This is a genomic window from Vibrio sp. 10N.222.55.B11 (assembly GCF_041473705.1).
Taxonomy (GTDB): domain Bacteria; phylum Pseudomonadota; class Gammaproteobacteria; order Enterobacterales; family Vibrionaceae; genus Vibrio; species Vibrio crassostreae_C.
The window spans coordinates 57,672-106,671 of sequence record NZ_JBFRST010000049.1 but is presented as its reverse complement, the minus strand read 5'-3'; the positions used below and the strand labels follow the sequence as shown (position 1 = coordinate 106,671).

Below are 49,000 nucleotides of genomic sequence, written 5' to 3'. Positions count from 1 at the left end.
CTTAAGTGAACGGCATTAGCCTAATGGCTGCTTTTTTTTTGATCTCAATATGACTAACTATGCAACTTGTTGACTTAGTATTTCGTCGGCCGGAATTTATTAAATTCACACCGCGGAATTAATGGCGGTAATTAATCATATCTTCTTATGCAACTTTAACGAGAATGTAACTTAATTAAAATATTGTAACTCACAGATCAGCGTTTAGTTGTATACCTGATGTGTGTCGGGTGTTAATGTAATGTTTCGTCTGGACGGTGTAGTGTGAGCTGCTTTAAGTCTTAGGAAAGCAATCAGCTTACGTACCACAGAATGGCGTATTAAAAATTGAATTCGGCCGAAAAGTCGATAACGTATATAAAACCAAGTGCAAAGAATAGTGCACACATAACAACGTTTGGCTTAGGATATTGTCACTGTATGTGAATGGATATTCGCTAAATACCGAAATAAGTGTTGGTGCTCATCCCCCAGAGGAAGATACCTCTACGAGTACTAACATCGACAAGCTATAGATATATGGAGAATAAAATGGCTGGTGTATTGGGAATGATTCTTGCTGGTGGTGAAGGCTCTCGCTTAAGACCTTTAACTGAATCTCGCAGCAAACCCTCGGTTCCTTTCGGTGGTAGTTACCGCTTAATTGATTTCGCTTTGAACAACTTCGTTAATGCTGATCTAATGAAGATCTACGTATTAACACAATTTAAGTCACAGTCACTGTTCCACCATATGAAAAAAGGCTGGAATATCAGTGGTATAACAGACCGTTTTATCGACCCAATTCCTGCGCAAATGCGTAAAGGAAAGCGTTGGTATGAAGGCACAGCAGATGCTATCTACCAAAACATGGGCTTTATGGAGTTGGAAGAACCTGATCAAGTATGTATTTTTGGTTCAGACCATATTTATAAGATGGACATCAAACAGATGCTTGATTTCCATAAAGAGAAGAAAGCGGCTCTAACAGTATCAGCATTGCGCATGCCGCTTGCTGAAGCATCAGAATTCGGTGTTATTGAGGTTGATGCTGACGGCCGTATGATTGGCTTTGAAGAGAAACCTGCAAATCCGAAGTCGATCCCGGGCGATCCAGAATCAGCGCTCGTTTCAATGGGCAACTACGTGTTCGAAGCGAAAGAGCTTTTTGCTGAACTAACGGAAGATGCTGATAGAGAAGGTTCGACACACGATTTCGGCAAAGATATTATTCCAAACATGTTCCCACGTGGTGACGTGTTTGTTTATGATTTCAGCACCAACCGTATTACTGGTGAGAAAGAAGAAGTTTACTGGCGCGATGTAGGTACGATTGACGCGTACTGGCAAGCGCACATGGACCTTCTTAAGAAAGATGCGCCATTCTCGCTATACAACCGTAAATGGCCTCTACACACTTATTACCCGCCACTACCACCAGCTACGTTTACTGATTCGGCAAATGGTCGAATTCAGATCATTGATAGCCTTGTGTGTAGCGGTAGTTATGTACGTGGTTCGCGTATTGAAAAGAGTGTACTGGGCTTCCGCAGCAATATCGCATCAGCGTGTGATATTAGCGAAAGCATCTTACTCGGTGATGTAAAAGTGGGTGAGGGTTGTATCTTGCGCCGCGTTATCATTGATAAAGACGCAGATATCGCACCGGGTACACAGATTGGTGTAAATCTGACAGAAGACAAAAAGCATTACCACGTATCTGACGATGGTGTCGTAGTGATTTCTAAAGGAGCACGAGTTGGTTACTAAGACTCTCTCGGTACTTTTTGTAGCGTCTGAAGTTGAAGGCTTGATTAAAAGTGGTGGCTTGGCTGATGTAGCCAAGGCACTGCCGAAAGCGTTGCAAACACTCGAACAGGACGTTCGAGTGACTATCCCCGCATATAGAAACATTCCAAACATTGATTCAGCAGAAGTTATTTTATCGACTGAACTCGATCATTGGCCTCATACGGCTTATCAAGTTAAAAAACTGAGCGTAGAAGGCGTTCCAGTTTTTGGTATTGAATGTGCCAAGTATTTCGACCGCCCGGAAATGTACGCAGAAAACAATCAAGCTTATGCTGATAACGGAGAGCGCTTCTCGTTCTTTAGTGCAGCCTGTCTTGATATGCTTCCTAAGCTTGGTTTCCAACCGGATATCATTCATGCAAATGACTGGCATACTGGTTTCGTTCCTTTCTTGCTTAAATCGCGTTATCAACAACACGATTTCTTTGAAAATACGCGCAGTGTTATTTCGATTCACAATGCGGTTTTCAAAGGTGTGTTCGCCTACGATGAACTTCAATTCCTGCCAGAGATGCACAGTTACCATGCGCCTGAAGCTTCAGTGAGTGACACTCATGTCACTATGCTAAGAGCTGGAGTGATGTGTGCGGATAAAGTGAACGCAGTAAGTCCTACCTATGCAGAAGAGTTGAAAACGGAATTAGGTAGCCACGGTATGGCTGCAGAATTCCAACACAGATCTGCTGATCTGTTCGGCATTTTGAATGGGTGTGATTATGGGGCTTGGAATCCGGAAACTGATGCTTTCCTTCCTCGTAAATACAAAGCGACCAAGCACAGCATGGCTCGCGGAAAATCAGCTTGTAAGCAAAAACTGCAACAAGATGTAGGTTTACCCGTTGCCGATTGCGCGGTTTATGGCATGGTTTGTCGCTTGACGAATCAAAAAGGTGTTCATTACTTACTGCCTATCATCGAACAGTTTTTGAAAAATGATCTTCAGATCGTGATTGTCGGTACTGGCGATCCGGTTTTGGCGAGTCAATTGAAAGAGCTATCAGCGCTTCACTCAGATAAGTTCTCGTTCGTAGAAGCGTACAATAATGAACTTGCGCACTTGGTTGAAGCAGGCTCTGATTTCTTCTTGATGCCTTCGGAATTTGAACCGTGTGGCTTAAACCAAATCTACAGCATGGCTTACGGTACTTTGCCGATTGTTCGTTCTGTGGGAGGTTTAAAAGACAGCGTGAATGATTACGATGAAGATCCTGAAGTCGCGACTGGGTTTGCTTTTGAAGAGCCAACACCGCAGGCGTTATTGGCTGTGTTACATCGTTCATTACTGCTTTATGCACAAAACCCATCTGAAATTAAGCGTGCTCAGCTTTATGCGATGCAGCAAGATTTTAGTTGGGAAGATGCGGCTAAAGAATACCTAGCTATGTATCATTCAGCATTTTAACTTGTTGACTTAGCTTTAAAGTTAGCTGGCGAGCAACTGCCGCTCGAACTAAATGAAGGCGCTCTAATTGTAGAGTGCCTTTTTGTTTCCTGGTCAGAGCACATCACGTTTACGAAGACAAAGCTTGCAAACTCATTTTAGTCAGGTAGAAAAGGTGAGGTAGGTATTCACATGACTAATGATAGGTTTGACACTATTATCACTTAAAGTTCTTAATAGCGTGGTATCCTTAGTCATCGCCTCGTGATGAGGCATAGCTCCATTCCAATAATTAAAGCGATAGGTATGTCTGAGAGTTTACTATTTCATAAAACATTTACTCACCCTACGAGCGATGAGTGGGTTGTATTTGTGCATGGCGCAGGAGGCAGTTCCTCCATCTGGTTCAAGCAGATCAAAGCGTATAAACAGCATTTCAACTTACTTCTCATTGATCTGAGAGGGCACGGTAAATCAGACAATATACTTAAAGGGCTGATTTCGAATCGTTATACGTTCAAATCGGTGACGCTTGATATTCTTAAAGTGTTAGACCATCTTAAGATCCGTTCTGCACATTTCGTTGGCATGTCTTTGGGCACGATTATTGTGCGTAACGTTGCCGAACTGGCGGCTGGCCGTGTACGTTCAATGGTACTGGGTGGCGCTGTCACCAAGCTAAACACTCGCTCTCAAGTGTTAATCAAGTTGGGTAACCTCAGCAAGCACATCATTCCTTACATGTGGTTATACAGCCTTTTTGCTTATGTTGTGATGCCACAAAAAAGCCAAAAAGAGTCTCGTCACCTTTTTATCCGCGAAGCCAAAAAACTGTGCCAGAAAGAATTTAAACGCTGGTTTATCTTAACAGCTGATGTAAACCCCTTGATGAAATATTTTAAAGATAGAGAGCTACCAATACCGACTCTTTATTTGATGGGTGAACGTGACTACATGTTTATTAAGCCTGTAAAAGAAATGGTTGCAGCGCATGAATCGAGCGAGCTAGTAGAAATCCCGAATTGTGGACACGTGTGTAACGTGGAAAACCCTGAAGAGTTTAATCAGCGTTCGATTGCGTTTATTCAAAAACAAATTCAGTGATTTTCTAGGCGTGAAATCAAAGATGATGAGTTAATCGAATTGAAATAAAAACGGGAAGCTAACTTTAGCTTCCCGTTTTTAATTGGAGGAGGTATCTGACCGAATCGTTCTATCAGGTCACTGAAACCCTGCTATTCAGGTGAGGCAGCACCGCACTGCCAGCAAGAGCCGAATTGCGCTTCGTTGACTTCATGACACTCACCACAACGCCACTCTTCATAGATGATCGAATCTTGCTGCTTTTGGTAGTCATTGACGAGCATGCGAGCTTTACTGGCCAATTCTGGCTCATATAACCATACGTAAGGGTCAGTTTCTTCGGTGAATGGGATTTCCCCCTTTAATCCGAACAACCCCTCACCACGGACTTCACAGGCAACATTCTCGCTTTCTAATAATCCACAGATGATATGAGCTTCTGTCGGATTCGATGCACTGAAGATTTTCATTGAAATAGAACCTTATTCGGCTATCTGTGTTATTTAGCTATTATAAATTATTCAGCTACGGGTGCTGAGCGAAACTTCCCCATCAACCATTTAGCCACTATTGGGAATATACCCAATAACGCAAATGACAATAGTACTGAAGGGGAGACGATGCCCGAAAGTGAATCAATTTCTGCGAGCTGAGTACCAGCATTCAAGAAAACCGCCGTCCCCGGTAACATCCCGATTTGACTCGTAATGTAGTAACGACTCACTGACATCGGTGTTAGACCCATCAATAGGTTGATAAGGAAAAATGGGAATACAGGAATCAGACGCAGAGAAAACAGGTAAAATGCGCCGTCTTTTTCAACCCCCTTGTTAATCGTCGCCAATTTGTCACCAAACTTGGTTTGAATCCAGTCACGCAACAGGTAACGGCTACTTAAGAAAGCTAAGGTCGCACCGATCGCACTTGCGAAAGATACCAGTAGCAAGCTGTTCCAGAAGCCAAATAGCGCGGCCCCCAATAAGGTCACAACAGCGGCACCAGGAATGGAGAAAGCCGTAATCATGACATACGCGACAAAATAGATAGCGGCAGCCGCAATAAAGTTGCTGTCAATGTAGTCATTTAACACAGCTTGTTGGGCCTTAGCATTTTCAAGCGTTAAGTACTGGCCGAAATTGATGCCTAACAGCACGATGGTTATGACCAACACAATACCCAATATCATTTTCTTACTCATTGATACTTCCTCTAAATTTTCAATGCATACCGATAGTATAGATAGACAGGCAAAGCATAGATTAACTTTCACCAGATATAAAAAAAGCCGCAGTAAATGCGGCTTAGTTATGTATATAGATTGCACTGACAAAGTTAATTGACGCGATTGATAAGCTCTTCGCGACGCTGCTGCGGTATAACAGACCAATGTGTTCCATTGATCGCGCCTTCTAGCGCCCAAAGTAGTTCAATACTGACAGAAGACGCATGCGATTCTTTGATGGCGTTAAATGCGTTTACAGAGCCAGATTCATATAAACGTTCGACAGAATCGATCCCTGCCTTTTTCAACATACGCTCGGTAGCGAGTCGAAGATTAGGCAGATCTTTGAGTCGGGTCGGCTTAGCAGAAGACTGCTCAGCTTTTTCTTCTTTAGCAAAACCTAGAGACGTGGTTGCAAGCTGCAAGATTTTCTCTTGGTCTTGCCAGAGGCCTTCAGGTAAAGCGAAATATTTAGTAACGACAGGGAAACCACGTTTTTTGTAGACGTACGGTTGAAACCCTTGTTGTTCGAATTGTTTCGTTGTGCCTTTGTCTGCGCGTATGTGCAACTGGTCATTTACAACCAGAGCAAACATAGTGTCATCAGCAAAAAGACCGAAGCCACCAAACATTGAGCGTGATTTTATTTTTCCTAGGGACTCAAATAACTTCATCGAGTCCTTTAGTATCGGTTTATCCATGTTATTTATCTCGGTGTATTTGAACTACGCCACCAAATAAGCAGGTCCGAGAGATTAGCAAAATGTTGCAATTAAATTGTCAATAAGCCGTAAATTACTAAATTATTAGTAGTTACTGCATTTTGCCATCGGTAACCCCGCTACCATACCAACGAGTGGTTTAGGCCGGAAGCTTTGCGTCTCACTCTTTCGAGTGGTTTGCCCTGTGCGTGACTGATTGAATAGAATAAAGTTTTTGTTGGATGAAGCTCACACTTGATATTTCAAAATGTGATACTGCTTCAATTAATGATCTTTCCGTTGTGCATCTGGGTTCATTGTAGTTGCTGATAAAAAAAGCGCACCTAAAGGTGCGCTTGATGAAATTAAACTCGAATTATCAATTAATTTAACGTCTTAACTGTACTTCGTTCAACAATTTCAGGGTGCATTTCGAAGACGCGTTTTTCGTGGTCTTTGTCTTTGATGCGCTCCAATAGAATTTCGAATGCATTCTTACCAACACGACGTTTTGGTTGGTGAACTGTCGTTAACGGCGGAGAGAAGTATTCAGCGAGTTCGATGTTGTCGTAACCGATCACTGAGATATCTTCAGGAATGCGGATGCCTTTTTCTTGCAGTCGGCTCATTAAGCCGAGTGCCATTGTGTCGTTAAAGCAGAATACCGCCGTTGGACGATCTTCCATCTCAACGATTTGTTCTGCAGCAAGAACAGCCGTATCACACTCGAAGTTGCCTTCGATGATCATATTGTCATCGGCAGAAATTTTAGCTTCGTTAAGCGCGCGCTTGTAACCGGCAATACGTTCAACACATGCTGCTTTGTCTAAGTGGCCACTTAAACATGCAATCTTAGAGTGACCGCGTTCAATAAGGTATTTGGTCGCTAGGTAGCCACCTTCTTCAGAGTTATCGATGATCTTATCAGCTTGAGAACTCTCTGGGCCCCAGTCCATAATAACTTTAGGGATGTCAGCGTGACGGTCTAACATCTCTCTTAGTTCTTCAGTTAGGTCAGAACACATAACTAAGATGCCATCTACACGTTTCTCTGCAAGCATTCGAATGTAGTCACGTTGCTTCTCATAGATACCGCCCGTATTACACAGGATCAAAGTGTAACCTTGACGGTAGCAGTAGCTCTCAACACCATCGATAACTTCAGAGAAGAATAGATTAGTTGATTGAGTCACTAGCATGCCGATGGTGCGTGTTGTATTACACTTCAAGCTACGAGCAACAGCACTTGGTGCATAGTTCAGTTCATCTACGGCTTTGTTTACTTTTTCTTGCGTTGCTTCTGCAACAAAGCGAGTTTTATTGATTACGTGAGAAACGGTTGTTGTTGATACGCCGGCTAAGCGAGCGACATCTTTTATAGTGGCCATGGTTTTATCCTATTAGAAGCTACTTTCCCAAAGTACGGAATAAAGTAGCCGTTAAGCTACCTAACTAAGAGCTTAAATTTGTAGGGCTCTTTGGGTACTAAAAGTGCTAAAAAACAAAAAACCGCTATTGAGCGGCTTGTCTTAACACCGAAATGCTCAAAACTATAATAAGTATAGCATTTCGTGAATGTTTCATATTTTATCGTTTGCGGTCACAATTTTAGACTGACTAGAAATTACTCGCAATAAAATTCACCCGGAAATCCGGGTGAATTGTCACATTCTTCTGAATTTATTTAACGAGTCATCCAATAAGCTATTCACCAGCTAAATATTGAGTGTCTAATTGACAGAATGCGAGTAGCAACGATGAGACGGAGGCGTAGAAACCGAATTCATCAACGTCATGACATTTCACGTTGAACTTTGGTAACCAAGTCAGCAGTTGTTGTTCGATAAACTGCTGTTGAGCGGCAAATGAATTCTCTAGTTCTTCTTCAATATTCGTTTCGTTTGAACGAATGATCAAGTTACCAAGGAAATCGAGTTCGATAGCAATGTGGTCTGCTGGCTCTTTTAGATCTTGGTTCACAACTAAGTTGTGCTTAGCCATGATCTCTTCCATATCTTTTGCTGGCTTATCATTCAAAAGGCCAGTTTCGCCGATATACATTGAAGCGTAAGGAAGAGCGCCGTGCTTATCTGTCTTTAAGAAAAGATCGCAAAAGTCTGCAGACAGTTCTAGCTGAGCATCTTCACGAGTTTGTAGGCGGTTCAGCGCATCCACTAACTTATCAATCGCTGGCTTTAGTGTCTCATTTTCGCCTAAACCAGTTAGGAAAGAACGAATTTCAACAGAGTGGTAGTGATCGAGTTCTTCTTGAGTGAGCTCTTTGGCAAATAAGCTTGATAGCCACCAGTATATTTCTGCTCTTTGCTCGTTGAACGCTTTCGTATCTTTCATTTGTTAGATCCTGACTTAGTCTTGTGATGTTGCTTATATGCATCTTGAAGTCACTTGGGCATAAGCACACCAAGGCTGAATAACAAGGTTATTTGCGAAACGCAAAGTTACTCGTTAGTAGTAATGCCTATATTGAATTGCGATGGACGATAAATAGCAAGGTTTAAGATTGTCTTGTATCAAAAAAAATCCATGTTTCTGGCTTTTATCTTCTGTACCACTAGAATTGTTACTAGTTATGAATAGAATAGTCACTGAAACTATTAAATAAGAAAAGTGGTGTAGATGAGCTATCACGTATTAGTCGTAGAAGATGATGTGGTAACCCGCAGTAAACTGGTTGGATACTTCCAGAACGAGGGTTACACAGTGAGCGAAGCAGAAAGCGGCGCTCAAATGAGAAACGTGTTAGAAGAAAACAACGTTGACCTCATTATGCTGGACATCAACTTACCAGGCGAAGATGGATTGATGCTAACTCGCGAATTACGCAGTCAATCAGACATTGGAATTATTTTAGTTACTGGACGCACGGATAGCATCGACAAGATCGTAGGCCTTGAAATGGGCGCTGACGATTACGTTACTAAACCCTTCGAACTTCGCGAGTTATTAGTTCGAGTTAAAAACCTACTTTGGCGTATCTCTGCTGCTCGTAAAACAGCAGCGGGCGCTGTAGAAGAAACATCAGATGAGTCTGTGGTTCGTTTTGGTGAGTGGACATTTGATATCCCTCGTCGTGCGTTAAGCAAGAACGGCGAACCAGTGAAACTGACCAAAGCAGAATACGAACTGCTAGTGGCTTTGTCTTCTTACCCTAATCAAGTATTAAGCCGCGAACGTATTTTGAATATGATTAGCCACCGAGTGGACGCGCCTAATGACCGTACTATCGACGTATTGATTCGTCGCATGCGTGCTAAAATGGAATTCGACCCTAAGAACCCACAAATCTTTGTGACGGTTCACGGTGAAGGTTACATGTTCGCTGGTGATTGATTTCCTTCGGGAGTGATTAATCAACAACGACATTTAAACGTAAAAAGCCGAGACATCATTGATGTCTCGGCTTTTTTATTACTTAGCTTTTATTGTTAACGACCAGAAAATCTATAAATATTTGGCGACTCGTCTGCTCATATGAGTTTAAAGATTCAATAGGGTTACTGAGGCTGGGCCGCAGAAACGTCACCGTCATCTTCAATTAAGCTGGAAGCTTCTGGAATAACAGGCTCTTCAACAATGTCATTGCTTGTATCTAGCCAATCACGCAGGCTTTGCCAAACCAATCCCATGGTTTCGTGCCAGTAACGCTCAGTCTGCTCAAGGTATAGCGCTTTCGGCATGTACTTTTCCCACGGCTCAACAATACCTTCTTGTGCAAGGTAGTTGGTTGGTGCAGGTAGTGGTTTCATGCCAGCTGAATTGAATTCGTTCAGTGCGCGAGTCATATGGCTCGCTGAAGTCACCAACACCATTCTTTTATTCTTAACGAACGCAGCGGCTTGGCGGGCTTCTTCCCAAGTGTCTTTTGCGGTTTCAAGCAGAATGATGTCGGGCTTTGCTACGCCAAGTGCTAAAGCCACTTTAGCCATCATTCTTGCGTTACTTACTTCAGTGCCTGCGCCATAGCCAGACAAAATGAGTTTTGCACCAGGGTAGAGGCGTAGAATACGAATCCCTTCACTTAAACGCATCAGGCCGGTGCGGCTAAGTTCTGATGTCGGTGGAATTTGGTCGTCTACGACGTGACCACTTCCAAGAACCATCACGTAATCGACGGTTTCATCGACAGGTAAAAATGCGGTGTGTTGCCTTTCCATTGGCATTAAAAGTTGACTAGAAACTGGCTGGAAAGCGATTAGGAAAATACCACATAGGGCTGAGAGGGTGATTAGGCAACCAGTCTTCCTTTTGGTAGTAAACATCACTAGGGCTAAACCCAGAAAAGCGAGAATTAACATTGCTGGCAGTGGCATCAATAGCGAAGACACTACTTTTTTCAGCTCAAACATATCCGAATAGTCCGAAAAAACATCACTTAGTAGTAAAAAGAGACATCGCCTCTTTATTCCTGAAATTCCTGTGACAGAATAGCAGGCACGATAGGACATAATAACTCAAGTAGCCGTGACTGAAGACCGTAATTTCGACGATATTGCCCACAAATTTGCAAAAAATATTTACGGCTCTGACAAAGGAGAGATCCGTCAGATCATCGTATGGGAAGATTTAGAACAAGCTTTGAGCAAGTTTGAGCAATCAGCTTCGCCGCTGCATGTGCTTGATGCTGGAGGCGGTCTTGCGCAGATGTCGCAAAAAATTGCGTCGCTTGGGCATAACGTTTCTCTGTGTGATCTCTCTTCTGAAATGCTGAAGCTCGCCGAAGAAAGTATCAGCGAAGCGGGTTTGCTAGAGCAATATCGATTTATTCATTCACCGGTACAAAAAGTCGCAGAACATCTCGATGAGAAAGTCGATTTTGTGATGTTTCATGCCGTAATGGAATGGTTAGCCGATCCTAAAGAGGCGCTTGATTTATTGCTTGAACAAGTTAAGCCAGGTGGTGTTGCCTCGATAATGTTTTACAACCACCACGGATTAGTCCTGAAAAATGTGATTTGTGGCAACATTCCTCATGTATTGAATGGGATGCCACATCGAAAACGGTTTAAGCTGCAACCACAAAAAGGCTTGAAGCCGGAAGAGGTTTATCAATGGATAGAAGACGCTGGTCTAGAAATCTGTGGTAAATCAGGCATTCGCTCTTTCAGTGACTACATAGGTAATATGGAGTACATGGGCGATTACCAATTTGAAGATGTATTGGAACTGGAAAAACAGCTATGTCGCCAAGAGCCATATCTGTCACTAGGCCGTTATATTCACGTTTGGGCTCAAAAACCTGCGCAATAACAGCGGTGAATGTGGTAAAAGAAGCCACAACATGCGCTATGCAATCGTAAGAAGCCCGCGTCATAAAGAAATAGGCGTCATATCTAATACATTCGATATGACGAAGAACAGTAACAGGAACCACAATGAGTGAAATGACTCAAACTGCCGAAGAGCAGCCAATTGATGAGTTGGTGGGCTGGGTCAAGCAGCATGATTTTTCATTAAACTTGCCACCAGAGCGCTTAGCATTTTTGATTGCTATCGCAGTACTAAGCAATGAAAGGTTCGATGAAGAGTTGGGCGAGGGTGAACTGCACGATGCATTTACCATCGTCACTCGACTGTTTGAAGATACTGGCGAAGCGTCCGCGTTTCGTGCCAACAATGCCATCAACGAGTTAGTTAAACAGAAGTTGATTAGCCGCTTTACCAGCGAAATCACCGATGGTGCGAGTATTTATCGCTTATCACCATTGGCGATTGGTATTTCAGATTATTACTTACGCCATCGTCAGTTCTCTAAGTTAAAACTGTCTATCCAGCTTTCTATGGTTGCGGACGAGATGGCAAAAGCCATTGAAGCAGCACAAAAAGGCGGAACTCCAGGACATTGGAGAAAGAATGTTTACGGCGTGCTCAAGTATTCTGTTGGTGAAATTTTCGATCAGATTGATCTTAACCAACGTGTTATGGATGAGCAGCAGCAAACCGTTAAACAGCAAATTGCCGACCTTTTAAACAAGGATTGGCGAGAGGCGATTAACAACTGTGAAACCTTGCTTTCAGAAACCTCGTCCACACTAAAAGAATTGCAAGACACCTTGCAAGCGGCGGGGGATGAACTGCAAACACAGATCCTCGATATTCAAGAAATTGTTTACGGTGACGATGAACTCGAGTTCGTTGGCGAAACCCTGTTCGGCTTGCAGATGAAGCTAGACCGAATCACCAGTTGGGGCCAACAAGCCATCGATTTATGGATCGGCTACGACCGCCATGTTCACAAGTTCATCCGTACCGCGATTGATATGGATAAAAACCGCGCCTTTAGCCAGCGCTTGCGTCAGTCAGTCACTGACTACTTTGATGCGCCTTGGTTATTGACCTACGCCGATGCTGAGAAGCTGACGGATCTTCGTGATGAAGCGCTCGTGCTTCGTGATGACGAAGTGATGGGACAAGCACCAATCGACGTAGAGTACGAAGAATTTGAGCAAGTAAATGACCTGCTTTCAGATCGAATTGCAGAGATGTTAAAAGCTCACAAACAGCAAGGCGCGCCAATTGATCTTGGCCTTGTGTTACGCGATTACCTCGCTGCACACCCTCGCACACACCATTTTGATTTAGCCAGAATTGTTGTCGACCAAGCCGTGCGCTTAGGTTACTCAGAGTCTGACTATCAGGCTATTCAGCCAGATTGGCAGGCAATTAACGATTTCGGTGCAAAGGTACAAGCAAATGTCATTAACAAGTACTGATGATTACATGCCAGAGAAACTGGTAAAAGCGATAGCGAACCCACTGTTCCCTGCGCTAGATAGCATGCTGCGTTCAGGTAAGCATGTTTCAACAGAAGACCTAGATAACCAGGCGTTGCTGTCTGATTTTGAAGTTGAGCTTCAGCATTTCTATCAACGCTACAATACGGAATTGGTAAAAGCGCCGGAAGGTTTCTATTACCTGCGTCCGCGTTCTACGTCTCTGATTGGTCGTAGTGTGTTGTCTGAGCTCGACATGTTGGTTGGAAAGGTGTTGTGTTTCTTATACCTAAGCCCAGAACGTCTTGCTCATGAAGGTATCTTCACCAACCAAGAACTGTTTGATGAGTTGATGTCGTTAGCGGATGAGAAAAAACTCATGAAGCTAGCAACCAACCGTGCGTCTGGTTCTGACCTAGATAAAGAAAAGCTGTTCGAAAAAGTACGTACTTCTCTACGTCGCTTACGCCGTATCGGTATGTTGATTGCGATTGGTGAAACCGGCAAGTTCCGTATCAGCGAAGCGGTATTCCGTTTTGGCGCTGACGTTCGTGTTGGCGATGATATGAAAGAAGCGCAGTTACGTCTTATCCGTGATGGTGAAGCTGTGGTGCATACCCAAGAGCCTAACCAAGGTAGCTTGTTGAATGAAGAACAAGCGGAAGCCACATCAGAAGTAGATGCAGACGTAGACGAAAACGGTCAACAAGACATTTTTAACGATCAAGCTGACTTTGACCTTGAGTCAAATGCTGGCGAACAAACAAAAGTAGAAGGTGAAGCATGATTGAAAGAGGTAAGTATCAATCATTAACCATGGTCAACTGGAACGGCTTCTTTGCGCGTACTTTTGATATTGATGGATTGGTTACAACGCTTTCTGGCGGTAACGGTGCGGGTAAGTCGACCACAATGGCGGCATTCATCACAGCACTGATCCCTGACCAAAGCCTTCTGCATTTCCGTAACACAACGGAAGCGGGTAGCTCACAGTCATCTCGTGATAAAGGCCTTTACGGTAAGCTTCAACCTGGCGCATGTTATGCTGCACTAGATGTTGTGAACTCTCGTAATCAACGCCTATTGTTTGCAGTAAAACTGCAGCAAGTTGCCGGTCGTGACAAGAAAGTAGACATCAAACCGTTCGTAATCCAAGGCCTTCCAAGCCATGTGAAACCAACGGATGTGTTGATTCAGAATGTTTCAGACAGCCACGCTCGCGTATGTCAGTTGAATGATGTGAAAGCGGCGGTAGCGCAATACGAAGGCGCTCATTTTAAAGCCTTCTCTTCGATTGTTGATTACCACTCGCAAATGTTTGAATACGGTGTGGTACCTAAGAAACTGCGTAACAGCAGCGACCGCTCTAAGTTCTACCGTTTGATCGAAGCATCGCTTTACGGCGGTATTTCTAGTGCGATTACGCGTTCTCTGCGCGATTATCTTCTACCGCAAAACGGTGGTGTGAAGAAAGCATTCCAAGACATGGAATCAGCACTGCGTGAGAACCGCATGACGCTAGAAGCGATCAAGACAACTCAGTCGGACCGTGACCTGTTCAAACACTTGATCACTGAATCGACGAACTACGTGGCAGCAGATTACATGCGCCATGCCAACGACCGTCGTAACAAGCTTGATCAAACCATGAAGTTCCGTGGTGAACTGTTTGGTTCGCGTGAAACCTTGCATGATCAAAACAACTTGTTGAACCGTGTTCAAGAAGAATTAGAGCTGTTGGTCGATCAAGAGTCGGCACTAGAGCAAGATTATCAAGCGGCTTCGGATCATCTTCAATTGGTTCAAACTGCACTTCGCCAGCAAGAGAAGATTGCTCGCTATAGCGAAGATCTAGAAGAGCTTAATGAGCGTCTAGAAGAGCAGATGATGGTAGTGGAAGAAGCTCAAGAGCGAGTACTTCTTGCTGAAGAGCAGGCAACCATCACTGAAGAAGAAGTGGATAGCCTGAAAACTCAGCTTGCTGATTACCAACAAGCGTTGGATGTTCAGCAGACTCGTGCACTTCAGTACCAGCAAGCGGTTCAAGCATTAGAGAAAACTAAGCAGTTGCTTGGTGATGAATCGATTACGGCAGAAAGTGCATTAACTCTTGTTTCTGAGCTAAAAGCACAAGAAGAATCAAGCACTCAAGCGCTACTGGCTACTAAGCACAAGCTAGATATGTCTTCTGCAGCTTCAGCACAGTTCGACAAAGCACTGTCTTTAGTTAAGAGCATCGTTGGTGACGTGGAGCGCAAAGAAGCGTCTAGCAGCGCTAAGCAAGCTTTAGAAAAAGGTCGTAACGCAAAACACGTTGTTGAGAACGAACAGCAGTGGCGCGCTCAGCACCGCGACATGGCTCGTGATGTGGCTCAGCAGCGTCAAGCAAAAGAGCTAGCGACTGAATACCAAAAGCAACACAACATCTCACTGACTGACGAAGCGGTTTTCGATGAAGAACGTGAACGTCATGCTATGCAGATCGAGTCTCTTGAGTACGCTCAAGAAGAGCTGCGTGAAGCGAAGAGTGAGCAACGTCGTGTACAACAAAACCACGATCAAGAGATTCAAAAACTTGAGTCTATTGCTCCAGCATGGATCACGGCAAACGATGCGCTTGAAGCATTAAGAGATCAAACCGACGCTGAGCTAGAAGATAGCCAAGCGGTGATGACTCAAATGCAACAAGTGCTTGAAGATGAGAAATCTCAAGCGGTAGCAAAAGATCAGTTGGCTACGCGCCGAGCTGAACTTGAGCACGAAATTGAGCGTTTAGCGTCTCCAGGTGGTTCTAACGATCCTCGCCTCAAAGGCCTAGCGGATACGCTTGGTGGCGTGCTGCTTTCTGAGATCTACGATGATATCACTATTGGTGATGCGCCGTACTTCAGTGCGATGTACGGCCCGGCTCGTCACGCAATTGTGGTTTCTGATCTTGATGGTATTAAAGAGAAGCTGGTGGATCTTGATGATTGTCCAGAAGACCTTTACATCCTAGAAGGCGATGTCGACGCGTTTGATGACAGTTCATTCAATGCCGATGAGCTTGAAGGCGCAGTGTGTGTTCAGCTGAACGATCGCCAAATGCGTTACTCTCGTTTCCCTGAGATCCCACTGTTTGGCCGTGCGGCTCGTGAACAACGTCTAGAGAAATTGCGCGAAGAGCGTGACGTTGTGGTTGAAAACCACGCGAAGGCAGCGTTTGACTCTCAAAAACTGAATCGCCTATACCAAGCATTCAACAGCTTTGTTGCGAAGCACCTGCACGTTGCGTTTAACGCAGACCCAGAGCAAGCACTTGCTGCGATTCGTGATAAGCGTAATCAAATTGTTCGTTCTCTGGCTGAGCTTAACTCTAAAGAGCAGCAGCAACGCAGTCAGCTTCTACAAAGCAAGCAGGCACTTGGTGCGCTAGATAAATTAGCACCAATGGTTCGTATTTTAGAAGACGAAACATTGGCTGAGCGTTTAGCTGAATTAGAAGCGCAACTAGAGCGTTTAAGTGAAGCGAAATCTTACTTGAAGACGCACGGCAAGGCGCTTACTTCTCTAGAACAGTTCGTATCTGCACTAGACGCTGACCCAGAGCAATTCGAAGCTTTGGAAGCAGAGTACCGTCAAGCAGACAACGCGCTACAAACGCTAAAAGGCAAAGTGTTCGCACTGTCTGATCTGATTGAGCGTCGTCATTACTTTGCTTACGCGGATTCTGTTGATTTGCTTAATAAGAGCAGTGAACTGAGCGAGCAACTGAAAGCGAAGTTGGTTCAAGCTGAACAAGCAAGAACCAAAGGCCGCGATGGCTTGAAGCAAGCTCGCGAACAGATGAACCAATACAACCAAGTATTGGCGGCACTGAAGAGCTCACATCAAGCGAAGCAAGAAACGGTTCAAGAGTTCAAACAAGAGCTACAAGAGTTCGGCGTAAACGCTGACGAAGGCGCTGAAGAGCGTGCTGTACGTCGTCGTGACGAGCTTCAAGAGCGTCTGCACACATCTCGCAGCCGTAAGAGTGAATACGAGCGTACGATTACGTCAACTGAACTTGAGATGAAAGCACTGGCTAAGCGTCTTAAGAAAGTTCAAAAAGAGTACACCGAGCTTCGTACTTTCGTTGTTGCAGCAAAAGCAGGCTGGTGTTCAGTACTTCGCTTAGCTCGTGAAAATGATGTTGAACGTCGTCTTCATAAGCGTGAACTGGCTTACCTAACGGCGGGCGAGCTTCGTTCTATGTCGGATAAATCACTGGGTGCTTTACGTCTAGCTGTAGCTGACAATGACGACCTACGTGATTCGCTGCGTCTATCTGAAGACAACGCACATCCAGAGCGTAAGGTTCTGTTCTACATTGCGGTTTATCAACACCTTCGCGAGCGTATTCGCCAAGACATCATTCATACGGATGATCCGGTTGAAGCAATCGAAGAGATGGAAGTTGAGCTCGCTCGATTAACAGAAGAACTGACGCAGCGTGAAAACCGCTTGGCGATCAGCTCTGAGTCGGTAGCAAGCATCATCAAGAAAACGATTCAGCGCGAGCAGAACCGTATTCGAATGCTGAACCAAGGGCTGTCGAACATCTACTTTGGTCAGGTTAAGGGCGTACGTCTGAACGTTAAGATTCGTGAAAGCCACGAGATCTTGCTATCAGGGCTAGCGACTCAGCAAGAGCAACACAAAGACTTGTTTGAATCAACACGCTTTACCTTCTCAGAAGCGATGGCGAAGTTGTTCCAACGTGTTAACCCACATATCGATATGGGTCAACGTTCTCCACAAGTTCTAGGTGAAGAGCTACTGGATTACCGCAACTACCTAGAATTAAGTGTTGAAGTTAACCGTGGTTCAGACGGTTGGTTACAAGCGGAATCGGGCGCACTGTCTACGGGTGAAGCGATCGGTACTGGTCAGTCTATCCTACTGATGGTTGTTCAGAGCTGGGAAGAAGAGTCTCGTCGACTTCGTAGCAAAGACATCGTTCCATGTCGTTTGTTGTTCCTTGATGAAGCAGCTCGTCTGGATGCGAAATCTATCTCTACCTTGTTCGAACTGTGTGACCGTTTAGGTATGCAACTTTTGATTGCAGCACCAGAGAACATTAGCCCTGAGAAAGGCACAACCTACAAACTGGTTCGTAAGGTCTTTAAAGATCACGAGCACGTACATGTTGTTGGCCTGCGCGGTTTTGCTCAAAACAAACCGGCATCCCCAGTTCAAGAGCTTATTGAAGAAGCTGAGCAATAACCTTGATAGCCGAGCAATAAGCTTGATAACTGAGTTATAAGCTCGAAAGCGACTCAATGATATTTGTACAAAGCCCCTAATCATTAGGGGCTTTTTTGTACCTTGAATCTAATTTCTTACTTCTTACTTCTACAGCAGAACCCCTCCCGCTTAATCCTTTCGTCGACACTGATAAGACCACTCATACATTATGGTTATTATCAATGGAACTTGTTTGAGGTCACACGCACAAAACCACAAATAATGTATGGTAATGACATAGATTTAATAATATTAATAATATTGTATTACTTAAATTTTAATTGTTGATAACTCGCGTGTGCGAAAGGTAAAGGTAGGACTTAGGTATGATTCAAATCGTTATTGATGGGAAATATCGAATCGTCGAGCAAGGACAAACCGTTCTTGAAGCGGCAAAAACATGTGGTTTGGAAATCCCATCTTTATGTGGTTTGAATAAAACAGCGGATAAAGTGCCGTGTGATTTGTGTGTTGTGGAAGTTGATGGCGTTGGTGTTACTCGCTCTTGTGAGCTTGAAGTGTCTAATGGGCTGAATATTACCACTCAGTCAAAACAGTTAACGAATCATCGACAAGAAGCGTTGAATCGCATCATGACCGATCACTACGCTGACTGTGAGGCGCCATGCCAAACAGCCTGTCCTGCTGGGGTCGACATCCAATCTTACCTGCACCATATTGCTCAAAATGATCACATTAAAGCGATTGAAGTGATCAAAAAGACATTGCCAATGCCGCTTTCAATTGGTCGTGTGTGTCCTGCTTTCTGTGAAACCGAATGTCGTCGTAACTTGGTCGATGAATCCATTGCGATTCGCCAACTCAAACGACACGCTGCCGATGCGGATCTAGCGGCTCAAGAGAGCTACATGCCAGCGAAGAAACCAAATAAAGGCAAGAGCATTGCTATTGTTGGTAGTGGCCCCGGTGGGCTTACGGCGGGTTATTACCTATCTAACGAAGGCTATGATGTCAGTGTCTATGAGTCGATGCCGCAAGCGGGTGGTTGGCTGCGTTACGGTATCCCTGAATATCGCTTACCTAAGTCGATTCTAGATAAAGAAATCGAGTTGATGTGTCGCAACGGAATGGTGGTTGAGTGCGGTAAAAAACTCGGTGTTGATTTTACACTGTCTGATTTAAGTAACGATTTTGATGCGGTTTGTTTAGCCGTTGGTGCATCGCAAGCGGTCGAGATGAATTACCCGGGGAGCGAACTCGGAGGTTGTTATTTGGGTGTCGATTATCTGAAAGATTACGTGACCGATCAGCAGTACGTCACTGGTAAAAAGGTTGCCGTGATCGGTGGCGGTAATACAGCGATTGACTGTGCTCGAACCGCAGTTCGTGATGGCGCGGATACTACGCTGATTTATCGTCGTACTCGAGATGAGATGCCAGCAGAAGATTACGAAATCGAAGAAGCTGAACATGAGGGTGTGAAGTTCCACTTCTTAACCAACCCTGCAGAAAACATAGCCGATGAAAATGGTCATGTATCAGAAATACGATTAGAACGAATGGCTTTGGGTCCTGCTGATGCTTCAGGCCGCCGCAGCCCTAAACCAACTGGCGAGTTCTTTGTTGAAGCGTTTGATACGGTTATTGCTGCCGTGTCGCAAAAGCCTGATCTGAGCTTTATGGACAATGAAGCGATTGATATTCCTCTTACTCGTTGGAATACCGCAGATGCTGATCCACAAACCATGCATACCGGAACCGGAAATATTTTCAGTATTGGTGATTTCCGACGCGGCCCTGCAACCGCAGTCGAAGCGGTGGGGGATGGGCGTATTGCTGCACAAGCGATCGATCGCTTCTTCCATGGTGATATGGACAATATTCCAGCCAAACCGTTTAACTCAAGAAAGCACAAACAGCTCAAAGCGGTGGATCCTGAGCAATACCAGTCGATACAACGCATGGCTCGTAAGATCATGCCAGAACTAACGCCCGAGCAGCGTGAACAAAGCTTTGATGAAGTAGAAACAGGGTTTGAGAATGCTGATGCAATAGCGGAAGCTGCAAGATGTCTAGAGTGTGGCTGCCAAGCCAATACCGATTGCGACCTACGAGACTACTCGACCGAATACAAAGCAACGCAAACGCATCCAGAGTACAAAATCGATGTGGCTTCGAATGAGAGTTGGCAGGCGATTCGTGCTGAAGAAGCGAAGGTCGGGTTAACAAGGCAAAAATTTTCGGTCGATGACAGTTCTGAGTTCATTATCTTTGACGCCAACCGCTGTATTAGTTGTGGCCAGTGTATTCAAGCATGTCGAGAACAGAATGTTCATGGCGTTCTAAGCTTCATGAATCAATCGGATGGCAAACCTGCATCAAGACCTGAATGTCGCCCTAACTTTGGGGCAGATAAGACCTTAATGGGCGACTCAAACTGCGTTCAATGTGGATCGTGTATTCAGGTGTGTCCAACCGGTGCAATGGTGGATGCTCGCGACAGAAAGCAGGGAGACACAGACGTACTCAAGAAAGTCGATACCATCTGCACCTATTGCGGTGTCGGCTGCAAGCTAACCATGCATATCGATGAGCAGAAAAACAAAATCCGCTATATCGAAGGCGGAGACTCTCCGGTTAATGAAGGCATGTTGTGTGTTAAGGGACGATTTGGCTTCGATTTTGTGGGCAGCGATGCGCGTTTAACCACACCATTAATTCGTAAAGATGGCTGGTTGCAACCTGCAAGTTGGGAGGAGGCAGTTAAGCTTATTGCCGAGAAGTTTACTGCGATTAAGCAAGGCTTTGGCAGTAACGCTTTAGCGGGGTTCTCGTCGGCGAAAACCACCAATGAAGATAACTATGCCTTCCAAAAATTCATACGTCGTGAACTCGGTACCAATAACGTCGATCACTGTGCGCGCCTTTGTCACGCATCTACTGTTACTGGTTTAGAGGCTTCGCTAGGTAGCGGGGCGATGACCAATGATATTCCAAGCATCAAGCACTCAGATGTGATCTTTATTATTGGCTCCGACACCACGTCAGCACACCCAATTATTGGCTCGCATATCAAGCAAGCTGTGAGACATGGTGGAGCGCGATTGATCGTTGCCGATCCAAAACGAATAGATATTGCTGACCATGCTGAGCTTTACTTCGCGCACCGACCGGGTACCGATGTAATGCTGATAAATGGTGTGATGCAGCAGATCATCAAACATGGTTGGTATGACCAAGAGTATATCGAAGATCGTGTGGACGGCTTTGATACCTTGCTGCAAGAGGTGATGTCGCCAAGTTATTCGCTAGACAAAGTAGAACTAGTGACTGGCGTTAAAGCGGAAGACATCTTCGCGATGGCGCGCTTGATCGGTACTGCAAAACGCACGGCGGTGTATTACTCCATGGGTATCACGCAACACACCACTGGCCACGACAACGTTCGTTCGATAGCTAACCTGCAGCTCTTGTGTGGCAACATCGGTATTGAAGGTGGGGGTATCAACCCGCTGCGTGGCCAATCGAATGTTCAAGGTGCATGCGACATGGGCGCGTTGCCAAATAACTTGCCGGGTTATCAGAAAGTGTACAACCCAATGGTTCGTCAAAAGTTTGCGATGGAGTGGGGCGTTGCTGATTTGCCTGCTGAAACAGGGTTAACGCTGACCGAGATTATTGATGGGGCGTGTAATCGAGATGTGCGTGGTTTATATGTGATGGGTGAAAATCCTGTACTAAGCGATCCGAATCAAGCACACGTGATTGAAGGGCTTGAAGCGTTAGATTTCCTTGTGGTGCAAGACATCTTCTTAACCGAAACGGCGCAGTATGCCGATGTGGTTCTACCGTCTTGCTCGTTCGCCGAGAAGTCTGGTCACTTTACCAATACCGAGCGACGCGTTCAGCGTATCAACCCTGCGGTATTACCTCCAGGTGAAGCGAAAGAGGATTGGGTGATTATCCAGTTACTTGCGAATGCAATGGGTGGTGGTTGGAGCTACGATTCGGTTGCGGACATTACCAATGAGATTGCTCGCGTCACGCCACAATATGGTGGTTTACGTTGGGAAAACATCACGGTTAATGGCGTGCAATGGCCAAGCAATAAAAACAATCCTGATGGCACTCGTATTATGCACCAGACTCAGTTCACTCGTGGACGTGGTCAGATGGAAGCGATTCCGTTTCGATATGCAGCAGAGCTTCCGGATGAAGAGTATCCGTTAGTATTAACGACTGGGCGTATTCTAGAGCAGTTCCATACCGGAACCATGACGCGTAAAACTAAAGGGCTGGATAACTTAGCTGGGCCACGTGCGATGGTCAGTGTTCATGATGCTGAAGCGTTAGGGATCTCGAATGGTCAGATGCTTAAAGTCTCAACACGTCGTGGTGAAATTGAAATCGCGGCTTTTGTAACCAAGCGAATGCAGAAAGGTGTGGTGTTTATTCCCTTCCATTTCGTGGAGTCTCCTGTGAACCGTTTGACGACAACGGCGACCGATCCGCATGCCAAGATCCCTGAGTTTAAGGTTGCGGCAGTGCGCATTGATCCGATTCGTGAGCCTGAAATTGAAGCGACAGAGGCTTAGCCCAATTCGTTAACAAATGGCAGATACTAAAAAGCCGTGTAACTCTCAGAGTTATGCGGCTTATTTATTGAGCTCTATTAGGTATCAAGTGACCTAGTTAGCAAATAGCTCAGTTCGGAACAATCTCGTTACCGTGAACACCGAATTGCTTAGCTGCGTATGCCACGCGCTCTGCAGGTTTCGGGTATTCAGCCGGCGTACCAAGGTTCTCAATATGGTGCAATCGAGGAAGCAGACCAGCACCGTTCGCGATTTGGATAGCCAAACCTGGACGTGCGTTAAGCTCAAGTACCATTGGGCCTTCTTCTTGGTCTAGAACCATGTCAGTACCCATGTAGCCAAGCCCCGTCATTTCCCAAGCGCTTGATGCCAGTGTTAGCAGTTTTTCCCAATGCGGCACTTGAAGTAGCGCCAACTCTTTACCCGTATCTGGGTGGTGAGTGACTGGGTGGTCAAACTGAACCGCACGAACGGCTTTACCCGTCGCAATACAAATACCTACACCTACAGCCCCTTGGTGCAAGTTAGCCTTGCCGTCTGAAGCTGAAGTAGATAAGCGCATCATCGCCATAACAGGGTAGCCCTTGAATACGATGATTCGTACATCTGGCACACCTTCGTAACTGAAGCCATCGAAACACTCATCAAACTTAATGAGGTTTTCAACTACCGCTACATCGTTCTTACCACCAAGTGAGAAAAGGCCTGCAAGAGCGTTACTGATGTGACGCTCTACGTCTTCTTCATTGATAGTCGAACCTGATGGCTTGGTATAAACCCCATCCTTGTGAGATGTCACAACAAGGATGCCTTTACCACCACTACCTTGAGCTGGCTTGATTACGAAACCCGGCCACTCTTTTACCATCTTGTGGATTGTTTTTACTTCAGCTTGGTGACCGATAACGCCAATCAGCTTTGGCACCGTAGCGCCAGCCTGTTCAGCGATGATCTTAGTCTTAAGCTTGTCATCAACGAGTGGATACTTGGAACGATCATTGTAGCGACCAATGTAACTATGGTTACGCTTGTTCATTCCCATTATGCCTTTGTCTTTCAACCTAAACGGTGAAGTAAACTGATCAAACATAACTTAGTCCTCCGCTAGCGGTTTAAAGCGACGAAGCTCAGTTAGACGGTAGCCTGTGTAGTTACCTAGTAGCAAGATGGTCGCTAGAATAACAAGCTGTAAACCAATAAAGTTAAACGTTAAGTGCTGAATGAACGGGTTAGTCATGCCTAAGTAAACAAGAACCGCAGTGAATAGAGAACCACCACCTTGTAGCATTACTTCTTTCGCGCCTTCTTCTTCCCATAGGATAGACATACGTTCGATAGTCCAAGATAGGATGATCATTGGGAAGAACGTAATCGATAGACCTTCAGTCAGACCGACTTTAAACGCGACCACGGTAAACACGGAGATAATCATGATTACCGTAATGATTACGGCGGATATCCTGGCTACCAGTAGCAAGTTGAGTTTGGATAAGTAACTTCGAATAATAAGACCCGTACCGACGATCAGTAGGAAGCCAACAATACCCGTTACCAGTTGTGTTTGAACAAAGGCCACCGCAATCAGAACTGGCATGAAGGTACCAGACGTTTTCAAACCGATGATGACACGCAAGAACACAACAATAAGTGCACCGATAGGAATCAGCATGATGGTTTTAAACATCGCTTGCTCTTCTAGCGGTAGGCTATGAATCGATAGGTTTAACAGCTGGTCAGCCGAGACTTTACTGTTGGTTGCTTCAGTTGGTGAAACCTCTTGAGCAATCATAGAGAAGTGAACTTTACTGTTTTGACCGCCAACTACATCCAGTAGAGAAACGTTTGACTCGTCCCAGATAAGTAGGTTTGGTTGAACTTGCTGTTCGCTGGATTCAGGAGAGAATAGGATCCACTCATCGTTATCCCAAATCTGAATCATGTTCTGAATTGATTGACGACGACGGCCATCTTCTAGCTCGATAACACCAACCACTTTGTTGTGTATTTTCGCTGCTGAAAGTAGCTTGTGTGTCGCTTCCACTTTGGTCATGTTGTTCAGAATCAGCGCAGAGTTTTGACTGTCTGGATCATTAAGTGTTTTGATGAGCTCACGAGTGAACGTTAGATTGTCTGCAGAACGCTTTGTTGCTCTGTCAATAAGAGCTAGAGACGCCGCTTCTTCCGGGCCGTCGAAGCTTGGTTGAACCACTTCACCTTCTGGTGGTGTGTCGTTCACTTTAGCTTGGTTGTCGACTAGGAATTGTGTCTTGTAGTAGATGGTTTGAGGGCCATCTGCGTAACGAATAGACCACTCTGCACGACGACCTGACTCAGTATTTAAGTAAGAAATACCGTAACCTGGTGATGAAGCCGATTCGCCGATAAGTGTGTAGTTAGACTGAGTATGAGGAGCCGCTAAGGAAACTTTTGCTTCTTTGCCTACTGCGTTGAACTCAATACGAGCTTCAACGTCCCAAACCTGCCTGGTTTCCCCTGGAGTCCAAGGTACACCGTAGGTCGTATGTCTGAACATACTCAGTGTTATGCCTGCCACGATAAGCAGGAATATAGAGATATAAAATGGAATTCTTGACGTCATAGCTTACCCTACTATTGTTATTTAACTTCCGTTTGTACGTACTTTTTACTTACATCTACTAGCGCTATGTCTTTGATAAATTCGCGCCCTAGTAATACAGGGTGACTCATTTGAGAGCGATCCGCCAATGTAAATTGCGCTTTTTCATGGATTTTTCCAACTTTAACCCATAATTCAATCACAGCTCGACGTTCTGTCTGATCATTCGTTGATTGGCGGATTTTCACATAACGTACAACAGGCGCTTCAATCCATTTTTGGTCTTCTGCCGCTTGTCCTTGGTCTTCTAGGTGGAACTTAACCCAGTTCTTACCATTTCGTTCGAATTCTTTAATATCGACGGCATTCAAAGAAGAGGTTGTTGCGCCGGTATCCACTCGCGCATCAAAGCTTTGTTTGATTGAGTCGATAGACACTTTTTCGATTCCGCCAAGGATAGTCGGTTGTGAGGTAGGAGCGATAGGAGCCGCTGCAACTGCCACGGGTTCTTCTTCCTCTAGCTCTTCAATGACTTTGTGTTCCATGCTTGTTAGATGAACATCTAACTGATTTGAAAGGGTGATGATTTCGTCTTCTAAGCTTTCAATGTAATCACTTTGATTACTGACTTGCAGTTCAAGATTTTGAACCTTATTTGCGATGTTTGTCTCTGAGCGGGCAATAGCATCGAGAGTTTCTTGGTGGTAGGCAGCACCGTTAGTAAGGGTACAACCAGAGAGCAAACCAACCGCCACAATAGGCGATAATCGCTTAAACATAAAAAAACCTTTGGAAATTAGAGAATAGTTCAGACTATTTAGAAGTTTAGCCCACAAAAAAGGATGCGTGAAGCATCCTATTGTAAGAGTCTGGTCATATTGAATCGCAATGTGAGCGCTACGCCAATTATTGTAATTTTAAATAGCTCACTTATTAAGCATAAGTCAATTTTTGTTCAATTTGCGCGCATTTTTGTGAAAGCTCACAGCGAAGCAAAAGGTGGCGCTGTAGCCACCAAAAAGCCATTACTCTGTTATCGGCTAAATAATGGCTTTCGGGCATCACATTTATGGCTTGGTCGCCACAAGAATGGCACGTCTTGGTGCTGGGTGACCTTCAACCGTTTTACTTGGATCATTCGGGTCTAAGTAATCTGGTAGAGAATTGTGTGTCATCCATTCTGTGGTGCGTTGTTCACCAATTGTCGTGACATTTTCGTCAACGATTCGTACGTCTTCAAAACCAACTTGTTCTAGCCAGCGTTTCAGTGCGCGAGCTGAAGGGAAGAAGTAGACGTTTCTCATTTGCGCGTAACGGTCAACCGGAACTAATACTGCGTTCTCATCGCCTTCAATCACCAAGGTTTCAAGAACCAGTTCACCGCCAGACACCAATTGGTCTTTCAGTTGAATCAAGTGGTCCAGTGGTGAACGACGATGGTAAAGCACACCCATGCTGAATACCGTGTCGTAGGCTTCTAGCTTTGGGAGCTGCTCAATACCTAGAGGTAATAGGTGAGCTCGTTGGTCATCGCCCATCAACTTACGAATTGCTTCAAACTGAACCAAGAATAGGTGGGAAGGATCGATACCAACCGTTAAGCGAGCACCTTCACCCAGCATGCGCCACATGTGGTAACCATTGCCACAACCTACATCGAGCACAGAACGGTTTTTAAGTGGTGAGATATGTGGAAGCACACGATCCCATTTCCAGTCACTGCGCCATTCTGTATCGATATGAATGTCGTGAACCGTGTAAGGACCTTTTCTCCAAGGGTGGAAAGTCTTTAGCAAGCTTTCTAACTTTTTAAGTTCACCCGTGTGGAACGGTGTAGAGCTGCCAATGGTCACTGAGTTTTTCAGATCAACTTGGTCAGGCACACCTTGTGGAATCTTGTTCAATGCACGTAACCAGCGGTCGAAGTCACCGTGCTCTGCATTTTGCCAATCCGTCAGCTGTTGAGGAAGAACATTTAGCCACGGCTGAAGGCGAGTATCTTGGGCAATAAGTTGATAAAAATTGGCAAAATTAAACATAGGTTTTCACTGAGTTGGTGGTGTAGAAATTAAATTTGTCACTCCATTAAGAGTGTGGACAAACATGCTAGGGAATCTCGTTTATCGTGTTTGATAAGAGATCCCCAATTCGTTTGTTCCTCGCTCTTGAGGATGACATTTTAGTACGTGCTAACGGTGTCGCGACGGTTACGTAATCTAAAATGTTTACTTTATCGCGAACATTGAACCAAAGTTGAAACATTGGAACCAGACTTCGCTGCTTGAGAAGCCAATCTTATCAAATCGCTCTCTGTGAACAGGGATCGAATCCGGGCGCATCACGTTTTCAATTGCGCTACGTTTCTGACTTACTTCTAGCTCGCTGTACCCGTTAGCACGTTTGAAATCATGGTGCAGGTCGATAAGCAGTTCATTTGAGCTTTCATCTTCGAATACGTATTTTTCTGACAGGATTAAGATCCCGCCTGGGCGCAAGCCAGCATGAATTTTCTCAAGCAGAGCGTATCGATCGTCTGGAGAAAGAAATTGCAGCGTAAAGTTAAGCACCACAACAGAAGCGTCTTTGATTTCCACTTCACGGATGTCGGCTTCAATCACTTCTACCGGTGTGTCACTGCGGTAAGCATTAACGTGCAATTTGCAGCGCTCAACCATGGCTTCTGAATTATCGATCGCGAAAATCGTGCAGCCTTCTTGCTGAATGTGACGACGCATAGAAAGTGTCGCAGCACCAAGCGAGCAGCCAAGGTCGTAAATATTTGAGTGTGGCTTTACAAAGCGCTCAGCCAGCATGCCGATTGCAGAGATGATATTGCTATAGCCAGGCACCGAACGTTGAATCATATCCGGAAATACTTCAGCAACCCTTGCATCAAAGGTGAAGTCTCCAATTTTATCAATAGGAGCGGAAAAGATATTGTCTGTGTTGCTCATAGCATTTTCTCTCGACAGTCAGCGTAATTGGCACAAAATTCGTACCAAATAAAAGGGGGCGTATTTTACGTAAAAAAAACGCCACTGTCACGAAAACTGAGATTTAGCTCAAGGTTCGAAGCTACTTACAAGTGAGAGGTTAAAACATCGAGATTTGGTGATTGCCTTTTTGAGCTGGAAACTGAGCCAGTTCGGGCAGTAATAATGATGTATTTTCAGAGACTTGCTTTTGTAGCCTCTTATAAATAGCAATCGCAAGTTCAGGTGCGTGGTTATTGTCTGGGGTGTGGATCATTAAATAGGGCTGCTTGCCTTCATTAAGCCAGTTTGGGATTTTGGCAAACCAAGGCTTAAAAAACTCAATATTAGGTTCTTGGTCTGGGTGACCAATAAATCGAATCATCGGGTTATTGGCGGTAGCAATTGCATGAACAGGAACACGCGGTTTTTTCTGATGCGCATCGATCACCGCTTCTGTGGTGGGTGGCGCAGAGAAAACGGGGCGGCTGTCCATAATGATGCGATTGATGCCTTCCTCAACCAGCCATTGGTTGAAGCGTTTTTCCGCATCGCCCTTATCAAAGAAACCTAAGTGTCGAACTTCGACGCCAAGCTGCATATCTTTTGGGAATAAGGTGCAAAACTTTTGTAGGGCAGGCAGCATGCTGGGCTCAAAACTGTGCGGCAGCTGAATCGTCCATTGACCAATACGGTCATGCAGTGGCGACATCGTCATCAAGAACTCTTTGAGTTCGGCTTGGCAGTGTCTCAGTTGTTGCTGGTGGGTGATGAATTTGGGCAATTTGAAGGTGAACTTGAAATCATCGTGACTGGCGGCTTTCCAATTGTGAACGGTAGACATACTTGGCGTAGCGTAAAAGGTGGTGTTGCCCTCAACGGTATGGAAAACTTGGGTGTATTTTTCCAAGCGTTCGGCAGGCTTGGTGCCTTTACCGTAGAACTGACTTTGCCACTCAGAATGAGACCACATAGTTAATCCAAGTCTTAGAGGTAAAGTTTCTGTTGTTATTACACGATTATCCATCTATTACACCGTTATCCATCACGCCATCAGTCATTACAAAAAGTTTTTGGGTTGAAACGAAAATCTACTTTACGAGAGTTTTGCTGATTAAGGTACTTTCGAGATATAATTATCGCAATTTTTTCGGTTTTGATGAATCTTTGCGCACTTGATGGGCTAAAAAGCAGCAAAGCCAGATAAAACACAATAAATTCGAATGTGGAAGGTCGATTTTAAGCGAGTTTCCGCGTATAAATGTTCCTTTGCTCTGTTGTGTGGAATGACCACTGACAGCTTGGAAATTAGTAAATAATTAAGAGATTGGGAAATTCATTATGCGTACCCATTACTGTGGTAACCTGAACAAGTCCCTGGCGGGACAAACTGTAGAATTGTGCGGCTGGGTAAACCGTCGCCGTGATTTAGGCGGTCTTATCTTTATTGATATGCGTGATCGTGAAGGCATCGTTCAGGTTGTTGTCGATCCAGATATGAAAGATATCTTCCCGATCGCTAACCAACTGCGTAATGAATTCTGTATCAAGTTTACTGGTGAAGTACGAGTTCGTCCGGACAGCCAAGTAAATAAAGACATGGCTACTGGTGAAGTAGAACTTTACGCGACGGGTCTAGAGATCATTAACCGTTCAGAAGCGCTTCCACTAGACTTCAACCAAACGAACTCTGAAGAGCAGCGTCTTAAGTACCGTTACATCGATCTTCGTCGTCCAGAAATGAGCGACCGTATTAAGCTTCGTGCACGTGCTTCTAGCTTCGTTCGTCGTTTCCTAGATGAGAACTTATTCCTAGACATCGAAACGCCAGTACTAACGAAAGCGACACCAGAAGGTGCTCGTGACTACCTAGTACCAAGCCGTGTTCACAAAGGTAGCTTCTACGCACTTCCTCAATCTCCTCAGCTTTTCAAGCAACTGCTGATGATGTCTGGTTTTGACCGTTACTACCAAATCGTTAAATGTTTCCGTGATGAAGATTTACGTGCTGACCGTCAGCCTGAATTTACTCAAATCGATATCGAAACATCTTTCATGACTTCTCAAGAAGTACGTAACGTGACTGAGAAGCTTGTTCACGATATGTGGAAAGAACTTCTAGATGTTGAACTAGGTCAATTCCCAGTAATGCCTTTCTCTGAAGCGATTCGTCGTTTCGGTTCTGATAAGCCAGATCTACGTAACCCACTAGAGCTAGTTGACGTTGCTGACTTGGTTAAAGATGTTGAATTCAAGGTATTCTCTGGCCCAGCTAACGACGAAAAAGGTCGCGTAGCAGTTATCCGTGTTCCAGGTGGTGCTAAGCTAACTCGTAAGCAAATCGACGGCTACGCTGAACATGTAAACATCTACGGCGCGAAAGGCCTAGCTTGGATGAAGGTTAACGACCGTGCTGCAGGCATGGAAGGTATTCAATCTCCAGTTGCTAAATTCCTAAGCGAAGACGTAATCAACGGTATTCTAGATCGTACTCAAGCTGAATCTGGCGATATCATTCTGTTCGGCGCAGACAAAGCGGGCATCGTTGCTGAAGCAATGGGCGCACTTCGTCTTAAACTAGGTACGGATCTAGAGCTAACAGACACATCTGCATGGGCTCCACTGTGGGTTGTTGACTTCCCAATGTTCGAAGAAGACGGCGAAGGTAACCTACACGCAATGCACCACCCATTCACATCACCACTAGGTGTGAACGCGGAAGAGCTAAAAGCGAACCCAGCAGCAGCAAATTCTGATGCATACGACATGGTAATCAACGGCTACGAAGTAGGCGGCGGTTCTGTACGTATCCACAACGCAGAAATGCAAACAGCGGTATTTGGTATCCTAGGTATCGAAGCACAAGAGCAACAAGAGAAGTTCGGCTTCCTACTTGAAGCGCTTAAGTACGGCACGCCACCGCACGCTGGTCTAGCATTCGGTCTTGACCGTCTAGCAATGCTGCTTTGTGGTACTGAGAACATCCGTGACGTTATCGCATTTCCGAAAACAACAGCTGCAGCATGTCTACTAACAGACGCGCCAAGCCTAGCGAACCCAGCATCACTGGAAGAGCTAGCAATCGCAGTTAAACTAGCGAAGAAAGAAGACTAATCAAGCGATTAGCCTAACTTTCTACTGAAGCTTTGAGTTTTAGATAGAGCTAAATTTTGTAGTAGAACAATAAAATGCCCGTTAATTTGACGGGCATTTTTTTTTGCGTTCGATATACTAAGCTCATAAAGCATGTATAAATAATCAGTATTTGAAGTTATGTCTATTATCTTAGGGATTGACCCTGGCTCACGCATTACCGGTTACGGTGTTATTCGTCAAAATGGCCGCCACCTATATTACTTAGGGAGTGGTTGCATTCGCACCTCAGAAAAAGAGTTGCCGGGTCGACTCAAGCAGATCTATGCAGGTGTGAGCGAAATTATTACTCAGTTCCAACCGGATGTGTTTGCGATAGAGCAGGTCTTCATGGCTAAGAATGCAGACTCAGCGCTTAAGCTAGGACAAGCGCGTGGCAGTGCGATAGTGGCAGCGGTAAATGCTGATCTCCCCGTTCATGAATATGCGGCTCGTCTAATCAAACAAGCGGTGACAGGCAATGGTGGTGCGGACAAGTCTATGGTTCAGAACATGGTGATGAGCATGCTTAAGTTACCCGCTAAACCACAGGCCGATGCTGCCGATGCTCTAGGCGTAGCGATCACTCACGCCAACACCAATAAAACTTTGATAGCGCTTGCGGGTAAAGCAACAGGTGCAAGAAAAGGGCGTTACCGATAACCATAGGCTATGGCGTTTCTGAAGCCAGAATCATTCGGTTTCTCAAGCTAAGCAAGCTTAAATAAATCATCCTAATAAACACAAAGAACTGGATAAGCATCCAGTTCTTTTATATTCTGTCCCTCAAATTATATTCCATCAAGAGAGTGAATTGTGATCGGACGTCTACGCGGTACATTAATAGAAAAACAGCCACCAGAATTACTAATCGAAGTGAGTGGCGTTGGCTATGAAGTTCAAATGCCAATGAGCTGTTTTTACGAATTACCAAACGTGGGCGAAGAGGCAATCATCTACACGCACTTTGTTGTACGTGAAGATGCGCAGCTACTTTATGGTTTTAACACGGTTAAAGAGCGTGCGCTGTTCCGTGAAGTGATCAAAGCGAACGGTGTGGGCCCTAAGCTAGGCCTTGGCATTCTTTCAGGCATGACGGCTAACCAGTTTGTTCAAAGTGTTGAACGTGAAGACATCTCGACGCTGGTTAAACTTCCGGGTGTGGGTAAGAAAACCGCTGAACGTCTGGTTGTTGAAATGAAAGACCGCCTGAAAGGGTGGGGCGCGGGTGACTTGTTTACTCCAGCGACAGATGCAGCTCCGATTGATTCTATGCCAACCGTTCACGACGCGGAAGAAGAAGCGGTAAGTGCGCTACTTGCATTAGGCTACAAGCCGACTCAAGCTTCCAAGGTGGTTTCTCAAGTGGCTAAAGATGGCATGACCAGTGAACAGTTGATTCGCGAAGCTCTGAAATCGATGGTTTAATACCCAATATACGTGTTCGACAAAATAGACTCATTCACTTTGCCTTTACACAGAGTCAAGAAGCGCAGAGTCAACAAGAGCATAGTTAGGAATAGCAGAATTTATGATTGAAGCCGATCGCCTTATTGCACCGGATAACCCAGTATTCAAAGATGAAGATGTCATTGATCGTGCAATACGCCCTAAAGCACTGGCTGACTATCAAGGTCAGGATCACGTTCGTGGCCAGATGGAGATTTTCATCAAAGCGGCACAACTGCGTAACGAGGCGCTCGACCATCTGTTGATATTTGGCCCTCCAGGCTTGGGTAAAACCACGTTGGCGAACATTGTTGCCAATGAGATGGATGTCAACATTCGTACGACTTCAGGCCCTGTTCTAGAAAAAGCAGGCGACCTAGCGGCGTTACTGACCAATCTCGAAGAAAATGATGTCCTGTTCATTGATGAGATTCACCGTTTAAGCCCTGTGGTTGAAGAGGTGTTGTACCCTGCAATGGAAGACTACCAATTAGATATCATGATTGGTGAAGGCCCAGCGGCACGCTCTATCAAGATTGACCTTCCTCCTTTTACTTTGATTGGCGCAACCACTCGTGCTGGCTCACTGACATCGCCGTTACGTGACCGTTTTGGTATTACTCAGCGTCTTGAGTACTACAAGGTTGAAGATCTACAAAACATCGTTCAGCGCAGTGCAGATTGCCTTGGTCTTTCTATGGAGTCCGAAGGGGCGCTAGAAGTTGCTCGCCGAGCTCGTGGTACGCCACGTATTGCTAACCGTCTACTGCGCCGTGTTCGTGATTATGCGGAAGTAAAAGGCGACGGGCATATTTGTCCGGAGGTTGCTGACAAAGCGCTAAACATGTTGGATGTCGATGCTAAAGGTTTCGACTACATGGATAGAAAGCTTCTGCTGGCGATTATGGAGAAGTTTGGTGGTGGTCCGGTAGGTATCGACAACATGGCTGCCGCGATTGGTGAAGAGAGAGACACTATTGAAGATGTGTTAGAACCTTACTTGATTCAACAAGGTTACCTACAAAGGACGCCAAGAGGTCGAATCGCGACCGACAGAGCGTATTTACACTTTGGAATAGATAAACCCTCCAATCGTTAAATTATTCATTTTTAAAGATCCCAGTTGCATAAGCGCTGGGTTTTTTTGCTTTTTACTGAATAACAACTCTTTGAGCGAGTCGATAAAAAGATCGAAAAGGGAGCTTCAAAAATGGAAACTTTGATTTCAGGTTTGATTTAGATAACAGGAAATGAAATAAGTTGTCATATTTTTTGTTAATACTTTATAGGTAGTTGTAATTCGGATGTTGAGGCGGTGCTGAGCATTTGTCACAGATATCATGCGCTGTTATTAAGACAAGCATAATTGGTGTGATTTTAATCATAATTGTACAAAAATAACTCTAATTTGCTCGAATAAATTTGATACAAATCAACGCAGGGTTCTCCCATAAACCTTTTGAAACATACTGATTTTACCAGTAATATTAGCGCTAGCTATATTAGCTCATGCTTAACAATAATCTAACTATAACGGTACGTTTTTGCTACAAATTTCAACTTGTAATAACAATTACATAAATTGTTTTAACATGGATTTTTGCGGTGAATAATCACACAAGTGTCATTCAGCCGACACAAAGGAGTTACCATGATTGATGTTGTTGATCTGTCGCGATTGCAGTTTGCATTTACAGCGATGTATCACTTCCTATTTGTTCCACTGACTTTAGGTATGGCATTTCTACTTGCCATTATGGAGTCAGTTTATGTAATGACTGGCAAGCAAATTTACAAGGACATGACCAAGTTCTGGGGTAAATTGTTTGGTATTAACTTTGCTCTTGGTGTAGCGACAGGCTTAACCATGGAGTTCCAGTTTGGTACTAACTGGTCTTACTATTCTCACTATGTTGGCGACATTTTTGGTGCTCCGCTAGCTATCGAAGCGCTTGTTGCATTCTTCCTAGAGTCTACTTTTGTTGGCCTATTCTTCTTCGGTTGGGACAGACTGTCAAAGCGTCAGCACTTAGCGGTAACTTGGTTAGTAGCACTTGGCTCTAACTTCTCTGCGCTTTGGATCTTGGTAGCAAACGGCTGGATGCAAAACCCAGTGGGTGCGGAATTTAACTTTGAAACTATGCGTATGGAAATGGTGAGCTTCGCTGAAGTTGTACTAAACCCAGTAGCACAAGTTAAATTCGTACACACAGTAGCGTCTGGTTACACAACGGGTGCAATGTTCATCCTTGGTATCAGCTCATACTACATTCTTAAAGGTCGTGACCTTGCCTTTGCTCGTCGTTCTTTCGCGATTGCAGCGTCTTTCGGTATGGCGGCGATCTTGTCAGTAATCGTACTAGGTGATGAATCTGGTTACGAGCTTGGTGAAGTTCAAAAAGTGAAGCTCGCTGCTGTAGAAGCGGAATGGCACACTGAAGAAGCACCAGCAGCATTTACTGTTTTTGGTATTCCGAACCAAGAGACAATGAATACTGACTACGCAATTAAAATTCCTTACGCAATGGGTATCATCGCAACGCGTTCGCTTGATACTGAGGTAACGGGCCTACGTGACCTACGTGATGACCACGTTGATCGTATCCGTACTGGTATGTACGCGTACGAGCTGCTTGAAAAGCTACGTGCAGGCGATAAGTCTGAAGAAAACATGGCTGCGTTCGACGAAGTGAAAGGTGACCTAGGTTACGGCTTGCTTCTTAAGCGCTACACAGACGACGTTGTTGATGCAACTGAAGACCAAATCCAAATGGCTGCGGATGATTCTATCCCAACAGTTTGGCCTCTATTCTGGTCATTCCGTCTGATGGTTGCTTGTGGCTTCATCATGCTGTTTGTATTCGGTGCTGCGTTTGTTCAAACGTGTCGTCAGAAAATCGAACAGAAACCATGGGTACTTAAAGCTGCGCTATTCTCAATCCCACTTCCTTGGATTGCGATTGAAGCAGGTTGGTTCGTTGCTGAGTTTGGTCGTCAACCATGGGCGGTTGGTGAAATCCTACCGGTTAACGTTGCTGCATCAGCACTGACTATTGAACAGCTTTGGACTTCTCTATTCGCTATCCTGGCACTTTACACAGTGTTCTTGATTGCTGAAGTTTACCTAATGCTGAAATTCGCACGTAAAGGTCCAAGTAGCTTGAAGACAGGCCGTTACCACTTCGAACAAAACGATAACTCTGTTGAAGACAAAGTTAGCCGTTCAGTTGAAGTATAAGTGAGGGAATATTATGTTTGATTACGAAAGCTTACGACTTATTTGGTGGGTATTGATCGGTGTTCTACTGGTTGGTTTCGCCGTAACTGATGGCTTTGATATGGGTGTTGCCGCTCTGTCACCTGTTATCGGTAAGAGCGACACTGAACGTCGTATTATGCTAAACACGATTGCCCCTCACTGGGATGGTAACCAAGTTTGGCTTATCACTGCGGGTGGTGCATTGTTTGCTGCATGGCCACTGGTTTACGCGACGTCTTTCTCTGGTTTTTACTTCGCAATGTACGTAACGCTAGCTGCACTTTGGTTACGTCCACTTGCTCTTGACTACCGTTCAAAGATCGAAGATCCAAAATGGCGCAAAACTTGGGACTACGCACTTTGCTTTAGTGGCGCAGTACCACCAATCATTTTCGGTGTGGCATTTGGTAACCTACTACAAGGTGTTCCATTTGAACTGAACGAATTTATGATGTCTAAGTACCATGGTACGTTCTTCGCTCTGCTTAACCCATTTGCATTGCTTTGTGGTGTGTTGGCTCTGATGTTGTTCGTGATGCAAGGTGCAACATGGCTTCAAATGAAGACAACAGAAGCGCTGCACGCTCGTGCTCGTAACGTTGCTCAGATCACTGGCCTAATTGCTATTGCTCTATTCGTTATTGGTGGTTTCTGGGTTCAATCTATCGAAGGCTATGTAATTACGAGCACTATCGATACGTTTGCTGACTCAAACCCACTAAACAAAGAAGTATCACTTCAAGTGGGTGCTTGGATGACAAACTTCGAAACTTATCCAGCAATGTGGGCTGCGCCGATCCTTGGTGTAGCAATGCCACTGCTTGCTGTGATTGCATCTCGCTTTGAGCGTGGTGGTTTCGCATTCTTGTTCTCAAGCCTATCGAACGCTGGTGTTATTCTAACGGCTGGTTTTGCAATGTTCCCATTCGTAATGCCATCAAGCCTGAACCCTAACCAAAGCTTGACTATGTGGGATTCAACAGCGAGTGAGCTAACGCTTGGTCTTATGACTGTCGTTGCGGCGGTAATGGTTCCTGTGATTCTTGGCTACACAACTTGGACATACTACAAAATGTTCGGTCGTCTAGATAAGAAACACATCGAAGATAACGACGTTTCAGCTTACTAAGCTAGAAGTTAAATAACTTAGGAGAAATTTTATGTGGTATTTCGCATGGATTTTGGGTGTACTTCTAGCATGTGCATTCGGCATCATCAATGCTCTATGGCTAGAGCATTCAGAAATGATGGACAAAGACAGTGAGTAATCTCGCAGAGCAAATCGCTAAGCTGCATCAACCAATGGATAAGACTCTGCTTAGAGCCTTAGCCCTAGTATTGGGTTTCATGCATGTGGGTTTAGTGATGTGGGATCCTGAAGCGTATGCGACAAGCATCGGTGGCTTTAACGCGATCATCGGACCAATGTTTATTTGGGCAGTATGCTCAAGCATGGTTTACGGTATCGGATTTAAGCCAAGAGCTTGGATGTGGCAGCTACTGTTTAGCCCATATGTTTCACTCACAATTTTGCTCTACCTAACGGTGCTGCGCCTTCTATAAAAGGCAAAGGATTTAGGTTCATAACAACGTGAGCCTTTATACTTGTTGGGTTTTTAGCCAAAAAGAGGTCATCTTATACAGATGGCCTTTTTTTTCGTCTCTCAAATCAAAAAATTCACAGCGATATACTATTAATGATAAGGAGTTAGGTTATAGTGAGATCTTTATCGTTTTGGATTGTGGTAGCAAATTGCAGGGATTATCTAAGCTATTTACGTGGCCAGTGACTGTGTATTACGAAGACACCGATGCGGGTGGCGTTGTATACCATTCAAACTATCTTAAGTTTTTCGAACGCGCTCGAACTGAGATGTTGCGCTCAATTGGCGTTTCTCAGCAAGTATTGTTAGAACAAAACATCGGTTTTGTAGTCCGACATATGGACATTGATTTTATTCAAGGCGCGCGTCTTGATGATTCTTTACAAGTCATTACAAATATTTACGAGTTGAAGCGAGCTACCTTGGTCTTCTGTCAAGAGATCGTAAATCCTGATGGCAAGGCATTGTGTAAAGCAATGGTTAAGGTAGCATGTATCGATAATCAAAAAATGAAACCCAAAGCAATGCCAACATTTATTCTCACGGAGCTAACGAATAGTGACTGCTGAAATCTCAATCTTAGGCCTAATTTTAGAAGCTAGTTTACTAGTTAAGATGGTCATGCTGACTCTTATGGGCATGTCTGTTGTTTCTTGGGCGATGATCATAAAAAGAAGTAAAGTGTTATCTCAAGCTTCTAAACAAACAGAAGTGTTTGAAGACAAATTTTGGTCAGGCGTTGATCTTGCAAAACTGTACCAAGAGAGCAACAAACGCAAAGACGAGCTTTCTGGTACTGAAGAAATTTTCTACGCAGGCTTTACTGAGTTCGCTCGCCTTCGTAAATCGAATGCAACATCACCTGACTTCATTATGGAAGGCACTGGCCGTGCGATGCGCGTTGCCGTTGCTCGTGAGGTTGATGAACTAGAAACTAACTTACCTTTCTTGGCGACCGTTGGCTCTATCAGCCCATACATCGGCCTATTTGGTACGGTTTGGGGCATCATGCACTCATTCATCGCATTAGGTGAAGTGAAGCAAGCGACGCTCGCAATGGTTGCTCCTGGTATTGCAGAAGCACTGATCGCAACAGCAATGGGTCTATTTGCAGCAATTCCTGCTGTTATGGCGTACAACCGCTTCAGCAGCCGAGTAGGCAAGCTAGAACACAACTACGCGACTTTCTCTGAAGAGTTTCACAGTATTCTTCACCGTCAAGCGATGGCTGGCAGGGAATAATAGATGGCTGGATACCAACCTAAAAAACGCAAAATGACAGCAGAGATTAACGTTGTACCTTACATCGACGTTATGCTGGTTTTGCTGATCATTTTTATGGTGACTTCGCCGTTTGTTACTCAAGGCGTTGACGTTGAATTGCCTCAGGCTTCAACGGCTAAATCGGCACAAGACCTACTGGGTGACGACAATGCAAGTTTCATCATCGTTGAAGTGAACAAAGACGGTGAACTTGGCTTGAGCGTTAATGACGAAGAAGTACAGCGTGGCTTATCAATGGAAGATATTATCGTCCGTGTGAAAGCCGAGTTGTCTCTGAAGCCAAACTCTCCAGTGGCGGTTGGTGGTGATGCCGCAACGCCATACGCTGAAGTGGTTTTATTACTTGATGAATTAAGCCGTGCAGGTGTGCCAAAGGTTGGCCTTTTAACGGATATAAGGGAATAGCTCCGTAGCATTCATGAAAGCGAATAATAAAAAATCCAATAATTTCAGATCACCGCTTCTTATTTCTCTTGGGCTGCACGTCATTTTATTCGTTGCGCTCATTTGGGGGGCGGATTTCACGATGTCAGAGCCAAAGCCTACAGGGCAGATGGTTCAAGCAGTGGTGATTGATCCTCAGTTGGTTCGCCAGCAAGCTCAACAGATTCGTCAAGAAAGAGAAGCGGCAAGCAAGAAAGAGCAAGAGCGTCTTGACAAACTAAGACGTGAAAGCGAACGACTTGAAAAGAATCGTAAAGCTGAAGAAGAAAATATTCGCAAGCTAAAAGAACAGCAAGCGAAAGAAGCTAAAGCAACTCGTGAAGCTGAAAAGCGTCGAGTTGAGAAAGAGAAACAACGCAAAGCTGAAGAAGCGCGTTTACAGCAAGAGCAAAAGAAAGCCGCTAAAGCCGAAGCTGACCGTAAGCTAAAAGAAGCTGCGTTAGTGAAAGCCGAGAACGAGCGTAAAGCCAAAGAAGCGGCAATCGCAAAAGCTGAACAAGAACGCGTGGCAAAAGAAAAAGCAGCGAAAGAGGCAGCAGACAAAGCTCGTAAAGAGAAAGAAGCCGCTGAACTCGCGGAAAAGCAACGCATAGCGAAAGAGAAAGAAGCGGCAGCCGCAGCAGAGAAAGCCCGTAAGGCAAAAGAAGCTGCAGCAAAAGCAGAAAAAGAGCGTAAACAACAAGAAGCCGCATTGAACGATATCTTTGCTGGGCTTGAAACGGAAGCGACTCAAAACTCTTCAGCAAGACAACAATTTATCACTGATGAAGCGCAACGTTACGGGGCTATCTATACCCAACTGATTCAACAGAACCTGTTGTTAGAAGACAGCTATCGAGGACGCTCATGTCGAGTGAACCTTAAGCTGATTCCAACGGGCTCTAACGCGATATTGGGTAGTTTGAGTATCTTAGATGGCGATAGCCGTTTATGTGCAGCAACCAAGCGTGCGGTGGCACAAGTACAATCTTACCCGTTGCCTAAAGACCCAGACATTGTGAACTCACTGAAAGACATTAACTTAACTGTATCACCAGAGTAAAAGGACGAACTTGTGTTAAAGAAACTATTACTGAGTTTTGTTTTCTTAATAGCTACAAGCAGCCAGTTTGCACATGCAGCGCTGGAGCTGGTTATTACAGACGGTATTAACTCTGCAAGGCCTATCGCTATTGTACCTTTCCGTTGGGAAGGCTCAGAGCCATTGCCACACGATGTATCAGCGGTTATCGCTTCTGACTTACAGCGCAGTGGTAAATTCAGCCCAGTTGCGACAAGCAAAATGCCTCAAACGCCTTACAGCGAAACTGAGGTTAACTTTGATGCTTGGACTAACCTAGGTGTTGACTCATTGCTTACCGGTAGTATCACTAAAAATGCCGAAGGGCAGTATGTGGTGAATTACCAATTGATCGACATTGTTCGTGGTCAACTGACCAAAGGACAAAGTCGTGCGCTGAGTGATGAAGGCCAATTAGTGCTTTCTAAAGATCACGTTCTATTCAATAAGAAGGCTACGGTTCCTGGTAATCGCTTGAGAGAGTACGCACACCGTATCTCAGACCTAGTGTATGAAGAGCTAACTGGTGAGAAAGGCGCGTTCTTAACTCGTATCTCTTACGTGGTAGTGAACGATAAAGACAAGTACCCGTATCAACTTCGTGTTGCTGACTACGATGGCTTTAACGAGCGTTTAGTACTTCGTTCTAAGCAGCCTCTCATGTCTCCAGCATGGTCACCAGACGGCAAAAAGCTAGCTTATGTGAGCTTCCAGAATGGCCAAGCTGAAATATTCATCATGAATATTTACACGGGTGAACGTGAGAAAGTGACGTCATACCCTCGTCACAATGGTGCGCCAAGATTCTCGCCAGATGGTAAAACATTGGCATTGGTATTGTCGAAAACGGGCAGCCTTCAGGTGTACACACTTGACCTTGCTAGCCGTAAGCTGACTCAAATTACCCGCGGCCGTTCGAATAATACTGAACCATTCTGGCACCCAGATGGCAAGTCTCTTATTTTCACATCGGATCGTGGTGGTAAACCACAGATTTATAATGTAAATTTGTCCAATAATTCGACTTCTCGTATTACTTGGCAAGGTAGCCAAAACTTAGGTGGCCAGATCACTCCTGATGGTCGATTCATGATCATGGTGAATCGCAGCAACTCAGGTTTTAACTTGGCTAAGCAAGATTTGGAAACCGGTGCGGTTCAGGTACTAACAAAAACATTGTTAGATGAGTCTCCAAGTATTGCACCGAATGGAGGTATGGTTATCTATAGCTCTATTTACAACAAAACAAATGTACTATCGATGGTTTCTATCGATGGACGTTTTAAAGCTAGATTACCGGCAACTAACGGACGCGTAAGAGCGCCTGCATGGTCACCGTTCCTCTAGGGAAAATTACATATTCTTTTAGCTATTGATAGTGTTAACTATTGTGGCATTTAACTATCTATAGCACTCTTAGTCGCTGTAGAAACTAAGTTTGATAACGTAAGGAAAAAAAGATGCAACTTAACAAAGTTCTTAAAGGCTTGATGATTGCACTACCAGTGATGGCAGTAACGGCATGTAGCTCAACTGATGAAGCAACATCTGCAACATCTGGTACTGAAAGCAACCAGACAACTTCAGGTTCAGAAGGCAATGTAGACACAACTGTTGTAACGCCAATTGACGCTAACGGTCAACTGTCTGAGCAAGAGCTTAAAGAGCAAGCGCTACGTGAAACTCAAACAATCTACTTCGCATTCGATAACTCTACTATCGCTGGCGATTACGAAGAAATGCTAGCAGCTCACGCAGCATACCTAGTTAAGAACGTTGACATGAACGTTACTATCGAAGGTCACGCTGATGAGCGCGGTACTCCTGAGTACAACATCGCACTTGGCGAGCGTCGTGCACAAGCTGTAGCGAAATACCTACAAGCTCTAGGTGTTCAAGCTGACCAAATCTCTATCGTAAGCTACGGTGAAGAGAAGCCACTTCTTCTAGGTCAATCTGAAGATGTGTACGCTAAAAACCGTCGCGCAGTACTAGTTTACTAATTTTAGTAGACTATATAATTGAGGAATTGCCTCATGTTCAGTAACACAAAGCGAGTCATTTTGCTTTCGTTACTGGCAAGTGCAGCGAACACCGCGTTCGCTGCACCAGCTCCAGTATCCGATCTCAATAGTACCGCAACCAATTCATCATCTTCCTCTCGATCAGCATCTAACGAATCAGATATTGAGCGTTTAGAGCGCCTGCTTCAAAATCGCAATCTCGTTCAGCTTCAAATGCAACAGCAAATCGACGACATGGCACTGGAGATCAGTGAACTTCGTGGTGATCTGGAACGAAACAGCTACGATATGAAGCAAATGCTAGAGCGTCAGCGTGAACTGTTCATTGAACTGGATCGCGTAAGAGGCGAGGTGAAAGCAGCAGGAACAGCAACGGTAGCAGTGGCGGCGAGCGAAGGCTCTAAAGACGCTTCTGGTACGTTCAGTACTGATGTGGATGAGCAAACTGCTTATCAAAATGCTGTAGATATGATTCTAAAGCAACGAGACTACACGGGTGCTATCGCTGCATTCCAAAAGTTTCAAAAAGACTTCCCAGATTCTACCTTCACACCTAACTCACATTACTGGTTAGGTCAGCTTTATTTCGCTAAGAAGCAAGATAAAGAAGCCGTGAAGAGCTTCGCTGCTGTTGTGTCGTACAAAGACTCAAACAAGCGAGCAGATGCACTGGTTAAGCTTGGTGACATAGCAGCGCGCAACAACAACGCGACGCAAGCTAAGAAATATTACCAACAAGTCGTAACCGAGCACCCAAACAGTGCTTCGGCTAAAGTGGCCAAAACCCACTTATAACCAAAATAGGGGTGCTTAGGCGCCTCTTTTTTATACCTGTTCACTTCCGTTTAGTGTTTACTTCTCTTGCTAGTGATGACAACACATCGCCTTGTTTATGCGTTTTAAGCATTAGCTAGTCACCGCTTGCAACCAATCCTTTTTGATCCCAATCGCTGTCCTGTGTAGAATACTCGGATTCTCGGAAGAAGTTGCGTAGAGCAAGAGCAATGAGTCATATACTAGATAAAATCGATACAGTTTACCCGTTTCCGCCTAAGCCAGTTCCATTGAGCGACGCTCAGAAACAGGCCCACATCGCAAACATCAAAAAACTACTTCAAGAAAAAGATGCAGTTCTAATTGCACACTACTACACCGATCCTGAAATTCAGGCTCTGGCAGAAGAAACTGGTGGTTTCGTTGGCGATTCATTAGAGATGGCTAAGTTCGGTAACCGTCACTCAGCAAGCACTTTGATCATCGCTGGTGTTCGTTTCATGGGTGAGTCTGCAAAGATTCTTACTCCTGAAAAACGCATTTTAATGCCAACACTTGAAGCTGAATGTTCGCTTGATCTTGGCTGCCCAGCTGACAAATTTACAGAATTTTGTGATGCTCACCCTGACCACACTGTGGTTGTATACGCGAACACCTCTGCAGCTGTTAAAGCTCGTGCAGACTGGGTAGTTACGTCGAGCATCGCTTTAGAAATCGTTGAAAGCCTAGACGCTGAAGGCAAACCCATTATTTGGGGGCCAGACCGTCACCTAGGTTCTTACATCGCAAATCAAACTGGCGCTGACATGTTGCTTTGGCAAGGTGAGTGTATCGTTCATGATGAGTTCTCAGCTGATGCTTTGAAGAAAATGAAATCGGTATACCCAGAAGCGGCTATCTTGGTTCACCCAGAATCACCAGCAAGCGTGGTTGAACTGGCTGATGCTGTAGGCTCAACAAGCCAACTGATCAAGAAAGCAAAAGAGCTGCCTCATCCACAGATGATTGTTGCGACAGACAAAGGCATCTTCTTCAAGATGCAGCAATTGGTTCCTGAAAAAGAGCTGATTGAAGCGCCGACAGCGGGTGCTGGTGCAACGTGTCGTAGCTGCGCACACTGTCCTTGGATGGCAATGAACGGCCTTGAAGCGATTGAAAATGCGCTTGAGAACGGTGGTGAGCAACACGAGATCTTCGTTTCTGACGAACTGCGTGTGAAGTCTCTTATCCCACTGAACCGCATGCTAGATTTTGCAGAGCAGTTAAATGTGCAGGTAAAAGGTAACGCGTAAGTCGTTCTTTTATCTAACCAATAAAAAAACCAGCCAATAGTGCTGGTTTTTTTGTATCTGCGTATAGGCCGCCAATATCAATCTTGTGGTCATGTATCTTTTTCTGATGATACATCTTGTTGATATCGCGTATTTTTTCTAGCATGTAAGTAAGAGGAAAAGATTAGAGGCTCGAATGATAATCTGGTTACAACTCAAACGCTGGATCAAAGCAAACATCTTTGTTTTGAATGGCAAAAACTTACTGTTCACTTTTCTTGGCTACATCGCTTTATCGTGGTCGATGCTGTATTTGGCGGGTGAAACAGATTTAACCAGTTCGGTTACCGTATTCGCTTACTACTTGGTGGTGACGGCTTCTACGGTTGGTTATGGTGATTTATCACCGACCACGGTAGCGGGGCAGTGGATCGTTATTCTATTTGTGATTCCAGGCGGGTTGAGCCTTTTTGCCGCGTTGCTCGGTAAAGTGGCGACAGAAGGTGTTGAATATTGGCGAGCGGGCTTGCTAGGAAAAAGGAGAGTTAGAGTGGACAACCACATTTTGATGTTGGGGTGGAATGAGCAAAGAACCATTCATCTCATCCGCATGCTACAACACGAAGAAACCGGTAAACGACCAATCGTGCTATGTACGCGTTCAGATATCGAGAACCCGTTACCCGGTGAAATCAATTTCGTCAAAGTAAACAGCTACACCGATGGCAAAGAGATGGAGAAAACGGGCATTGAGTCTGCAAGTTGCATCCTGATTGATAACCCAGAAGACGACATTACGTTATCTGCGGCGCTTTACTGTGCCAACCGAAACCCTAAAGCGCACCTTCTTGTTTACTTTAAAGATGAAGCGCTGAGCGATTTGTTACACAAGCATTGCCCTAACTCAGAATGTATTCCAGCGGTGGGTGCTGAGATGCTAGCAAAGGCTGCGGTAGACCCAGGTTCCAGTGCGCTTCACCAAGAATTATTGAGCTCAACAAGAGGCATGACACAGTATTCAACGTATTTCCCTGAAGACGCTGAGTCTGTCACCGTCGCGCCTATTTTCTCAGTGTTTAAAGAGAAGTATCAAGCAACTCTGATCGCCATTGATACGGGGAGCGGTATTGAACTCAACCCAGAGTTAGATCAAGTGGTCAGCAGTGGCACTAAGCTGTTTTATATTGCTGATGAGCGAATTGATGACTTCGATTGGAAAGGCTTCTAAAGCGACTATTTTATTTCGTCTGAAAACTAAAAAAGGCCTCATAATGAGGCCTTTTGGCTTGTATAAAGCTAACTGTTATTGAGCTTCAGCCAGTGCAATGCCACGCTGCGTTAGTCCGCAAAGCATCACAGGAACAGCGTTAAAGATCTCTTCGAACTGCTCTAGGCCTTCGATGCCTTGCTCTGCAAGCGTAGCAATTGACGTTTCTGGATCGTAAAGCATGCTCAGTGACAGCAGGACACCGCCAACGAGTGCGTTATCTTCGCTCTCTTCAGGCATTAGTGTTTCCCAATCGTCGCGAGCAATCTGCCAGCCTTGAAGCAAGCCTTCACAAAAATCACGAGCGGCAGTGTTCACCACTTCTTCGTCGTCTAATTGACAAGCTTCAGGCCAAACCCAAGTCCCTTCAATCAGTTCTGGGCGGGTTTTATTCCAAAGCTCGATGATAACTTCAATGTAGCTTTCTAGCTGTTCACCATCCGTAAAAGGTGCGACTTCTTCGCCACCCCATAAGAACGGTAGCCACTCATGCGGGGTTAACACATTCGGTGCCGCTGCCATTGCAGTGACAAAGCCCATTGTTTTGTGTTCTGTGATTAGCTTTCCTTCCAACTCTGGAAGCGCAAGAATATCTTGTAAAGTCAAAGTGAGGTACCGTAAAAGGGAACATATTTGCGCTTATAGTACCAATGAACTTGTGCCAATCAAGCTTCAATCTAAAAAGGCTTGATGTCATGGATGATAAACACTAGGTTTAACAGAAAAGAAAACAATAAAAGAATTATGCAGATACGGTCGTCTTTAAAGAAAAAAAGCATGGTAGCGCTTGGATTATACCTTGCGATGTTTATTGCCATTGTCGGTAGTGTGACGTATTACGTCGTAGAATCCCCTGTGCGCGCCAAATTACAACAAAACCTCGACTTGCGTACGCAACTGTTATCCGCATTGATTACAGAGCCACTCAGTAGTTCTCGAGGCTTCGTAGACAGTCTCGTTGGGTTTGCTCAAGCGCATCGTAACGGTGATGATGTTATTCCGCTATTTAAGTCCATGTTGGCGGCGAGCGACGATACAATTGTCAGTGCCGGTATTTGGCCTGAACCTTATGCGCTCGATTCTAAAAAGCTTCTCAACAGTTACTTTTTTAATAAAGCCGACGATGGAAGAATCGATCAGATATATTCTTACAACAACCCCAAAAATGCCCCTTATCAAGAAGAGTATTGGTACACCTCTGTCGTCAACCAAAAACAAGGCACGATCTCTTGGAGCGATGTGTATATCGATCCATACACACACGTTCGAATGATTACGGCGTCTTCCCCTTATTATTACGACGGTACTTTTGCCGGTGTTGCCACGGTGGATCTCTCGCTCGAAGAGCTGCTTGGTTTTATCAAGAACCACGCCGAAGAATACAACCTTGGCATTACGCTCAGAGATAAGCTTAACCAAGTGTTGGTTTCGCATAACTTTAATCTCGTTGAAGGCATTTACATCAGTAGCAATCAATTTGGTGATTTCGGCTGGCAAGTGGATGTGGTGAACTCCAAATCACGAGTAGAAGACGAAGTGTTTCGTCAGGTGATGAGCATTGAAGGCGGTATTGTTCCGCTATTGCTACTTTGTGTCATGGCGGGGTATTACTTATTGAACCGTTATTTGATTAGTCCAATCACAAGGATTGCAGCACAGGTTGATAGTTCGAAAGCCGGCGAAATCATTGATGTGGATTACTCGAGTGATGACGAAATCGGCCATTTGATTAAAACCTTCAACGAAAAGACCATTTATCTCGAAGCGGAAAAGGTTAAAGCTCAGGCATCCACCAATGCAAAAACCGCTTTCCTTGCGACCTTGTCACATGAAATTCGCACTCCGATGAATGGGGTATTGGGTACCGCTCAAATCCTATTAAAAACGCCTCTAAATTCTGAACAAGAGAAGCATCTTAAGAGCTTGTATGAGTCCGGCGATCATATGATGACTCTACTCAACGAGATCTTAGACTTCTCGAAGATCGAGCAGGGCAGGTTGGATCTTGATGAAACGCGTTTCCCGCTTGATTCGATCATCGGCAGTATTAACAGTGTTTACTACACATTGTCTTCCGAGAAAGGGCTTCAATTCAAAGTGTACTCTGAGGTGACTTCGGGTCGTTGGTACTTCTCAGATAAAGCTCGCCTTCGCCAAATTTTGTTTAATCTATTGAACAACGCGGTGAAGTTCACCTCCAGAGGCTTTGTTGAGGTGTACCTGAAAGAAGTTGTAGAGGGGAGTGACACCTATCTGAGCATTCGAGTTCGTGATACCGGAATTGGTATTTCTAAAGAAGCTCAGAAGCGTATTTTTAAACCGTTTGAACAAGCGGAGTCTTCGACCACAAGGCGTTTTGGCGGTACTGGCCTTGGCCTCGCGATTGTGAAGAAAATTGCCCAGTTGATGGATGGCAGTATTACCGTCACCAGTGAAGAAGGGATAGGCACGAGTTTTGATGTTCGCTTGAAGATTCAGCCATGTCAGCCAGGAGAAATCGAGAGTTTGCCACATAAGAAGTTGGACTACTCTGGCTTAAAGGTACTGATCGTCGAGGACAACCGAACTAACACGGTGATCATTGAAGCCTTCATGAGCAGTAAAGGCTTTACCTGTAAGAGCGTCGAAAACGGTGAACTTGCGATACAAGCCGTGGTTGCTGAGCGCTTTGATTTGGTGCTCATGGATAACCATATGCCTGTGATGGATGGCGTTGAATCAACCACTGCTATTCGTGCTTTGATAGGCGATGTGTCATCGGTATTGGTGTTTGGTTGTACGGCTGATGTCTTTAAAGAGACTCGTGAGCGTATGTTGGGGGCAGGTGTGGATTATATTATTGCTAAGCCGATTGACGAGCGTGAACTGGATGATGCCTTGTTCCGCTATTCAAATAAGCTTTATCAATACCATGAAGTAAAAGCGGATGAGCTCGAAAGCCAAGACGTAAAACCACACGATTCGAAAAGTAAAAGCGAGTCACTGCCTAAACCTGATCTTCGCAACAAAGATAACACTGAAGAGCTGTTAGTGACGTTGTATGTGGCGCTAGAAGACAACAACCTAGAACTGATTCAATTTGCACTAGAGAGCCTACGTGTCCACGTTGAAGCTATGAACAACGCGGAACTTACTGAACAAGTCGATAAAGC

Annotated in this window: 40 protein-coding genes and 1 riboswitch (1 of these 41 running past the window's edge); of the genes, 27 read left to right on the top strand and 13 right to left on the bottom strand. The window is 44.9% G+C overall.

All coding sequences use genetic code 11. The features are described from left to right. Positions 1-519: 519 nt before the first annotated feature. The 3 genes from glgC (at position 520) to AB4503_RS17880 (ending at position 4,276) form a co-directional block, all read left to right on the top strand. A complete protein-coding gene (gene glgC / locus AB4503_RS17890) occupies positions 520-1,749 on the top strand; it encodes a glucose-1-phosphate adenylyltransferase (protein WP_080582251.1) in 1,230 nt (409 codons plus the stop codon). Continuing rightward, a complete protein-coding gene (gene glgA / locus AB4503_RS17885; protein WP_017070017.1) occupies positions 1,739-3,193 on the top strand; it encodes a glycogen synthase GlgA in 1,455 nt (484 codons plus the stop codon). The genes glgC and glgA overlap by 11 nt, the downstream gene beginning before the upstream one ends. A 285-nt stretch (positions 3,194-3,478) precedes the next feature. Then, on the top strand, positions 3,479-4,276 hold the full coding sequence (locus AB4503_RS17880; RefSeq protein WP_017062100.1) for an alpha/beta fold hydrolase: 798 nt from the start codon (positions 3,479-3,481) through the stop codon (positions 4,274-4,276). Positions 4,277-4,407: 131 nt separating this feature from the next. Here the strand turns inward: AB4503_RS17880 and AB4503_RS17875 are convergent, their stop codons facing one another. The 5 genes from AB4503_RS17875 to torD form a co-directional block, all read right to left on the bottom strand. After that, entirely contained in the window at positions 4,408-4,725 is a 318-nt protein-coding gene (locus AB4503_RS17875) for a DUF2007 domain-containing protein (RefSeq protein ID WP_172379750.1), read from the bottom strand. A 47-nt stretch (positions 4,726-4,772) separates the two neighbouring features. Further along, a complete protein-coding gene (locus AB4503_RS17870; RefSeq protein WP_017062098.1) occupies positions 4,773-5,453 on the bottom strand; it encodes a TVP38/TMEM64 family protein in 681 nt (226 codons plus the stop codon). Between the two features lie 134 nt (positions 5,454-5,587). Continuing rightward, a complete protein-coding gene (locus AB4503_RS17865; RefSeq protein ID WP_019820997.1) occupies positions 5,588-6,178 on the bottom strand; it encodes a TfoX/Sxy family DNA transformation protein in 591 nt (196 codons plus the stop codon). A gap of 127 nt (positions 6,179-6,305) precedes the next feature. After that, positions 6,306-6,391, bottom strand: a riboswitch (cyclic di-GMP riboswitch). 170 nt (positions 6,392-6,561) lie between these two features. Further along, complete coding sequence (gene purR, locus AB4503_RS17860; protein ID WP_017063507.1) at positions 6,562-7,566, bottom strand: HTH-type transcriptional repressor PurR; 1,005 nt, start codon at positions 7,564-7,566, stop codon at positions 6,562-6,564. A gap of 316 nt (positions 7,567-7,882) precedes the next feature. Then, complete coding sequence (gene torD, locus AB4503_RS17855; protein WP_017062095.1) at positions 7,883-8,530, bottom strand: molecular chaperone TorD; 648 nt, start codon at positions 8,528-8,530, stop codon at positions 7,883-7,885. A gap of 285 nt (positions 8,531-8,815) precedes the next feature. Between torD and torR the strand changes: the two genes are divergently transcribed. After that, a complete protein-coding gene (torR, locus tag AB4503_RS17850; protein WP_017067841.1) occupies positions 8,816-9,529 on the top strand; it encodes a two-component system response regulator TorR in 714 nt (237 codons plus the stop codon). Positions 9,530-9,693: 164 nt separating this feature from the next. Here torR and elyC read toward each other — a convergent pair whose 3' ends face one another. Then, a complete protein-coding gene (elyC, locus tag AB4503_RS17845; protein WP_372073344.1) occupies positions 9,694-10,545 on the bottom strand; it encodes an envelope biogenesis factor ElyC in 852 nt (283 codons plus the stop codon). A 115-nt stretch (positions 10,546-10,660) separates the two neighbouring features. Here elyC and cmoM point away from each other — a divergent pair, with 115 nt between their 5' ends. From cmoM to fdhF, 5 genes are all read left to right on the top strand, one after another. Then, positions 10,661-11,446: a tRNA uridine 5-oxyacetic acid(34) methyltransferase CmoM gene (gene cmoM / locus AB4503_RS17840; RefSeq protein ID WP_017063509.1), complete on the top strand. Its 786-nt coding sequence runs from the start codon at positions 10,661-10,663 to the stop codon at positions 11,444-11,446. Positions 11,447-11,571: 125 nt separating this feature from the next. Further along, entirely contained in the window at positions 11,572-12,909 is a 1,338-nt protein-coding gene (mukF, locus tag AB4503_RS17835; protein WP_017055049.1) for a chromosome partition protein MukF, read from the top strand. Next, on the top strand, positions 12,890-13,696 hold the full coding sequence (gene mukE / locus AB4503_RS17830) for a chromosome partition protein MukE (RefSeq protein WP_372115481.1): 807 nt from the start codon (positions 12,890-12,892) through the stop codon (positions 13,694-13,696). The genes mukF and mukE overlap by 20 nt, the downstream gene beginning before the upstream one ends. Further along, positions 13,693-18,153, top strand: a complete 4,461-nt coding sequence (gene mukB / locus AB4503_RS17825) for a chromosome partition protein MukB (RefSeq protein ID WP_372115480.1) — start codon at positions 13,693-13,695, stop codon at positions 18,151-18,153. Before mukE ends, mukB begins: the two co-directional genes overlap by 4 nt. Positions 18,154-18,500: 347 nt before the next feature. Continuing rightward, a complete protein-coding gene (gene fdhF, locus AB4503_RS17820) occupies positions 18,501-22,730 on the top strand; it encodes a formate dehydrogenase subunit alpha (RefSeq protein ID WP_372115479.1) in 4,230 nt (1,409 codons plus the stop codon). Positions 22,731-22,839: 109 nt separating this feature from the next. Here fdhF and AB4503_RS17815 read toward each other — a convergent pair whose 3' ends face one another. From AB4503_RS17815 to AB4503_RS17790, 6 genes are all read right to left on the bottom strand, one after another. Beyond that, positions 22,840-23,820, bottom strand: a complete 981-nt coding sequence (locus tag AB4503_RS17815; RefSeq protein WP_026084277.1) for an alpha-L-glutamate ligase-like protein — start codon at positions 23,818-23,820, stop codon at positions 22,840-22,842. A 3-nt stretch (positions 23,821-23,823) separates the two neighbouring features. Next, positions 23,824-25,329: an inactive transglutaminase family protein gene (locus AB4503_RS17810; RefSeq protein ID WP_065585128.1), complete on the bottom strand. Its 1,506-nt coding sequence runs from the start codon at positions 25,327-25,329 to the stop codon at positions 23,824-23,826. A gap of 17 nt (positions 25,330-25,346) precedes the next feature. After that, on the bottom strand, positions 25,347-26,087 hold the full coding sequence (locus tag AB4503_RS17805) for an ATP-dependent zinc protease (protein WP_065585129.1): 741 nt from the start codon (positions 26,085-26,087) through the stop codon (positions 25,347-25,349). Positions 26,088-26,375: 288 nt separating this feature from the next. After that, on the bottom strand, positions 26,376-27,347 hold the full coding sequence (gene cmoB, locus AB4503_RS17800; protein ID WP_009846365.1) for a tRNA 5-methoxyuridine(34)/uridine 5-oxyacetic acid(34) synthase CmoB: 972 nt from the start codon (positions 27,345-27,347) through the stop codon (positions 26,376-26,378). Positions 27,348-27,533: 186 nt separating this feature from the next. Beyond that, entirely contained in the window at positions 27,534-28,262 is a 729-nt protein-coding gene (gene cmoA / locus AB4503_RS17795; protein ID WP_017062083.1) for a carboxy-S-adenosyl-L-methionine synthase CmoA, read from the bottom strand. 139 nt (positions 28,263-28,401) lie between these two features. Continuing rightward, a complete protein-coding gene (locus AB4503_RS17790) occupies positions 28,402-29,307 on the bottom strand; it encodes a DUF72 domain-containing protein (protein WP_029235140.1) in 906 nt (301 codons plus the stop codon). A 314-nt stretch (positions 29,308-29,621) separates the two neighbouring features. On the opposite strand from AB4503_RS17790, the gene aspS reads away from it, so the two are divergent. The 17 genes from aspS (at position 29,622) to AB4503_RS17705 (ending at position 45,809) form a co-directional block, all read left to right on the top strand. Continuing rightward, the gene (gene aspS, locus AB4503_RS17785; RefSeq protein WP_065585130.1) at positions 29,622-31,394 is read left to right on the top strand and encodes an aspartate--tRNA ligase; all 1,773 of its coding nucleotides are present in this window, start codon (positions 29,622-29,624) and stop codon (positions 31,392-31,394) included. Positions 31,395-31,553: 159 nt separating this feature from the next. Next, positions 31,554-32,075, top strand: a complete 522-nt coding sequence (gene ruvC, locus AB4503_RS17780) for a crossover junction endodeoxyribonuclease RuvC (RefSeq protein ID WP_008219936.1) — start codon at positions 31,554-31,556, stop codon at positions 32,073-32,075. 153 nt (positions 32,076-32,228) lie between these two features. Next, positions 32,229-32,840 carry a Holliday junction branch migration protein RuvA gene (gene ruvA, locus AB4503_RS17775; protein WP_136982367.1) on the top strand — a complete coding sequence of 204 codons (612 nt, stop codon included), beginning with the start codon at positions 32,229-32,231 and terminating at the stop codon, positions 32,838-32,840. 103 nt (positions 32,841-32,943) lie between these two features. Next, positions 32,944-33,960, top strand: coding sequence for a Holliday junction branch migration DNA helicase RuvB (ruvB, locus tag AB4503_RS17770; RefSeq protein ID WP_017062078.1), 1,017 nt, complete (start codon positions 32,944-32,946; stop codon positions 33,958-33,960). A gap of 552 nt (positions 33,961-34,512) precedes the next feature. Then, positions 34,513-36,099 carry a cytochrome ubiquinol oxidase subunit I gene (gene cydA / locus AB4503_RS17765; protein ID WP_372115478.1) on the top strand — a complete coding sequence of 529 codons (1,587 nt, stop codon included), beginning with the start codon at positions 34,513-34,515 and terminating at the stop codon, positions 36,097-36,099. Between the two features lie 13 nt (positions 36,100-36,112). Beyond that, the gene (cydB, locus tag AB4503_RS17760) at positions 36,113-37,249 is read left to right on the top strand and encodes a cytochrome d ubiquinol oxidase subunit II (RefSeq protein ID WP_017062076.1); all 1,137 of its coding nucleotides are present in this window, start codon (positions 36,113-36,115) and stop codon (positions 37,247-37,249) included. 31 nt (positions 37,250-37,280) lie between these two features. Next, positions 37,281-37,388 (top strand): cytochrome bd-I oxidase subunit CydX, encoded by a 108-nt coding sequence (cydX, locus tag AB4503_RS17755; protein WP_000270284.1) that lies wholly within the window; start codon positions 37,281-37,283, stop codon positions 37,386-37,388. Next, positions 37,381-37,683 carry a cyd operon protein YbgE gene (gene ybgE, locus AB4503_RS17750; RefSeq protein WP_017062075.1) on the top strand — a complete coding sequence of 101 codons (303 nt, stop codon included), beginning with the start codon at positions 37,381-37,383 and terminating at the stop codon, positions 37,681-37,683. The genes cydX and ybgE overlap by 8 nt, the downstream gene beginning before the upstream one ends. A gap of 172 nt (positions 37,684-37,855) precedes the next feature. Then, positions 37,856-38,293 (top strand): tol-pal system-associated acyl-CoA thioesterase, encoded by a 438-nt coding sequence (gene ybgC, locus AB4503_RS17745; RefSeq protein ID WP_017062074.1) that lies wholly within the window; start codon positions 37,856-37,858, stop codon positions 38,291-38,293. Further along, positions 38,283-38,966: a protein TolQ gene (gene tolQ / locus AB4503_RS17740; protein ID WP_017062073.1), complete on the top strand. Its 684-nt coding sequence runs from the start codon at positions 38,283-38,285 to the stop codon at positions 38,964-38,966. Before ybgC ends, tolQ begins: the two co-directional genes overlap by 11 nt. Positions 38,967-38,969: 3 nt before the next feature. Next, a complete protein-coding gene (gene tolR, locus AB4503_RS17735) occupies positions 38,970-39,413 on the top strand; it encodes a protein TolR (protein WP_017062072.1) in 444 nt (147 codons plus the stop codon). A 13-nt stretch (positions 39,414-39,426) separates the two neighbouring features. After that, positions 39,427-40,494, top strand: coding sequence for a cell envelope integrity protein TolA (gene tolA / locus AB4503_RS17730; RefSeq protein ID WP_372115477.1), 1,068 nt, complete (start codon positions 39,427-39,429; stop codon positions 40,492-40,494). Between the two features lie 12 nt (positions 40,495-40,506). Continuing rightward, positions 40,507-41,859 (top strand): Tol-Pal system beta propeller repeat protein TolB, encoded by a 1,353-nt coding sequence (gene tolB, locus AB4503_RS17725; RefSeq protein WP_017062070.1) that lies wholly within the window; start codon positions 40,507-40,509, stop codon positions 41,857-41,859. A 113-nt stretch (positions 41,860-41,972) separates the two neighbouring features. Beyond that, positions 41,973-42,515, top strand: a complete 543-nt coding sequence (pal, locus tag AB4503_RS17720; RefSeq protein WP_017062069.1) for a peptidoglycan-associated lipoprotein Pal — start codon at positions 41,973-41,975, stop codon at positions 42,513-42,515. A 33-nt stretch (positions 42,516-42,548) separates the two neighbouring features. After that, entirely contained in the window at positions 42,549-43,331 is a 783-nt protein-coding gene (ybgF, locus tag AB4503_RS17715) for a tol-pal system protein YbgF (protein ID WP_017062068.1), read from the top strand. Positions 43,332-43,540: 209 nt separating this feature from the next. After that, a complete protein-coding gene (nadA, locus tag AB4503_RS17710) occupies positions 43,541-44,602 on the top strand; it encodes a quinolinate synthase NadA (protein WP_017062067.1) in 1,062 nt (353 codons plus the stop codon). A 175-nt stretch (positions 44,603-44,777) separates the two neighbouring features. Further along, complete coding sequence (locus tag AB4503_RS17705) at positions 44,778-45,809, top strand: potassium channel family protein (protein WP_017063519.1); 1,032 nt, start codon at positions 44,778-44,780, stop codon at positions 45,807-45,809. Positions 45,810-45,884: 75 nt separating this feature from the next. On the opposite strand, the gene AB4503_RS17700 is transcribed toward AB4503_RS17705, so the two are convergent. After that, complete coding sequence (locus AB4503_RS17700; RefSeq protein ID WP_017062064.1) at positions 45,885-46,454, bottom strand: UPF0149 family protein; 570 nt, start codon at positions 46,452-46,454, stop codon at positions 45,885-45,887. Between the two features lie 171 nt (positions 46,455-46,625). On the opposite strand from AB4503_RS17700, the gene AB4503_RS17695 reads away from it, so the two are divergent. After that, positions 46,626-49,000, top strand: partial view of an ATP-binding protein gene (locus AB4503_RS17695; protein ID WP_372115476.1) — the 5' portion only. 79 nt of this gene lie beyond the right edge of the window; only the first 2,375 of its 2,454 coding nucleotides appear in the window; the start codon lies at positions 46,626-46,628; its stop codon lies beyond the right edge, outside the window.

Bases quoted from the DNA above. Each gene is read 5' to 3' on its own strand.
- AB4503_RS17810 (WP_065585128.1), bottom strand. From the start codon at position 25,329: ATGACGTCAAGAATTCCATTTTATATCTCTATATTCCTGCTTATCGTG.
- elyC (WP_372073344.1), bottom strand. From the start codon at position 10,545: ATGTTTGAGCTGAAAAAAGTAGTGTCTTCGCTATTGATGCCACTGCCA.
- nadA (WP_017062067.1), top strand. From the start codon at position 43,541: ATGAGTCATATACTAGATAAAATCGATACAGTTTACCCGTTTCCGCCT.
- cydX (WP_000270284.1), top strand. From the start codon at position 37,281: ATGTGGTATTTCGCATGGATTTTGGGTGTACTTCTAGCATGTGCATTC.
- aspS (WP_065585130.1), top strand. From the start codon at position 29,622: ATGCGTACCCATTACTGTGGTAACCTGAACAAGTCCCTGGCGGGACAA.
- AB4503_RS17790 (WP_029235140.1), bottom strand. From the start codon at position 29,307: ATGGATAATCGTGTAATAACAACAGAAACTTTACCTCTAAGACTTGGA.
- torD (WP_017062095.1), bottom strand. From the start codon at position 8,530: ATGAAAGATACGAAAGCGTTCAACGAGCAAAGAGCAGAAATATACTGG.
- mukE (WP_372115481.1), top strand. From the start codon at position 12,890: ATGTCATTAACAAGTACTGATGATTACATGCCAGAGAAACTGGTAAAA.
- AB4503_RS17880 (WP_017062100.1), top strand. From the start codon at position 3,479: ATGTCTGAGAGTTTACTATTTCATAAAACATTTACTCACCCTACGAGC.
- tolR (WP_017062072.1), top strand. From the start codon at position 38,970: ATGGCTGGATACCAACCTAAAAAACGCAAAATGACAGCAGAGATTAAC.
- cydB (WP_017062076.1), top strand. From the start codon at position 36,113: ATGTTTGATTACGAAAGCTTACGACTTATTTGGTGGGTATTGATCGGT.
- ybgF (WP_017062068.1), top strand. From the start codon at position 42,549: ATGTTCAGTAACACAAAGCGAGTCATTTTGCTTTCGTTACTGGCAAGT.
- cmoB (WP_009846365.1), bottom strand. From the start codon at position 27,347: ATGTTTAATTTTGCCAATTTTTATCAACTTATTGCCCAAGATACTCGC.
- ruvC (WP_008219936.1), top strand. From the start codon at position 31,554: ATGTCTATTATCTTAGGGATTGACCCTGGCTCACGCATTACCGGTTAC.
- AB4503_RS17865 (WP_019820997.1), bottom strand. From the start codon at position 6,178: ATGGATAAACCGATACTAAAGGACTCGATGAAGTTATTTGAGTCCCTA.
- torR (WP_017067841.1), top strand. From the start codon at position 8,816: ATGAGCTATCACGTATTAGTCGTAGAAGATGATGTGGTAACCCGCAGT.
- AB4503_RS17805 (WP_065585129.1), bottom strand. From the start codon at position 26,087: ATGTTTAAGCGATTATCGCCTATTGTGGCGGTTGGTTTGCTCTCTGGT.
- AB4503_RS17875 (WP_172379750.1), bottom strand. From the start codon at position 4,725: ATGAAAATCTTCAGTGCATCGAATCCGACAGAAGCTCATATCATCTGT.
- glgC (WP_080582251.1), top strand. From the start codon at position 520: ATGGAGAATAAAATGGCTGGTGTATTGGGAATGATTCTTGCTGGTGGT.
- mukF (WP_017055049.1), top strand. From the start codon at position 11,572: ATGAGTGAAATGACTCAAACTGCCGAAGAGCAGCCAATTGATGAGTTG.
- AB4503_RS17815 (WP_026084277.1), bottom strand. From the start codon at position 23,820: ATGTTTGATCAGTTTACTTCACCGTTTAGGTTGAAAGACAAAGGCATA.
- purR (WP_017063507.1), bottom strand. From the start codon at position 7,566: ATGGCCACTATAAAAGATGTCGCTCGCTTAGCCGGCGTATCAACAACA.
- cmoA (WP_017062083.1), bottom strand. From the start codon at position 28,262: ATGAGCAACACAGACAATATCTTTTCCGCTCCTATTGATAAAATTGGA.
- fdhF (WP_372115479.1), top strand. From the start codon at position 18,501: ATGATTCAAATCGTTATTGATGGGAAATATCGAATCGTCGAGCAAGGA.
- ruvB (WP_017062078.1), top strand. From the start codon at position 32,944: ATGATTGAAGCCGATCGCCTTATTGCACCGGATAACCCAGTATTCAAA.
- pal (WP_017062069.1), top strand. From the start codon at position 41,973: ATGCAACTTAACAAAGTTCTTAAAGGCTTGATGATTGCACTACCAGTG.
- AB4503_RS17705 (WP_017063519.1), top strand. From the start codon at position 44,778: ATGATAATCTGGTTACAACTCAAACGCTGGATCAAAGCAAACATCTTT.
- AB4503_RS17870 (WP_017062098.1), bottom strand. From the start codon at position 5,453: ATGAGTAAGAAAATGATATTGGGTATTGTGTTGGTCATAACCATCGTG.
- mukB (WP_372115480.1), top strand. From the start codon at position 13,693: ATGATTGAAAGAGGTAAGTATCAATCATTAACCATGGTCAACTGGAAC.
- cydA (WP_372115478.1), top strand. From the start codon at position 34,513: ATGATTGATGTTGTTGATCTGTCGCGATTGCAGTTTGCATTTACAGCG.
- tolA (WP_372115477.1), top strand. From the start codon at position 39,427: ATGAAAGCGAATAATAAAAAATCCAATAATTTCAGATCACCGCTTCTT.